Origin of the sequence: Streptomyces sp. HUAS TT11, assembly GCF_051553595.1 — a bacterium.
Classification (GTDB): domain Bacteria; phylum Actinomycetota; class Actinomycetes; order Streptomycetales; family Streptomycetaceae; genus Streptomyces.
Genome location: NZ_CP196185.1, coordinates 1 through 57,671 on the forward strand (window position 1 = coordinate 1; position 57,671 = coordinate 57,671).

50 protein-coding genes and 4 pseudogenes (1 of these 54 running past the window's edge) are annotated in these 57,671 nt (G+C 67.6%); 33 read left to right on the plus strand and 21 right to left on the minus strand.

Annotation, left to right across the window (positions count from 1 at the left end):
* Positions 1-185 precede the first annotated feature (185 nt).
* The 6 genes from ACSHXN_RS43770 (at position 186) to ACSHXN_RS43795 (ending at position 6,136) form a co-directional block, all read left to right on the plus strand.
* The gene (locus ACSHXN_RS43770) at positions 186-683 is read left to right on the plus strand and encodes a hypothetical protein (protein WP_438306558.1); all 498 of its coding nucleotides are present in this window, start codon (positions 186-188) and stop codon (positions 681-683) included.
* 823 nt (positions 684-1,506) lie between these two features.
* On the plus strand, positions 1,507-1,878 hold the full coding sequence (locus tag ACSHXN_RS43775) for a hypothetical protein (RefSeq protein WP_438306559.1): 372 nt from the start codon (positions 1,507-1,509) through the stop codon (positions 1,876-1,878).
* A gap of 66 nt (positions 1,879-1,944) precedes the next feature.
* Positions 1,945-2,502 (plus strand): hypothetical protein, encoded by a 558-nt coding sequence (locus ACSHXN_RS43780; protein WP_438306560.1) that lies wholly within the window; start codon positions 1,945-1,947, stop codon positions 2,500-2,502.
* A 116-nt stretch (positions 2,503-2,618) separates the two neighbouring features.
* The gene (locus ACSHXN_RS43785) at positions 2,619-3,794 is read left to right on the plus strand and encodes a DUF932 domain-containing protein (RefSeq protein WP_438306561.1); all 1,176 of its coding nucleotides are present in this window, start codon (positions 2,619-2,621) and stop codon (positions 3,792-3,794) included.
* A 257-nt stretch (positions 3,795-4,051) separates the two neighbouring features.
* Positions 4,052-4,537, plus strand: a complete 486-nt coding sequence (locus tag ACSHXN_RS43790) for a hypothetical protein (protein ID WP_438306562.1) — start codon at positions 4,052-4,054, stop codon at positions 4,535-4,537.
* A gap of 837 nt (positions 4,538-5,374) precedes the next feature.
* Positions 5,375-6,136, plus strand: coding sequence for a 4'-phosphopantetheinyl transferase family protein (locus ACSHXN_RS43795; RefSeq protein WP_438306563.1), 762 nt, complete (start codon positions 5,375-5,377; stop codon positions 6,134-6,136).
* On the opposite strand, the gene ACSHXN_RS43800 is transcribed toward ACSHXN_RS43795, so the two are convergent.
* The 12 genes from ACSHXN_RS43800 to ACSHXN_RS43855 form a co-directional block, all read right to left on the minus strand.
* A complete protein-coding gene (locus tag ACSHXN_RS43800; protein WP_438306564.1) occupies positions 6,108-6,896 on the minus strand; it encodes a thioesterase II family protein in 789 nt (262 codons plus the stop codon). The two genes, ACSHXN_RS43795 and ACSHXN_RS43800, sit on opposite strands and share 29 nt — an antisense overlap.
* Complete coding sequence (locus tag ACSHXN_RS43805) at positions 6,893-7,576, minus strand: NADPH-dependent FMN reductase (RefSeq protein WP_438306565.1); 684 nt, start codon at positions 7,574-7,576, stop codon at positions 6,893-6,895. The genes ACSHXN_RS43800 and ACSHXN_RS43805 overlap by 4 nt, the downstream gene beginning before the upstream one ends.
* Positions 7,573-9,015, minus strand: a complete 1,443-nt coding sequence (locus ACSHXN_RS43810; protein WP_438306566.1) for a class-II fumarase/aspartase family protein — start codon at positions 9,013-9,015, stop codon at positions 7,573-7,575. Before ACSHXN_RS43810 ends, ACSHXN_RS43805 begins: the two co-directional genes overlap by 4 nt.
* Entirely contained in the window at positions 9,012-10,988 is a 1,977-nt protein-coding gene (locus tag ACSHXN_RS43815; protein WP_438306877.1) for an FAD/NAD(P)-binding protein, read from the minus strand. Before ACSHXN_RS43815 ends, ACSHXN_RS43810 begins: the two co-directional genes overlap by 4 nt.
* A 20-nt stretch (positions 10,989-11,008) precedes the next feature.
* Positions 11,009-13,261: an anthranilate synthase component I gene (locus ACSHXN_RS43820; protein ID WP_438306567.1), complete on the minus strand. Its 2,253-nt coding sequence runs from the start codon at positions 13,259-13,261 to the stop codon at positions 11,009-11,011.
* Positions 13,262-13,266: 5 nt separating this feature from the next.
* On the minus strand, positions 13,267-14,484 hold the full coding sequence (locus tag ACSHXN_RS43825) for an acyl-CoA dehydrogenase family protein (RefSeq protein WP_438306878.1): 1,218 nt from the start codon (positions 14,482-14,484) through the stop codon (positions 13,267-13,269).
* Positions 14,485-14,567: 83 nt separating this feature from the next.
* Positions 14,568-15,365, minus strand: coding sequence for an FAD-dependent thymidylate synthase (thyX, locus tag ACSHXN_RS43830; RefSeq protein ID WP_438306568.1), 798 nt, complete (start codon positions 15,363-15,365; stop codon positions 14,568-14,570).
* Positions 15,366-15,382: 17 nt separating this feature from the next.
* Positions 15,383-16,123 (minus strand): 3-oxoacyl-ACP reductase FabG, encoded by a 741-nt coding sequence (fabG, locus tag ACSHXN_RS43835; protein WP_438306569.1) that lies wholly within the window; start codon positions 16,121-16,123, stop codon positions 15,383-15,385.
* Complete coding sequence (locus tag ACSHXN_RS43840) at positions 16,120-16,377, minus strand: acyl carrier protein (protein ID WP_438306570.1); 258 nt, start codon at positions 16,375-16,377, stop codon at positions 16,120-16,122. The genes fabG and ACSHXN_RS43840 overlap by 4 nt, the downstream gene beginning before the upstream one ends.
* Positions 16,378-16,441: 64 nt before the next feature.
* Complete coding sequence (locus ACSHXN_RS43845) at positions 16,442-17,410, minus strand: beta-ketoacyl synthase N-terminal-like domain-containing protein (RefSeq protein WP_438306571.1); 969 nt, start codon at positions 17,408-17,410, stop codon at positions 16,442-16,444.
* On the minus strand, positions 17,407-18,540 hold the full coding sequence (locus tag ACSHXN_RS43850) for a beta-ketoacyl synthase N-terminal-like domain-containing protein (RefSeq protein ID WP_438306572.1): 1,134 nt from the start codon (positions 18,538-18,540) through the stop codon (positions 17,407-17,409). The genes ACSHXN_RS43845 and ACSHXN_RS43850 overlap by 4 nt, the downstream gene beginning before the upstream one ends.
* Positions 18,537-20,372 carry an AMP-binding protein gene (locus tag ACSHXN_RS43855; RefSeq protein ID WP_438306879.1) on the minus strand — a complete coding sequence of 612 codons (1,836 nt, stop codon included), beginning with the start codon at positions 20,370-20,372 and terminating at the stop codon, positions 18,537-18,539. The genes ACSHXN_RS43850 and ACSHXN_RS43855 overlap by 4 nt, the downstream gene beginning before the upstream one ends.
* A gap of 312 nt (positions 20,373-20,684) precedes the next feature.
* Here ACSHXN_RS43855 and ACSHXN_RS43860 point away from each other — a divergent pair, with 312 nt between their 5' ends.
* Both ACSHXN_RS43860 and ACSHXN_RS43865 read left to right on the plus strand, forming a co-directional pair.
* A complete protein-coding gene (locus ACSHXN_RS43860) occupies positions 20,685-22,373 on the plus strand; it encodes a class I adenylate-forming enzyme family protein (protein WP_438306573.1) in 1,689 nt (562 codons plus the stop codon).
* 732 nt (positions 22,374-23,105) lie between these two features.
* Positions 23,106-24,431 carry an MFS transporter gene (locus ACSHXN_RS43865; RefSeq protein WP_438306574.1) on the plus strand — a complete coding sequence of 442 codons (1,326 nt, stop codon included), beginning with the start codon at positions 23,106-23,108 and terminating at the stop codon, positions 24,429-24,431.
* Between the two features lie 62 nt (positions 24,432-24,493).
* Here ACSHXN_RS43865 and ACSHXN_RS43870 read toward each other — a convergent pair whose 3' ends face one another.
* Entirely contained in the window at positions 24,494-24,955 is a 462-nt protein-coding gene (locus ACSHXN_RS43870) for a PaaI family thioesterase (protein ID WP_438306575.1), read from the minus strand.
* Positions 24,956-25,506: 551 nt separating this feature from the next.
* On the opposite strand from ACSHXN_RS43870, the gene ACSHXN_RS43875 reads away from it, so the two are divergent.
* The 11 genes and pseudogenes from ACSHXN_RS43875 to ACSHXN_RS43925 all read left to right on the plus strand — a co-directional run.
* On the plus strand, positions 25,507-25,890 hold the full coding sequence (locus ACSHXN_RS43875; protein ID WP_438306576.1) for a hypothetical protein: 384 nt from the start codon (positions 25,507-25,509) through the stop codon (positions 25,888-25,890).
* Between the two features lie 171 nt (positions 25,891-26,061).
* A complete protein-coding gene (locus tag ACSHXN_RS43880) occupies positions 26,062-26,406 on the plus strand; it encodes a hypothetical protein (RefSeq protein ID WP_438306577.1) in 345 nt (114 codons plus the stop codon).
* A 62-nt stretch (positions 26,407-26,468) separates the two neighbouring features.
* Positions 26,469-26,708 (plus strand): hypothetical protein, encoded by a 240-nt coding sequence (locus ACSHXN_RS43885; RefSeq protein ID WP_438306578.1) that lies wholly within the window; start codon positions 26,469-26,471, stop codon positions 26,706-26,708.
* Between the two features lie 74 nt (positions 26,709-26,782).
* Complete coding sequence (locus ACSHXN_RS43890) at positions 26,783-27,469, plus strand: hypothetical protein (protein ID WP_438306579.1); 687 nt, start codon at positions 26,783-26,785, stop codon at positions 27,467-27,469.
* Positions 27,470-27,650: 181 nt separating this feature from the next.
* Entirely contained in the window at positions 27,651-28,037 is a 387-nt protein-coding gene (locus ACSHXN_RS43895) for a hypothetical protein (protein WP_438306580.1), read from the plus strand.
* Positions 28,038-28,126: 89 nt separating this feature from the next.
* Positions 28,127-28,765 carry a hypothetical protein gene (locus ACSHXN_RS43900; RefSeq protein ID WP_438306581.1) on the plus strand — a complete coding sequence of 213 codons (639 nt, stop codon included), beginning with the start codon at positions 28,127-28,129 and terminating at the stop codon, positions 28,763-28,765.
* A 207-nt stretch (positions 28,766-28,972) separates the two neighbouring features.
* Positions 28,973-29,428 (plus strand): hypothetical protein, encoded by a 456-nt coding sequence (locus tag ACSHXN_RS43905; protein ID WP_438306582.1) that lies wholly within the window; start codon positions 28,973-28,975, stop codon positions 29,426-29,428.
* Between the two features lie 13 nt (positions 29,429-29,441).
* Positions 29,442-30,173, plus strand: coding sequence for a DNA methylase (locus ACSHXN_RS43910; protein WP_438306583.1), 732 nt, complete (start codon positions 29,442-29,444; stop codon positions 30,171-30,173).
* 27 nt (positions 30,174-30,200) lie between these two features.
* A complete protein-coding gene (locus ACSHXN_RS43915; protein WP_438306584.1) occupies positions 30,201-30,695 on the plus strand; it encodes a hypothetical protein in 495 nt (164 codons plus the stop codon).
* A 233-nt stretch (positions 30,696-30,928) separates the two neighbouring features.
* A pseudogene (locus tag ACSHXN_RS43920) lies at positions 30,929-31,189 on the plus strand (ParB N-terminal domain-containing protein); the annotation flags it as partial.
* Positions 31,190-31,834: 645 nt separating this feature from the next.
* Positions 31,835-32,308, plus strand: a pseudogene (locus ACSHXN_RS43925) (IS5 family transposase); the annotation flags it as partial.
* Positions 32,309-32,384: 76 nt separating this feature from the next.
* Here ACSHXN_RS43925 and ACSHXN_RS43930 read toward each other — a convergent pair.
* The 4 genes and pseudogenes from ACSHXN_RS43930 to ACSHXN_RS43945 all read right to left on the minus strand — a co-directional run bounded on the left by ACSHXN_RS43930 (position 32,385) and on the right by ACSHXN_RS43945 (position 37,384).
* The gene (locus ACSHXN_RS43930; RefSeq protein WP_438306585.1) at positions 32,385-33,494 is read right to left on the minus strand and encodes a PP2C family protein-serine/threonine phosphatase; all 1,110 of its coding nucleotides are present in this window, start codon (positions 33,492-33,494) and stop codon (positions 32,385-32,387) included.
* A 664-nt stretch (positions 33,495-34,158) separates the two neighbouring features.
* A pseudogene (locus tag ACSHXN_RS43935) lies at positions 34,159-35,602 on the minus strand (NF041680 family putative transposase).
* Positions 35,586-36,329: a hypothetical protein gene (locus ACSHXN_RS43940; RefSeq protein WP_438306586.1), complete on the minus strand. Its 744-nt coding sequence runs from the start codon at positions 36,327-36,329 to the stop codon at positions 35,586-35,588. The pseudogene ACSHXN_RS43935 and the gene ACSHXN_RS43940 overlap by 17 nt, the downstream one beginning before the upstream one ends.
* Before the next feature lie 911 nt (positions 36,330-37,240).
* The gene (locus ACSHXN_RS43945) at positions 37,241-37,384 is read right to left on the minus strand and encodes a hypothetical protein (RefSeq protein ID WP_438306587.1); all 144 of its coding nucleotides are present in this window, start codon (positions 37,382-37,384) and stop codon (positions 37,241-37,243) included.
* A 440-nt stretch (positions 37,385-37,824) separates the two neighbouring features.
* Between ACSHXN_RS43945 and ACSHXN_RS43950 the strand changes: the two genes are divergently transcribed.
* The 8 genes from ACSHXN_RS43950 (at position 37,825) to ACSHXN_RS43985 (ending at position 46,290) form a co-directional block, all read left to right on the plus strand.
* Complete coding sequence (locus ACSHXN_RS43950) at positions 37,825-39,258, plus strand: molybdopterin-dependent oxidoreductase (RefSeq protein WP_438306588.1); 1,434 nt, start codon at positions 37,825-37,827, stop codon at positions 39,256-39,258.
* 1 nt (position 39,259) lies between these two features.
* Positions 39,260-39,763, plus strand: a complete 504-nt coding sequence (locus tag ACSHXN_RS43955) for a hypothetical protein (RefSeq protein WP_438306589.1) — start codon at positions 39,260-39,262, stop codon at positions 39,761-39,763.
* On the plus strand, positions 39,760-40,437 hold the full coding sequence (locus tag ACSHXN_RS43960; protein ID WP_438306590.1) for a class I SAM-dependent methyltransferase: 678 nt from the start codon (positions 39,760-39,762) through the stop codon (positions 40,435-40,437). Before ACSHXN_RS43955 ends, ACSHXN_RS43960 begins: the two co-directional genes overlap by 4 nt.
* Positions 40,438-40,709: 272 nt before the next feature.
* Positions 40,710-42,542, plus strand: coding sequence for a glycoside hydrolase family 15 protein (locus ACSHXN_RS43965; protein ID WP_438306591.1), 1,833 nt, complete (start codon positions 40,710-40,712; stop codon positions 42,540-42,542).
* A 297-nt stretch (positions 42,543-42,839) separates the two neighbouring features.
* Positions 42,840-43,232 carry a YbhB/YbcL family Raf kinase inhibitor-like protein gene (locus ACSHXN_RS43970; RefSeq protein ID WP_438306592.1) on the plus strand — a complete coding sequence of 131 codons (393 nt, stop codon included), beginning with the start codon at positions 42,840-42,842 and terminating at the stop codon, positions 43,230-43,232.
* A gap of 637 nt (positions 43,233-43,869) precedes the next feature.
* Positions 43,870-44,211, plus strand: coding sequence for a hypothetical protein (locus ACSHXN_RS43975; protein ID WP_438306593.1), 342 nt, complete (start codon positions 43,870-43,872; stop codon positions 44,209-44,211).
* Between the two features lie 114 nt (positions 44,212-44,325).
* The gene (locus ACSHXN_RS43980; protein ID WP_438306594.1) at positions 44,326-45,018 is read left to right on the plus strand and encodes a hypothetical protein; all 693 of its coding nucleotides are present in this window, start codon (positions 44,326-44,328) and stop codon (positions 45,016-45,018) included.
* Positions 45,019-45,369: 351 nt separating this feature from the next.
* Complete coding sequence (locus ACSHXN_RS43985; RefSeq protein WP_438306595.1) at positions 45,370-46,290, plus strand: replication-relaxation family protein; 921 nt, start codon at positions 45,370-45,372, stop codon at positions 46,288-46,290.
* A gap of 155 nt (positions 46,291-46,445) precedes the next feature.
* Here ACSHXN_RS43985 and ACSHXN_RS43990 read toward each other — a convergent pair.
* From ACSHXN_RS43990 to ACSHXN_RS44005, 4 genes and pseudogenes are all read right to left on the minus strand, one after another.
* Positions 46,446-47,654 (minus strand): annotated as a pseudogene (locus ACSHXN_RS43990) (IS30 family transposase).
* A gap of 301 nt (positions 47,655-47,955) precedes the next feature.
* On the minus strand, positions 47,956-48,498 hold the full coding sequence (locus ACSHXN_RS43995; protein WP_438306596.1) for a hypothetical protein: 543 nt from the start codon (positions 48,496-48,498) through the stop codon (positions 47,956-47,958).
* Entirely contained in the window at positions 48,498-49,349 is an 852-nt protein-coding gene (locus tag ACSHXN_RS44000) for a hypothetical protein (protein WP_438306597.1), read from the minus strand. Before ACSHXN_RS44000 ends, ACSHXN_RS43995 begins: the two co-directional genes overlap by 1 nt.
* Positions 49,350-49,406: 57 nt before the next feature.
* Positions 49,407-50,765 carry a hypothetical protein gene (locus tag ACSHXN_RS44005; protein WP_438306598.1) on the minus strand — a complete coding sequence of 453 codons (1,359 nt, stop codon included), beginning with the start codon at positions 50,763-50,765 and terminating at the stop codon, positions 49,407-49,409.
* A gap of 729 nt (positions 50,766-51,494) precedes the next feature.
* Between ACSHXN_RS44005 and ACSHXN_RS44010 the strand changes: the two genes are divergently transcribed.
* The 6 genes in view from ACSHXN_RS44010 to ACSHXN_RS44035 are tightly spaced (at most 1 nt apart) and all read left to right on the plus strand, a layout consistent with a single transcriptional unit that may run on beyond the window.
* The gene (locus ACSHXN_RS44010) at positions 51,495-52,424 is read left to right on the plus strand and encodes a conjugal transfer protein (RefSeq protein ID WP_438306599.1); all 930 of its coding nucleotides are present in this window, start codon (positions 51,495-51,497) and stop codon (positions 52,422-52,424) included.
* Positions 52,421-52,762 carry a hypothetical protein gene (locus ACSHXN_RS44015; RefSeq protein ID WP_438306600.1) on the plus strand — a complete coding sequence of 114 codons (342 nt, stop codon included), beginning with the start codon at positions 52,421-52,423 and terminating at the stop codon, positions 52,760-52,762. Before ACSHXN_RS44010 ends, ACSHXN_RS44015 begins: the two co-directional genes overlap by 4 nt.
* Complete coding sequence (locus tag ACSHXN_RS44020) at positions 52,759-53,325, plus strand: hypothetical protein (RefSeq protein ID WP_438306601.1); 567 nt, start codon at positions 52,759-52,761, stop codon at positions 53,323-53,325. Before ACSHXN_RS44015 ends, ACSHXN_RS44020 begins: the two co-directional genes overlap by 4 nt.
* The gene (locus tag ACSHXN_RS44025; protein WP_438306602.1) at positions 53,322-56,006 is read left to right on the plus strand and encodes an ATP-binding protein; all 2,685 of its coding nucleotides are present in this window, start codon (positions 53,322-53,324) and stop codon (positions 56,004-56,006) included. The genes ACSHXN_RS44020 and ACSHXN_RS44025 overlap by 4 nt, the downstream gene beginning before the upstream one ends.
* Complete coding sequence (locus ACSHXN_RS44030; protein ID WP_438306603.1) at positions 56,006-56,350, plus strand: hypothetical protein; 345 nt, start codon at positions 56,006-56,008, stop codon at positions 56,348-56,350. The genes ACSHXN_RS44025 and ACSHXN_RS44030 overlap by 1 nt, the downstream gene beginning before the upstream one ends.
* Before the next feature lies 1 nt (position 56,351).
* A protein-coding gene (locus ACSHXN_RS44035) for a hypothetical protein (protein WP_438306604.1) crosses the window boundary here: on the plus strand, positions 56,352-57,671 show its 5' end (the start). Its footprint extends 1,389 nt past the window's final position; the window shows 1,320 of its 2,709 coding nt (coding positions 1-1,320); it begins with the start codon at positions 56,352-56,354; the stop codon falls past the right edge of the window.

Sequence of the window (57,671 nt, forward strand, 5' to 3'; positions counted from 1 at the left end):
TTTACAGTCAAATTGAGGTCGTTTCAAATAAACCCCAATCAGGAAAGCAATTCTGTCCTGTTTCAAATTCCCGTTGGCTTGAATCTGATGTCCAGTGAACTCCCCAATAATTAGACTTAGAGCGTCTGGTGAAGCGGCAACTTCACCGGGCGAGAAAATCTCCCAAACGAAGAAGGGTCAGTCTCATGGCGGAACTTGAGCCGGTTTCTTTGGACGTTTTTGCGGAAGCCCGTGAAGAGGCGTATGCGGTTTTGGCGCATCTGATGGGGCGCATTGCGCCGGGTGAGCATGTGGTGCGGCTGGGGGTGACCATGGACGGTGAGGACCAGCTGGTAACGGCCACTCTGCCTCTGACTGTTGAGGGCGCGGGCACCGCTGATGACTTGGTCGGTGCTGAGGAGAAGTACCTCCACAATGTGGCGTTTTTGCTGGCGTGCGGGTTGGCGCAGCCCTTGACCTACGGCGTGATGTACCTGCGTTCGATCCTGGGTGGGGAGGGCGGTCCGGCCGAGACGATCCGGGCGTGGCGCTTGCGTGACGCGGTGCTCACGGAGTGCACGGCGGCGGAGGCTGCGGAGCTGGTCGGTGAGCGTGAACGGGCCGAGTTCTTGGATGCGTTCAGCGTTCACGCCGGAGCGGGCGAGGAGACGGCCTACTCGCCAGGTGCGCGCGCGTCTCGCTAGAGCCACTGCGCGCGGGCCGGGATGGCAACCTGGCCCGTCCCCTGCTCGCTGCCGCAGGGGCGGTGCAGGGGCGCGGGGGGTGCCTGCTGGTCAGAGAGCCCAGGCACCCCCCGCTTAAGCGGCGCGGAGCGTCGCGGTTATACGAGAGGTGGGGACGGCCCGGTTAGGGTCGTCCCCACCTCTCGTGCATCGCGTAGCGATGCCAGCGCCCGCAGTTCAGGGCGCGAAGCGCCGTGGTTCTCCCGCCGCGTAGCGGCGGCGCGTCGAGTCTGCGGAGCAGACCGCGCGCTGAGTTTTGGGCTGACGGGGAACGGTGCGCCCGGCGGGTCGGCAAACCCGTGCCCGGACGTTCCCCGTCAGCTGACCTCTCCCAAACGAGGCGGTTTCATCGTAGCCCCATCCAACTGCCCACCGTCCCGCAGCCGATAAGGCCCGGGGCGCGCCAACCGGTCCAGCGCGGCGGCGCAGCCGACGCGCGAGCCACCCATGCGGCGCCTGATCCCCGAGGCAGGCTCTCAACCACGCCCGCCCCCATTCCTCACTCTCCTTCAGCCTGTGGGACAAGTGGCAGCAGAGGGGATGTCAGCAGGCCGACCAGGCGTCCGCAGGCTGCTGACGTGGGGTGTTGTAGAGGCCGGCCGCGAGGCCGCGCAACCTCTAGCGCAACACCTGCCACAACACCTGACGCAACATCACGGCGCAACATCTGCCGCAACTCGGGGCGCAACAAGGTCTTTCAACCACCTCCCACATACACTAGTATGTGTGTTGCAGGGGGGAGGCGACCCCTCAGCACGCGCAGTGACCACGAAGGGGAACCAAAATGGAAATCCAGATCTCCGACGGAATCGTCCGTAGGGTGCGCGGCGGAAAGAACGCCCCCATGAACGGCCTTGCAATTCAGGCCCGTACAGTCGCGAACTTCCTGCCCCTCATCTGCGAACGGGTAAGCGCGAGCATCGTGCACAACGCCGACGCGAATTACACCGGAATTCGTTTCGACACCAAGGTGGGTCCGGTGGTTCTGGAAATCCCTACGGGTGACCGTCCTTACCGGCTCGTGCACGAACTGATCGAGCCGGACGAGAAGGGGCGCACCGAGGTGGAGATGCGGCGTTTCCCGCAGATCTACAAGCCGCGTGGAATCGCGCACATCACGGCTGAGTTCCTTCGGTCGCGCGGATTCCTGAAGTAGTCCGCTCGGGGCGCCGTGGGTGGGGCCCCTTCTACACCGGCAGTGATCCCCAACAGAGGAGGAGTCATGGACGAGACGCGGATTGCGGAGCGAGCCGAGGAGATCGGCGCCCCGATCACGGACGCGGAGCGGGAGCAGGCCGCTTACGCGCTGGCGGAGTTGGCGCGCGGCGAGGGTGACCCGAACGCGCTCAGGGTCTCTCACGAGCAGTTGGCTTTGGTCCGGCCGTTCTTCGAGTTGGGCTGGGCCATGGGTGTGCGCAGCGGGCACACGGGACCGGCCATGGCGGGTGTACCCGTGGACGCCCGCACGGTAGCGGCCGCATTCATCCTGCTGGGAACGCAGCGGCTCACGGGTACGCTCGCGCCGGCCGTGGCGAGGTCTGTCGACCCGCAGGACGATGGGCCGGTGTTGTGGCAGAAGGTCGACTATCACGGCAGTCTGACACAGCGTCACGGCATCTACTGGGTCACCGCTATCCACGCGCACGCCGACACGTTCGGCGAGGCGCCGGAAGTGCGCTACGACATCAGCGAGATGACCGGCCGGAGGCCCGTCGTGATGGCCCGGAACGTGCGGCGTCGGAGCCTGACGCCGTTGCCGTACTATCGCATGTTCGCCTAGAAGCGCTGTTCAGGGGTGGGTTCACACCAACCCAACTCACACTAGTATTGGAATTGTTCGGGGGGCGGTGGCCCCGCCCCCCGAACCGCAGAGATCAACAACGAAGGGGAACCCGCATGACTCAGCAGTTCGCCGAGCGCGCCATGAACGTGGCCCCCACCGGTGCCCGCAACGCCGATCTCTCCGACCTGGTCCGCATCTTGGAGGACCAGAGCCGGCGCAAGCTGGACGTGATCGCCCCCGCCTGCGCGCTGCGGCTGTGTGAGGGCAACGTGCACGTCCAGGGCGTCGAGTCCCAGATCACCGAGGACGGTGTGACGGACGTCGACGGGATCTACCGGCCCACCGCCGTGGCGGACGAGGGGATCGCCGACAAGCTGCGTATCCCGCTCGCCTACCTGCGCCGCATGCGGGCCGACAACGTCCCGCTGCTGGACGAGAACGTCAACGCGTGGCTGCGGCAGGAGCCGGACCGTCGTTTCATGCTGCGCGCGTTCCGGGCTGAGAGCGGCCCCGGCGTGCCCGGCGAGGGTGTGGCCCGTGCGCTGTTGTCGGACAGCTACAAGCTGATGGACAACTTCGACATGCTGCTGGCCGCCCTGGACGGGGTGCGGCAGTCCGGCCACCCCACCCAGGTGACCGGTTGCGATCTGACCGACCGGCGCATGCACGTGCGTGTGGAGTCCGAGGCCGTGGCAGTCCAGGCCCGTGCGTTGCTGCGCGGGTACCGTTCCCCGTTCGATGGCCGCAGCGGTGACGAACTGCCGGTGATCTCGGCCGGTTTCGTCATCACCAACAGCGAGGTCGGTTCCGGGGCGTACACCATCACCCCGCGCGCAGTGATCCAGGTCTGCCGCAACGGCCTGACCATGACCCGGGACGTCATGCGGGCCGTTCACCTGGGAGGCAAGCAGGACGAGGGCGTGGTGTCCTGGTCCGGGCAGACGCAGCGCAAGACGCTGGAACTGATCACGTCCAAGACCGCCGACGCTGTGCGCACGTTCCTGTCGCGGGAGTACGTGGAGGCCAAGGTGCGCGAGATGGAGGCCGCCGCCGGTACAACGCTGGCCGAGCCGACGAAGACGATCGAGCACATCACCAAGTCGCTCAGCATCGGTACCGAGGCCAAGGACATGATCCTGGCTCACTTCGTCCGGGGCGGTCAGATGACGGCCGGAGGCGTGATGCAGGCCGTCACCTCGACCGCGCAGACCCTCACCGACGCCGACCAGGCCGCCGCCCTGGAGGCACTCGCACTGCCCGCGCTCACGGCAGCCGCACAGCACGGCTGACAGACCCCCGTGCGGGCCGGGACACCCCTCGCCCGGCCCGCACGGGCCCCCTCCGGAATCACCCGAGGGGGCCGCCCGGCCCGAGCGCGGAGCGCCCCCCCAGCCGCTCAGAGAGCGCGGAGCGCACCCGCCCGCCCATCTGCCGCGTAGCGGCAGCGCGACGTGTCTGCGGAGCAGACCGCGCGCCAAGGAAGACCCCTGCCGCGCCAGCCGGCCCCGCAGCTCACCGCCCCAGCGCCCACCGTCAAGGAGTCCGCATGCCCGCACGCCCGGAGCTCACCCGCCCCGAGGACGCCGCCATCGCGGCCGCCATGCGCCGCACCCCGACCGCGCTTGCCCTCCTGGTCCAGGCACTCGGCGACGGCGAACACACCATCAACCTCGTCGCCGAACGCACCGACGACACGTTCGTCAGTGCCGAGGCCGATCTGTCCATCGGCAGCAACCCGCTACGCCTGGCCGTCCTGGACGAAGACGACTTCGACACGCTGCGCACGCTGCTGGTGTTCGTACTGGAGGGCAGCACCGTGCACCGTGCCGTCCTGGTCGCAACCACGGCCGCCGAGCCCCACCCCCGTGCGTGCGGCTGGACCGCGCGGAACGGTTGGCTGCACCCCATGGACACGGCCGAGCTCCGGCAGGCCGTCATCCCCTGCCCGGGTGTCCCCGCAGTAGAGCGCGAGGTCTACGCCGCCCCGGTCCTGTCCCTGCCCGACACCGACGAGGAGAGCACCCGTGCCTGACACGCCCGCCGTGACGCCGAGCCCCACGGACCACGGCGACATCCCCGCCCGGCAGCCCCTCCCCGGTACCCGGCTCATCGCCTACCGCCTCCCCGAGTGCGGGATCTCAGGTTCGTACATCCACATGGACCACGCGGACATCCATGTGACGTACGCCCAGGTGATAGGCCGCGCAGGCCAGTTCCCGGCCCAAGGCGTGACGTGTCTGGGCCGTACGGTTGCGGGCAGGGACGTCAACGGCTGGCTGCGAGGCAGCCTCAATTTCTGGCTGTCCAGCGAAGGACGGATGGCTGATGACGGAGTGATCCGCTACCGGCAGACCCGCAACCACTCGGTCGTCACGCTCGTGCCGGACAAGGCATCCGGCATCCTGATCAACCGGCCGGACGGGCAAGTGACGGCCGCCGCCTACCGCGTGACCGGCCCCACCGGCGTCACGCAACTGTGGCGCGGCCAGGCCGTGCGCGATGCCATCGGCACCTGCCGCCGAAAGCCCCCCGTGGGGTGGCCGGAAGGGTGGGCGCACCTCCTGCCCGACGCAACTGACGCCAGTCGTCCGACTGCGGCCGCAGGCCACGGAGCGGCCCGAGACTGCCCGAACAGGCGGCTGAACGCAGAGGTCCGTACGCGGTGGTGCACAAGGAGCCGTACACAACGGCTGGGTATGTTCAGTGGTACGTCTCTCCTTGTCGGCGTCGCATCGGGCCGAGTCGAGCGCGGTGGTGACGCAGTCGAAGCCCCGGTAGAGGCTTATCCCGGTAGGTTGCGCTCGTCAGAGATTCGATCCCGTCGAGGCGGCTTATGGGGCCGCACCGTCGGTCACCAGGGGAGAATCACATGCCTGAGCACACTGGCATACAGGCGGACTCCGTCATTATCCACGGCGGGGAGGCGGGTCCGGAGACGGACGGAGCTGATCTGGCGGTGCTCTCCGTTGAGGAGAGAGACCGCCACGAGCGCTTCCGCGTTCCCCACCGGGCCGCAGCCTACGCAGCGGCGCACGCCGTGCTGCGCCACTGCGTAGGTGGGCTGTCCGGTGAGCAGGCCAAGCATGTGCAGTTCGGGCGGCAGCGCTGTGTGACTTGCGGCGACGGGGCGCATGGTCGCCCGATCGTAGAATGGCCCCCAGGGGGTTGGGAGTTCAGCTTGAGCCGGTCGGGCCCGTTCTGGATGGTTGCCGTGGCGCGCGGGGTCCGGGTGGGGATCGACATCGAGCAGATACGACCGGTAGCCGTGGACGCTTTGATGGACTCGGTGCTGCATGATGGCGAGCGGGATCATGTCGCAGCAGCAGAACCTGGAGAAAGGTTGCGTGAATTCATGCGCTGCTGGACACGCAAGGAGGCCGTTGTCAAGGCAAGCGGAATCGGCATCACGGCGGGTCTGCGCGAAATCGACGTGGCGCCGGGCAATCCGCGCCCGGTGGTGCAGCACCGGGCGGAGGGCTGCTCGGTCGTCAATTGGCAGCTTGGCGACCTTACCGTGCCGGACGGCTGTATTGCGGCCCTTGCCGTTCCAGTTACCTCGGGGGTTGCCCCCGCCGCGGCAATGCGGGCCGTTCCCGGGCGGACTACCGCCCCGGCGCTGGGACCGTGGTGACCTGGCCGAGCACTGTCTCGGTGATGCGCGCGCACAACTCCTCCCGGTGGTCCGCCAGGTAGAAGTGGGCACCGGAGTACAGCCACGTCCCGAGGAAGGCATTGCTCACTCGCTTCCAGCCTGCCAGCTGGTTCGGCGGCACCAACTGGTCGTCGCGCCCGCCGAAGACCGTGAGCGGTACGGGCAGGACGGACCTCGGCACGTCGGGATCCCATGTATCGGCGAGCCGGAGATCGTTGCGCAGGATGGGCGCGAAGGTCCGCCACAGGGCGTCGTTGGTAAGTAGTCGTTCCGGTGCACCTCCCGTCGTGCGAAGCCATTGGCGCAGGGCGTCGTCGGACAGGAGGCTCTGGCTGGGCACTGCGCTGCCAGCTCCCGGCACGGGCGGGCGGAAGGCCGACACCCCCAGCCACATAGGCAACGGGCACTCGGTGTTCAAGAGGTAGTGAGCGAGGGCGTAGGCGACCAGCGCCCCCATGCTGTGGCCGAAGAACGCAAAGGGCCGGTCCAGCAGCGGCGTGACGGCCTTGTCGAAGAGCGCCACCAGCTGCTGGCAGTCGTCCACCAGCGGAAGCGCCTGCGCGTTGCCACGCCCGGGAGAGTCCAACAGACATACGTCCCAATCCTTGGGAAAGTGCCGGGTCCAGCCGCGGTAGAGCAGGTGGGATCCGCCCGCGTGGTGGAAGAGGAACAGTCTGACGGTGGGGTCCTCTACCTCGCGTAACCGTGTGACGGGCCCGAGCGGCCGCCGTATGCTCACCGGCCACCTCCCGTGGCGGGGACGGGGACCAGACGGGCCGCTGGTGAGGGGACCGCTATGGGAGCGTTCCGCCCGCCATAGGCCAGCGCGAAGTGCAGCACCTGATGCGTCATCGTTCTGATCTGCTCCTCGACGTGCTGGTCGCCGCACCGCCCGTCGCCGCCCACGGTAACGGTGCTGCTGTTCAATGCGACCCCGAGGGGGGTGGGCCAGCCGCGCAGTGCGTGTACCACGTCGCGCAGTGCGGACAGCGTGGCGACCGCCCCTTGCCAGCCTCCACCCACGGCCACGCACCCCACCGCACGGCCGCTGAAGTAGGGACGGGCGTCGCTGCGCAGCTCCTCAACGTGGTCGAGGGCGTTCTTCAACAGCCCGGGGATGCCGCCGTGGTAGACGGGGCTGGCCAGCAGGATGCCATCGGCCTCGGAGATCCGGCGCAGCAGCCGCGCCGCCGAGGGTGCGTTCTCCTCGGCTCCGGGGTCGTACGGCGCCAGCACCAGGTCGGGCCCGGCCAACAGGCTGACTTGGGCCCCGGCCTTCTCCGCCTCGGCTAGGGCGAAGCTGAGGACACGCTCGGCTGTCGACGCTGGCCGCGCGGAGCCCCCGATCCCGAGGATCTTCACACCTGGTGCGATGCCTGCGTCCCCGCCCGTCATCCGGCCTGTCGCGTGGTCCATCATGCGCTTGCTTCCGGCGGGCAGGTCCGTCGAAGTGCGCGGTCGACCAGCCACGACGCGGCCCCGGTGTAGTGGCCTGGGTCGCACAGGGCCGTGAGGTCCTCGCGGCTGAAGACTCTGGCGACGTCCGGGATGGCGGCCAGGGCTTTGTCCAGCGGGATTCCCTGCCTGCTGGCTGTCTCGGATGCCTCGGTGAGGACCTTCTTCGCGGTGACCTTGCCCAGGGCCGGGGCCAGATGCGCGGCCACTCGCTCCGAAACGATCTGGCCTTGAGTCAGGCTGACGTTGGCGCGCATCCGTTCCGAGTGCACTTCCAGCCCTTCCGCGAGTTCGGCGGCTGTGTGGGCCGCGCCGCCGACGAGCCGCAGTATCTCCCGCAGGGGTTGCCACTCGGCTTGCCACAGGCCGGCGGAGCGCTCATCCTCCGCGGCCATGCACAGGCCCAGGACGCTCGCGAGGGCGGGGACTTGCACGGCGGCGCTGCGGATCAGCGTTGCCAGGGCCGGGTTGCGCTTGTGCGGCATGGCCGAGGAGGCGCCGCGTCCCGCCGCTGCCGGCTCGGCGAGTTCCCCGACCTCGCTACGGGTCAGGACGAGGACATCCGCGGCGATCTTGCCGAGTGTGCCAGCTGTGAAGGACAGCGCGTGGGCCAGGTCCGCGACGGGGGTGCGTAGCGCGTGCCACGGCAGGGCAGGTGTGGCCAACCCCGTTTCCCGGGCGAACGCGTCGACGAGCAGATCAAGGTAGTTGAAGCGCTCCTTCTGTTCGACGGGCGCGTCCTTGCCGCTGCCGCCGTCGATACTGGCGTATTCGAGGTAGGCCGCGAGGGTGCCAGCGGCGCCGCCCAGGGAGACCGGTAGCCCGCCGTCCAGCAGATCGGCCAGCCGCTGGTCCGCCTCGGCGGCCAACTGTCGCCAGCCCGCAGCCTTCAGCCCGAATGTGGTGGGCACGGCGTGCAGACCCAGGGTACGGCCCGCCATGATGGTGTCCCTGTGGCACGTGGCGGTCTTCTCCATTGCGCGGATGACACGGCTCAAGTCCCGCCGCACGATTCGCAGGGCCTGTGCAGAGACCAGCATGGCTGCTGTGTCGAAGATGTCCTGGCTGGTAGAGCCCCGGTGGACGTACTCGGCGGCCTCTGGGTCGGCGTTGGCGACAACCTGGGTGAAGGACTGCACCAGCTTTACCACGGGGTTGGCACTATCCCGGGAGGCGACTGCAATCTCCCGGGTGCTCACGCTCTCGGCTCGGGCACAGGTCGTAATGGTGTCGGCCGCCTCCTTCGGCACCGTTCCCAGCCGGGCCTGAGCCCGGGCGAGGGCGGCTTCGGCATCGAGCATGGCCTGGATCCACGCCTGATCGCTCACGGCGCGTTCCACGGCCGTGCCCGCCCGGACGGGGGAGAGCAGACCGGTGTCGCGGTCGGCAGCAGGGCTGTTCATGCAGGAGCTCCTTTGGCGCTGCTGGGTGAGACGGGCGAGATGCCGAGCACCGTACGGGCGATGGCGTCCGCGTCGGACAGGGTGACCGAGTCCACGCCGGGGCGGACCCCTGCGGCGGTTACCCAGTGCACCGACTCGGTGGGGACGCCGTAGATAAGTCGCCGAGGATGGGACCGACCGCAGTTGTCGAGCAGCCGGTACGTGCCTTCCTCTACGGCGACGCCGCCCGTCTCATAGGGCTCCGCCCCCTCGATCGGTATCCGGTGGGGCGCAAGCTCCCCCCGCGCGCTGAGACCACGTAGCAGGGGATCGGAGGTCCTGCGGATATCCAAGACGGGCAGCCGGGCTTCGATCAGCACGGTTGCACGGACCTCGGAGCCAGGCACCTGTGTGGAGCGGGCGGTGAACGCGCAGCCGCCGGGATCCAGGCGGACCGTAGTACCGGGACCGAGTACGTGCAGCAGGTCCGCCTCCATCAGTGCAAGCATCTCCTCGATGCGGGAGGCTGGTGGGCCGATGGAGAGGAATGCATTCAACGGTGTGTACCAGGCATCGAGTTCGTCCTTGTGGGACCGCCCGTCAAGCCCGCAGTGGTCGACGGCCAGCCGGACCTCGTTACGCAGGTCGCGCAGCACGTCCAGGGCCGCCTTCAGCGGGCCTCGCACATTTCCGCGCCGGGCCTCGCGGACGTCCTGCCGCAGACGATCCGTCAGCCAGATAGTGAAGTCGTTCGGACCGTGGAAGGAGCGCCCGGCACAGGGGTCGGCCACCGCCTGCCAGTCCCAGCGCTCCGTTGCGTCGATGCCGTAGGCATCCAGCAGTGCATCACGGTCGCTGACGTCATCTGCTTCCAGGTAGCACCGCCGCAGTTCCTCGTTGTCCCTCTCACCACCCCGGGAGGCGAGAAGAACGGCGTAGTAGACGCTCTCCACCTCGCGGGATATCAGGGGCCACAGCTCCTTCCGGAAGCGGATGCGCTGCCCGTCACGTGAGCGGAGGCGTGTGATGCGTTCTGGCGTCAGCAGGAAGGGCAGATAACGCTCGGACGGCCCCTTCTGGTTCTCGCCACGCGCATGGTATGGGACACCCCTTCGGGAGAACGCGTACATGAGCGGCTCGCGGCCGGAGGGCCAGTAAACGAGGCGGCCGTCGTCGGACCGACTGAAGAATCCGCCACGGGCCCGGGTGAACAGAGTCATATAGTCGAAAAAGTTCAGGCCCATGCCGCGCAGGATGACCGTTTCTCCAGGGGTGATCTCCTCCAGGAGCGTGTCTGCTGGGTTCGACGGGGTGACGTAGGTCAGGCCCAGCTCGCGGGCCGCGTTGGCGAACGTCTGCTCCTCGGGGGAGAGTTCCGTCGGCACGTGTCCCTGCGCCAAGACGACCGCGTGCAGCCCGGTTAGCCGGGTGCCGTCCTCCAGCCGGACGATCTGCAACCCGTAGGTAGTGCCAGGCGAGTCCTCCAAAGCGACGGCCTGTAAGCGGTGCACGCGTACGGTCACATGGGCCGGGGCGCCAGCGACTACACAGTCGAACATCTCGCGCAGGTAGTGGCCGTAAAAGGCGCGACTGGGATACCCATCCGGCTTCAGGGACTTCGCCTCGGCCAGCAGATCGGCCTCCATGCCGCTGTCCTCGGGAAGCGACTTGGCCCACTCGTAGAGACTGGGGCCGGGCATGACAGGGCCGCTGATGCGGCAGCTGGCATCAGTGAACATGGTCACCTGAGAGGCGACCGTGTTCATCAGCAGCAAAGGGTTCTGGTCGGTGCGCCAAACCGCTCCTGCGCCAGGCGCGTGCGGATCGACCAGGTGGACGGTCAGCGCGCTGTGGCGCGGCCACGCACGCTCGTTGGCCAGGAGACGTTCCAGAACGCACAGTCCACGCGGGCCGGCGCCGACGACGCAGACAGTCCTGGAGGTGTCTCCGGCGACGTTTGCAGAAGTCTCTTCGGATAGGAAATCGGTGGGCAGAGGCGTTGTGTCCGGTGACGTTATGTGCACTGGCTCGCCTTCCTTCTGCTGTCGCGTCTGAGGTCACGCAGGCCCGGGATGTCGGGGTTCCCGTCCGCCTGGCGGCAAGCAGCAGCACGGGGGGCGCAGACGCGCAGCAGGTTGCCGATGATGCGGTGACCGACGTTTTCGTGGGCCGTCAGGATTGACTCCGGGTGGAACTGCACGGCGTAGCGGGCGTGGGCCGGGTCCTCGACGGCCATGGCGATGCCTTCGAGCTCCGCGGTCACCGCAAAGCCCCGGACACCGTTGGAGGGGGCATAGAGGGAGTGGTAACGGGCGGCTGTGAAGACCTCCGGCAGCCCGTCCAGCAGGTCACCGCCGAGCGCCGTGATGCGGCCAGCCTTGCCGTGGGCTGGTTCGGGCAGCTGTTTCAGGACGCCCCCAGCGTGCTCCACCATCGCCTGCAGCCCCAGGCAGACCCCGAAGACGGGCAGCTGCCGCTCGTAGAGCGCGTCCAGCAGGGCGTGGCAGCCGAAGTCCTCGGGCCTACCGGGCCCGGGAGAGAGAACGACGAGGTCCGGCTGCATCTCGTCGAGGCGCGGGAGGGGGAACCCGTGCCGGAGCGTGGCCACGTCAGCTCCGGCGGAGCGGAAGTAGTCCGCGAGGGTGTTGACGAAGGAGTCCTCGTGATCGACGAGGAGTACTTGCAACCCTGTCCCGCCACTGACCGGCGTCCTACACTCCGCAGCCACTTCGTCGGTGCTCCCGCCGTGGTTGATCGCAGCAGTCATGGCTCGGGCCTTCAGATAGGTCTCCTGCTCCTCGGCCTCGGGGTCGGAGTCGTAGAGCACGGTGGCGCCCGCCCGCACAGCCGCGATGCCGTCGCGGATTTGGGCGGTGCGGATCGTCAGGCCCGTGTCCAGCGATCCGTCGACGCCGATGAAGCCAACGGCTCCGCCGTACCAGCCGCGGGGGTTCTGCTCGTGGTCCTCGATGAACTGCATTGCCCAGGACTTCGGCGCGCCCGTGACCGTCACCGCCCACATGTGGCTGATGAAGGCATCTAGTGCGTCCAGGCCGGGGCGCAGGCGCCCTTGGACATGGTCGACGGTGTGAATGAGGCGGGAGTACATCTCGATTTGCCGCCGGCCGATGACCTCGACGGTGCCCGGCACACAGACGCGGGCCTTGTCGTTGCGGTCCACGTCGGTGCACATGGTCAACTCAGTCTCGTCCTTGGACGAGTTGAGCAGGGTCCGGATCTTCAGGGCGTCTTCCAGTGCATCCGCGCCACGAGCGATGGTCCCCGAGATCGGGCACGTTTCGACACGGTCGCCGGACACCCGTACATACATCTCCGGTGAGGCGCCTACGAGGTATTCGGACTCGCCGAGATTGAAGAAGAACTCGTAGGGCGAGGGGTTGGCGCGGCGGATGCGGTCGAAGACCTCTGCGGGATGTTCGCACCGGTGGTACATCTCGTGGCTGGGCACCACCTCAAAGAGATCGCCTCGCTGGAAGCGCTGCTTCGCCTCGCGGACGACGGTGGCGTAACTGCCGGGCACGATCTCGTTCGGGAGGGCGCGCGGTCTCCGAAGCCGGGGCGTGGGCTCGGTGTCGCGCGACAGGCCAACCGTAGTGCCGGTCTCCGTGGTGAAGTCGTAGGAGACCCGGCGCGTGTTGCCCCGCTCATGGTCGATCACGAGTAGCTCGTCGGGGAGGTGCAGGACAATGTCCCGCAGGTGCGGCGGGCGGGGGCGGCGTGTGCGTACGGGGTGGAACTGGAGGGCAAGGTCGTAGCCGAACGCGCCGTACAGGCCGAGGTAGGGGTCCTCCGGCACTGACAGCCCGTCCCGAATCGCCCGCAGGGCGGTAAAGACCGTGGGGAGCCGGGTGCGGTCCTCCTCCGTTACCGGCCGGTCGCGCTCGTCTTGCTCCGCGACGGTCACCTCAGCCTGGTCGCCAGTGTGGGCAACCGGACCGGTCGTCGTCAGCCACCGCGCGATGGCCGGCAGCAGGACGCGGCCGCGGTCATTCAGTGCGCGGGCTGCGACCCTGCGCCCTTGGGCGGTGACCTCCAGACAGGGGTCGGTGTACGCTCGCGTCCAGCGGGTATAACGCCCTGGGAACTGCACGCCTGATCCGAGGATCCCGCCCCGCTGCCGCTCGATAGCTTGAGCCGTACGGGTGATCAAAGCCTCCTCTTCACCGGTGGTGAGATGCGTAACGGTGCGGCTGATCCGGATTCTGCCGGGCTGTAGCCTGTCGATGAGGAAGTCGGTGGTCTCCATCGCGGTTACTCCGGCAGGCCCACAGCGAAGGCGTTCTGTGGAGTTCCGCCCAGCAGGACGGCACCCGACGACTGAATGATCTGGCCCTGCACGGTGGCGTGTTGGCACATGGTGTTGAGATCCCGCAGGTAGCGGTCGAGCGGGGAGGGCCGGTACACGGCCGTCGTCGTGGCGACATCGAACAGCCGACCCACCAGGTCCCGGACGGTACGGAAGGCATGGACCCGGGCAAGCGCCGCTGACACCAGGTCGTCCGGGCCGAGCTCCTCGCCCTGTGCAAGGATCTCCCACTGGCGCCGCAACGTCCCGTACACCGCGTGCCGCGCGGCCAGCAGCTCCATCTCGGCCTGGGCGACCACGATCTGGACGCGATACTCCTCCCGCCACGGCTTGCGGGAATGCCGGTCGACGCGGCCAGCGGCCATCTCACGGATGTAGTCGAGAGCGGCCCTGCCCACGCCGAGGGCAACACCGGGCATGGTGCGCAGAATCGAATCAGGCGTGGTCTCCGGTCCAGGCCGGACGGGGTTAGCGAAGCTGAAGGTGTGACTCTCGGGTACGAAGAGGTCCTTGACCGCGTAGTCCAGGCTCCCGCTGCCGGCGAGGCCCGTGGTGTGCCAGGTGTCGGTGATCTCGAACTGCTCGGGCCGTCCTACGATCATGCGCCAGTGGGCGCGTCCGCCGCGGGGGCCCGGGTTGGTCTCCGGCTTCCCATCCTGGTAGACGAGGCATCCTGCGACCACCCTGTCGCAATGGGTGATGCCGCTGCCGAACTGCCAGGTGCCAGTGACCCGGTAGCCGCCGGGCACGCGCTCGGCTCGTCCCTTCGGCGGGATCGCGCCAGCAGTGATCGTGTCGAGGGACGGGAACATCTCGCGTGCCGCGTCCTCCGCCATGTAGTGCGCAAAGAGTCCGCTGTCCATGCCAACCATGGCGCACCAAGCGGCCGAGGCGTCGCCGACAGCGAGTGCCTCAATTACGCGGGTCCGCTCTGCGGGCGTCATGACCGGCCCGCCCCAGGAGGGCGGGAAGGCCATCCGAAAGACGCCTGTGCTCCGTAGGAGGGTGACGACGTCCTCCGGGAGCCTCCGGGCCTGCTCTATCTCCTCCGCCCGCGCTGCCAGTTGTGGTGCTGCCTTTCGGGCGCGCTGGAGAATCTCTTTACTGGTCGACGGACCGTAGTCCGTATCGTGTGTGACACTCACGATTTCTGCAGCTGGCATTCCGTCTTCGCTTCCTGAGCAGGACAACAGGGGCAAGCGGGGATTCGTGCAGTACTGCTGGGTTCAGGCCGACAGAGCGGTGCTCATACCTTGCGCCACTCGGGAATCCAGGCGCCGTCCGTGATCCGGTAGTCGGAGAAGAGTGCTGGTGCCTCCTCGCGCATCAGCCGGCCGATCTTGTCGAAAACCAGCCGAATCTCTTCCTCCGCGCCAGGAGCGGTGCGGGATTCAATGAGGTGACGCAGGGTCCGGACATTCGCTGTCCACACCAGACCGGTCGCCAGCCCCTCCGGCGCGAAGCGCCGCATGAAGGAGGTCTTGTGTTTCTTCTCGCCGAAGCCACGTCCCGGTTCGTCCAGCCTGAAGTGGTCTGACATCCACGTCTGAAACTCTTCGAGCTGCCGTAGAACGGCGGTGGCGCGGGTCATCAGCTCCTCGTCCTCCCGGGCCCAGTCGGGGAACCAGAAGGGCAGTTCCTGCAGCCTGACGAACCGCAGGGACTCCTGGGAAACCGCCACTCCTACGCGGTGCCGGGCCAGTTCGTGGGTGAGTACCCGGCTGACGTTGTGCAGGACAAATGTGAAGCTGACGTGTTCGAGAACGGAGCCGTGTCGGCTCGCGAGGATATTAGTGAGGTACGCCTCTTGGTCCGTACGGATCCGACTGACATTTGGGTTCAGACCCGGCTCCCAGGACCTGTAGCACATTCTTCCCGCGAACTCGATGAGATTCTGAGGGTCGTTCAGCTCGGAGTCCATCTCGCCACGGTCCATACGGGCTATCCAGCTCGTTCCGCCCACCTCTTCCAGATAGGCAGCGACGGCATCGTAGTCGAGGCTGGAGTGAGCAGCGAGAATGACTTCCGGCTCAACTGATTTCATCAGTGAATGCTTTTCTTTCACAGTACGAGTCCGCCGTCGACGCCCAGCACTTGGCCCGTGATATAGGTTGCCCGGTCTGAAACGAGGAACGAGACCAGGTCTGCGACCTCCTCTGGGGCGCCGAACCGTGACAGCGAAATCTGTCCGAGGTATTTCTTACGGGCCCGTTCGGTGACACCGGAGGTCATGTCCGTCTCGATGAATCCAGGTGCCACCGTATTGGCCCGTATGCCGAATCTGCCGTACTCCTTCGCGACGGCCCGGGTGAATCCGATGATTCCGGCTTTGGAGGCGGAGTAGTTGGTCTGCCCCGCGCTGCCGTGGACTCCAGCCACGGAGGAAACCGTGACCATGGTGCCCGACCTGCGCTTGACCATCCGTTCGACGACAGGGCGGCAGACGTGGTATGTGCCGTCCAGATTGGTGCGCAGCACTGCAGCCCACTGCGCGTCGTCCATCATCGCCAGCGGCTTGTCCCGGGTAATGCCTGCGGCGGTCACCGCGACGTCCACGGGACCGAGCCGGTCCTCGGCCGCCTCGACGAAGTCGCGGCACTGGCCGGCGTCCGTGACGTCGACCCGCCTGCTGACGACGCGGGCGCCCAGCCCGGCCGCCGCCCGTTCGGTCTCTCCGGCAGCCTCAGCACGCGAGTGGTAGCAGAAGGCGATGTCGAATCCGTCCTCGGCCAGCCGGGTTACGACAGCCCGGCCGATGCCTCGCGAGCCGCCCGAGACGAGCGCCACGCGTCGAGCGGTCACGCGGCGGACCCATCGGCCTGCAGCGAGCCGACCAGGCCATGGAGCTCAGTGAGAGTCTGCACGGAGGCCAAGGAGGAGTCTTCGATGGAGACGCCGCACTCCTTCTCCACGCGGGAGGAGATCTCCAGCAGCATCAGCGAGTCCATCTCCAGGTCCTCGGCGAAGTGGTCGCTGTCGCCCACCTCTTCGGGCGACAGCTCCAGCGCCTGAGCGACGATGGCACGCAGTTCCTCCAGGCCGATATCGGGAAGCATGGCAGTTATCCTTTTCCGGTGGGGTGTGGGTGGGTGTCGTGGCTATCCAGTGCTGTACAAGTCGTCAAGCGGCGGTCAGAAGCAGGGCTGCGGTCGCTTCGTCGGCGTCGCCGCCGCCCGTGACCGCAAGCGCGGCAGCCGTCGAGTGCTCGTCCATGTGAGCTGCTGCTGCGGCGCACTGCAGCACTCCCAGGGCCCCGGAACAGTCGCCCAGCAGTGCGGTGACGTCCAGCGTCCGTCCGACGGCCGCTGCCGGCAGGTGCCGTTGGCCGGTGGTCAGCCAGAGTTCGACGGGCCCCGGGGCCGCTGCCTCGACGGCCGCGACAGCAGCCGCCAGGTTGGCCCTGCGGGCGTAGGCCGCGACAGCCGCACGGGCTGGCCACGAGCGGGCCGCAGCCAGATCTGCCGTCTCCACTACCACGGCGCCGGTGACGTCGTGGGCGGGCCGCCCGAGGAGCTTGCCAGCGTGCTCGGAGGCTGGTTCGACGCCGACGACAACGGCCCGTTCGCAGCGCCCGGCTCTGATCAGAGTGTGTGCCCAGTGCATGGCGTCCAGTCCGCTGGTGGCACCGTTGCAGACCGTGAGGTTCGGGCCGCGCAGGCCGTGGCGGATCGCGATCCAGCCCGCGACGACATTGCTGGACGTCTGGGGCAGGCCCAGCGGGCTAAGCCCGGTGACCGTCTCGCGGGCGATGGTGTCGGTTAAGTCGCACACCGTCTGCAATGTGCCGAGGTTGGAACTCACGACCACCGCCGTACGGGCACCGGGTACACGCAGTGACCCGGCCTCGTCGAGCAGACCGGCGTCGCCCAGCGCCTGCTGGGTCGCGTACAGGGCCAGCCGGGAAGCACGGTCCTTGTTGCGCATCTCGCGGCCCTTGAGGGCGGATTCGGGGTCGAAGGGGCGCTCCGGCGTTTTGCCGGTGAACAGATCTCCGGCTTTTCCCAGGCCAGGAACGGCCGTGCCGGTGCCCGTCACGACGACGGAGACGCCGAGATCCTGTGCCAGCTGTCTGCTGGGTGTGCTGGTCACCGTGCCGCCTCCACAATCGCGACCGCGTTGATTCCGCCGAAACCGAAGGCGTTCACCTGGGCCGTGCCGACGGTCGCCTCTACCGCCCGGTTCTGTACCAGGGAGAGGGCGGTGGCCTCCTCGATGGGTTCGCTCAGCCCAAGGACCGGTGGCACAGCCCCGTGGCGCATCGCGAGGAGCGCCATGACAAGACTCAGTAGGCCCGAACCGCCAAGCGTGTGGCCGGTCATGGACTTGATGGCCGTCATCCAGGGGCGGTGTCCGGTTGCGGCGAAGATGTCCGCTAGGACGGCCGCCTCGGTCTCGTCGTTGCGTGGAGTGCCGCTGCCGTGCAGCATCACCAGGTCGATGTCTGCGGGCGTCACTCCGGCCCGTTCATGGGCCTCGGAGACGGCCGCGCGGATGCCGTTGTGGTCGGGGGCCGTGGGATGGAAGGCGTCGCAGTTCATGCTCACGGACTTCAGTCGGGCGTGCGTGGGTGTCCCATGGGTGCCAGTCCGTCGCAGGACCACGGCCACGGCGCCTTCGCCCATCAGCATGCCCTTGTGTGACACGTCGAAGGGCCGCAAAGCGTCAGGGGTGTCGTTTTGCACCTTGTCAAGGGTCCCGAAAGCGCTCTCGGTCATCGAGTCGGTCCCTGCTACGACAACCGCGTCGGCCAGGCCGAGATCGATCATGTCGGCTCCCATGCCAAGCGCATAAAGCGAGGCGGAGCAGGCATTGGCGAAAGTGTAGGTGGAAATAGCGCCGAATGCCTGCTGCAAGGCCCCGCCGAAGTAGAGGTCGCCGGGGCTGATGCCTGCCGCCTTGGTCCACCACAACTCGGCACTGCGCTGCTCCCGCATCGTGGTGCCGATGAGCACGGGGATGCCTGAGAGGTCCTCGGGCAGACTCGCGTCGGCGAGGGCCTGCCGCACGGCCGCGGTCAGCCATTTGGTGGCACGCAGAGGCTCGTCCTCGCCGCCCGCACGGTCGTCGATCTCGTAGGCGTACCGGGCCCGGTACTGTGCGGTATCGAAAGCATTGAGTGGCGTGCGGGTCTCCTTGCCAGCGCACAGCGCGCCGTAGATTTCCTCAGGGGTTACGCCAAGGTTGGCAACGGCACCAAGCCCGGTGATGTCCCACGTCACGACCGAATCGCCTGCTTTCTCAACTGGTAGGCGGCGAGCTTTCCGGTTGAGGTGACGGGTAGCCGGTCGAGAAACTCCGTCCGTGCCGGACGCTTGTAGGGAGCCAATTGGGAGCGGATGGCGGTGTTGATCGACCGGCGGAGTGCGTCGATGTCGGTGGCGGAGGCTGTATCGGCGACGACATACAGCACGGCCTCTTCCAGGCCGTGGCTGTCACGCGTGCCGACCACGGCGCACTCGCGAACGCCGTTCACGGCACGGACCACGGCCTCGATCTCTCCAGGCACCACCTTGTATCCACCGAGGTTCAGCAGGTCGTCGGCGCGGCAGAGGTGGATAATCGCGCCATCAGTGTCGCGCAGGGCGATGTCGCCGGTGTATGCGCCGCCGTCGGCGAAGGTCTTCGCCACCGCGTCCTCCCGGCCGATGTAGCCAAGTGCGACGGTGGGACCATTGATGTGGAGACGCCCCTCGGTGCCATCGGGCGCGAGGCGACCCTCCGTGTCACGGATGGTGGCTGTCACGCCCGGTACAGCGACCCCCACACTGCCTGGCATCGGGCGGACCGGTGGGGTGGCCACAACGATGAACAGGACTTCCGTCGCGCCGAGTCCGTTGATCAGGTTGGCGCCGAACGCCTCCTGGATACGTTCACTCAAAGCGGCCGGAAGGTTCTCCCCGGCGGCGACACACAACCGTACGGAGTCCGTACGCGGCCCGTCAGCTCCGGCATCGACCAGCGCCGCGTACAGGCGGGGCACGGACCACATCACCGTTGGCGCGTAGCGGTTGATCTTCGCGGTGACGGCGTGCACGTCAACGCTTCCGCGGATCAGGACGGTACGAGCTCCGGCAGCGAGCGGGAACAGGACGCTGCTGCCGAAACCGTAACCGAAGGACATACGGGCGGTGGACAGGACCACGTCGTCCGCGCGCAACCCGAGGACCGAGCCGAATCCAGCCACCGTTGCCGCGAGCGCACCAGCGCTGTGCCGGACACCCTTGGGCATCCCGGTGCTGCCCGAAGTGTACTGGACCAGTGCCTCGCGCCCCTTGGGCCACCGCAAGGCGCCAGTCTCGTAGATGGTCTCGCCGCTGCGCTCAAAGTCACCGCCAGAGCCGCCTCCCGTTCCATCACTAAAGAGTTGGGGGCGGACGGTCTCGCCAGCGATCAGCCTGTAGTCGGCGAACAGTTCGGTCAGCGCGCTCTGCCGTTTGCCGGCGGCGTCGAGGTGCACGAAGCCGGGCTCGCAGTCGCCAGCGATGTACAGAAGTTCGTCGTCGGTGAGCATGGGGCTGACGATCACGGGAACGCAGCCGTGCCACCACATGCCAAGGACAGCCGCCACCGTGACGACGGAGTCGTCTGCGATTGCCAGGCCACGCGAGCCGGAGGGGATGCCAGCGTCACGCAGCACGGACGCGTACCGCCGGGCGGCCTCATAGAGCCCTACGTAGGTGACATCGCCCTCGACAGGGTCGGTATATGCGGCGTGCGTCCCGCGCCCCCCTTCGAGGTGTGTGCCGACCAGCCAGGCGACGAGATCCAGTTCCTGCGATCTATTACCGCTGCTTTCCAGGACCACCGCGGCATCCTCGATGCTGCGCATGGCGGCGGCGTCATCGGGGCTCAACTTAACCTGAAATTCTTTCTCGACGCGGGCGATGATCTCCGCCTTTTCCAGGGAGTCGATAGCAAGATCCTCAAAGAAGAGCGCGTCCCCTTCCAGATTCTCGTCGGGCACCTCAAGAACTTCCGCGACAATCGCCCTCAATCTCTGGATGAGTGTGCTGGCACGTCTTATGTCAGCCACAAAATCTACCCTTCGCATGTGTCCGGAAAATGAGATGTCACGCGTCGCGGACATATGCCCCCGCCGCAAAGCCGAACGCGCCGGAACTGTAAGCACGCCCCGACGGCTGTGACAATACCCAACGGGATCATGGAAATATTTCGGCCAAGATTCGCATAGAATAAGCCATTTGGTTTACGGAGGAATCAGCCTAGGTATGGTCGGCCGGGGCGCATTTCCTGCGGAGTGGGCCGACTGTGTCGCGGTCTACAAGGAGGAATCCCCGGGAAGAGCGGGATCCATCTCACGGCAATGACCCATACAGCGGCGATCCACCCTCGACTAAGCCTGGTGATATCATTGAGTTTCTCGCTGCAGACCCTTCGGAGTGCAGACGCCCGCAACGCACTGGCGGAGGAATCCTTCGGCGGCGGCAATGCCTGGCGCACGGCGCTGCGCACGAGCAAGACGCCCGCTATTCCCGTGCTCCTCACTGACAAGCCAGTTATCGACGCGCAGGGAAAGGAACAGACGTTTTTCAGCCTCTCGCAGTTGAACGATCTGGCCGAGGCATGGTCGGCCTGGTACGTGGCTCACGGAGTGGGCCCGCGCGACCGTGTCGCGGTCTATATAGAGGACTCCCTGGAAGATCAGATCCACCTCACGGCACTGGCTCAGATAGGGGCGATACCTGTCCTTCTGAACGGGCTGCTGCCACCCGAGTACGCACTCGCGCTGATCGAGCGCTCGGCGCCCGTCGGCGTGTACACCGACGCGGCTCATCTCTCCCTGATCCAAAGCGGTCTGGCCCGGATAAGCAGCCTGCGCTGGACGCATACCCGAGAGTCGGCCGGCCTGGAGCCAGGGCATCTGCCGGAGACGCCGTGGTTCCGTCACGCCGACGACGATCCGGTGGTCCTCTGCCATACCTCCGGGACTACCGGCGTGCCGAAGCTGGTTGTATGGACACACAGGCAGAGTGTTGTCGGCGCCCGATTCCGACTTCGGAGCCACCCGGAGCCTGACGATTCCTTGATGCTTTCAGCTATTTCCCAGTCGCATTCCGGTGCCATCGCGTTCACATTCTATGCAGTTCTCGCTGGGCTGCCGTTCATCTCGCTTTCCGACCGCAGTGCAGAGGGGGTGACGCGAGCGGTACGCATGTACCGGCCGACGATCGTTCAGGCTTTCCACCCCGTGCATGCCGCTCTCGCTACCTCTGGACCAAAAGCAGAAGACTTCACGTCGGTCAGGGAGTGGATGAACACTGGCGATTCGGCTCACGACGCCCATATTCGCACGCTCATCAACCTCGGTTCCCGCATGGTTGACGCCGAGAATATACCTGGTTCATCGTTCCGTGACGGTCTCGGCGCATCCGAACTCGGCTGGGCGGCGCTCGGGCACACTATTACCTCGGAAACGCCCGAACGGCCGCGTTATCTCGGAAGAGCCATCCCGTTCGCGGACGTCGCCGTTCTCCGCGAGGATGGCTCACCCGCCGCAGACGGCGAAGTCGGCCTCCTGGCCATCCGCAGCGAATCTCTTTCGCCTGGCTACTGGAACGACTCCGACACCTACTACCGCAGCAAGCTGAACGGCTACCGGCTTTCCGGTGACCTCGCCTACCGCACGACCGGTGGCGACTTTTACCACGTAGATCGGCTCGTCGACCGCATCCGCACCACAGAAGGTGACGGGTTCTCAGTCCTTATGGAGGAAATCCTCCTCCTGAGCCTTCCCGAGGCAGCAGATTGCGCGGTTGTCGCTGGCCAAGACGGCGGCAGGACGGTCCCGGTGGCTGTCGTGCGGCTCTACGAGAGCACCCAGGCAGATCCGGCCACGCTATTGGAACGCGCCAACAGTGCCTTGGCCGACAAGGGCCAGCCGCCAATCGCCCTGCTGGAGCTTGCCGCCGAGGACGCCGATATCCCCGTCGGCCCCACAGGCAAGACGCTCAAGCGCCAGTTGCGTGAGCGCTACGCCGACCTCCCCGCATACGTCCGCAAGCGGGATGCCATGTCCTTTGCCATGCGCTGACGGTCGGCACAGACAGCCAGCCCCGGCCCTGCGCCGGGGCTGGCCGAATTTCCGCCTGGCGGGCAAACAGGGGCGTCCCAATAGGCCACGATGGGACGTCACGCCAGTCCATGGAGCACGCAAAGGAACACGAGTGGCTCTTCTCAAACCGCCGCCAGCACATGCGGGAGGGCGCGAGGGAGACGACGCCTGTGCTTGCGCGTCCTGTGTCAGCCAGGGGCGCGGTCGAAGCCCATTGTCGTCGAGCAGCACTTTCGGGCAGCAGCGCAGGGGCTGCGGTCGCCGTGTCGGTGTTGATACCGCCGACCAAGGCCAGAACCTGAGGGACGCTGTTCCTGTCGCAGGCCAGGTGTTGCTCACTGCCCGCCTCTTGGTGGCCGACCGGCAACAAACCGGCGGCAGAGCTCCCCGTGCTGACGCTGACCCCAGCTCCCGAGCTCCCGCGGTCAGCAATTGCCAGGAGATATCGCTGTCGGATACAGGCCCCGGACTGGACACTCTTCCCTGGCCAGCCCAGCAGCGGATGGATCAGCACCCCTACAGTTCGTCATCCACGATGCGAGGTTGATTCCCACACTCCGCAAACAGTGGGAGCACCCAATTACTCCCACTGCAGATCTCGCATGCTGTCGTGCTGGCGATCATCGCCGACCAGGCGCGCTGCTGTCGGCGACATCACGCGGCGAAATTCAGTAAACAGCCACCTTCGAGGAGTCGCGTCACCCGTTCTCAGTGGCCACCGACGTCACCGAGACACGGCCAGCACGGCCCCGCACTGCCTCCACCTGGAAGGACACGTTGAAAACGCCATCGCTCACCGCAGTGTTCCCAAGGCCGCCGGCCCGGCGGCCGGTTCTCCTGATGACCCTCGGCTCCTTCACCATGGGCACCGACGCCTTCCTTATCAGCGGTGTGCTGCCCTCGGTTGGCGAGCACCTTGGCGTGTCAGTCGGTACCGCCGGACTGCTCATCACCGTGTTCGCCGCTGTTTACGCCGTCGCCGGGCCTTTCCTCGCTGTAGCTACCGGCACCATCGACCGCCGACGAGTTCTCACAGGAGCGCTCTTCGGGTTCGTCGTCGCCAATGTGCTGGCGGCGGCGGCACCCAACTATGCGATCATGATGATCGCGCGCGTCCTGGCGGCCTTAGCTGCCGCTGTCTTCATGCCCGCTGCCTCGGCCAGCGCAGCGACCATCGTGGCGCCCGAGGAGCGCGGCCGTGCCCTGACCGCCATCCTCGGCGGCCTCACCATCGCCAGCGCTCTCGGTGTCCCCCTCGGCACGCTGATCGCCGGATTCTCCAACTGGCGCGCTGCTTTTGTATTCGTCGCCGCACTGAGCCTCGCGGCGCTCTTGGGTCTGGTTCGAGCCCTGCCAGCAGTGCCGTCGTCCGGCGTCGCCTCACTCTCCCAGCGGGCCAAGGCCGCGGTGCTGCCGCGTGTCCCGACCATACTGCTCGGCAGCCTGCTGACCTTCGCCGGCATGTTCGCGCTTTATGCATATCTGGCATGGCTCGCCAACGAGATTGGCGGCATCAGCGGCAGCGCCGTTACCTGGGTCTACCTCGCGTACGGCCTCTGCGGCGTCATCTCCAACTTCGCCGCCGGATGGCTCATCGACCACTATCCGCCACAGCGCATCGCTCTGATCTCCTCCACGATCCTGATCGCCGTCATGGGGCTGTTCGTCGTGCTGGCTGCTTACGGATCCGGCGGCGCCTCCACAATTGTCTGGCTGCTCGCTCTGCTCGTCGTCTGGTCGCTCGTCGGTTGGACGGTCAACCCCTCACAGCAGAAGCGGCTCGTCGATGCGGGTGGGCCGCATGCGCAGACGGTGCTGTCCCTGTCCGGCTCGGCCGTCTACGCAGGCCAAGCCATCGGCAGCCTCGTAGGCGGCCTCGTGCTCTCGCACGGCGCAGTGCCTCTAACCCTCACAGCGCTGGGCCTGCAGGTTCTCACCGTCCTCGTCATGTTCGTCTCCGCGATCAACAGGAAGCCGCCCGCGAAGACTCCGCAGGCGCCCATCGTGGCGGAGAAGACCGGCCCCACGGCTAACTGAACTCTCATCAGCCAGGCGGGGTGGCCACGACAGCGATGCCGTCGTGGCCACCCCGCTGTTCACTACCGCTGACGGATCGCGCAGGTGACGCGGACACTGGACATCCTGCGCTGCTTGGCATCCCGCACGGTCACGTCATAGGTAACGGACGTCAGCCCCCTGTGCAGGGCCACCGCCTCGCCGTGCACCAGCCCCGAACGCGTGGACTTGTGGTGCGTCGCGCTCACCTCGGCCCCCAGGGCGAGCCGGGAGGGACCAGCGTGGATGATCGCGCCGATCGACGCCAGCGTCTCGGCGAACGCCAACGAGGCGCCGCCGTGCAGCATGCTGTATGGCTGGGTGTTGCCCTCCACCGGCATGGTACCGGTGACGCGCTCCGCACCCGCCTCGGTGATCTTGATCCCGAGTTTGGTGTACAAGGCATCGGCCACACACCCATGGGCTTCCAGGACCTCCCGGAGCGCCTGTGGCAGGTGGTCAGGAAGGTTCGATGACGGGGCAGTGGCATCCCTGATCATGTCCATTGCGCCACTCTATTCCCGGACTTGAATATGGGAACAGATGCGCCCAGCGTCAAGTGCTCGCGGCAGTCAGCTTGACAATGCCTGGCCGCCAGCCATTCGCAGACGTGGCCGACGCAATGCGACGCAGCTCCGCTGTTCCGCCAGGACGTGGTAAATGTTGCCCACATCGGCCGGTGTGGCTCTACCCGCGATCATCTCGGGCCCGTAAGCACGGCGCGCAATGGATCACAGACGGGCCAGCACGTAATCGACCACGGCTCTGCCCTTGTACGGCGAACGATCTTCGACCGACTGCAACAGCGCATGTCAGCCACACTCGCAAACGCCCCGGGCCTGGGCCCGCTGGAGCTGCCGTCAGGAAAGCAAGGCCCTCGCCTTTCCAAGTGGTCCGGAGGGCTGACCGCCGGTCGCCTGCAACAAGGCAATCCGCCTGAACACAAATACTTGACAGGGAAGTGACCCGCTGCCCCGAGTGCAAGGCACCCCGCGACAAACAGCCGCCGTACCTCCTGCCCGACTCGGCTGCGATCGCGACCGCAGCCCACGCAGCCGTGAGCGCCAGCCAGGCAGCAAACGAATCCCTGGGCCGTGTGATGGCCGTCGTCACCGCGGCCGCCGTCCGTGACACCCTCACAGGCCACGGCGACAGGGCCCACTTCGACGCAGTCCGCCTCGAACTCGAGGAAGGCGCGGACGGTTCCCTGCTCGCCACCGGCCGGTACTGGACGGTCTCGGGCGAAGAGCGCACCCTGGCCCGCGACCTCGGTGACACCGATCCCGGAATCGCCCTCCACGACATGAACGAGTGGGTCGCTTACCTCAACGAGGGCAACCACCACATCTGGCGTCCCCTCTGCACCAAGCTGCTCGACCGCGACCGGAACCCGGTCTACGCCCTCGACCTGGTCAAGGCAGCTGGGCTCCTCTCCGTCTGACCATCTCTCTCGCCCACGCGCCGCGACAACGGGGGGATGCGCAGGTTAGGGGTGGGTTCACACCATTACGACATCACACTAGTATATGTAATGAGGTTCGGGGCGCCACTTCAGCGACAGTCTGCCCGCCGAGCCGTCCCCATTTCCCCGCTTCGCGCTTCAGGAGTTGCCATGCTGCGATCGCTGCGCCACCTCCTTCGACTGGCTCGCCTGCGCATTCCCGCCCGCCGTTTCACCGCCGGAATCGCGGCACTGTCGCCCACCGCCAGCGAAGCGTTCGGGGCCGACGCCAGCGCGGCGGAAGCCGTCGCCTACAACCGCAGCCGCGTGGCTACCGCGACAGCCGTCGCCCTCTACCGCAGCGGGCACACGCTGCCGATGCCGGACGACCACCTGGACGACGCCGTGCACGCCCTGGACTTCCCGTACTCGAAGCCGAGCCCGGAGACGCGCGCTGCCATCCGCGCCGCCCTCGCCGTCCTGGAAGCCGATTTCACCGTCACCGTGGCCCACTGATCACCCGTCATCCCCGACCCGCGGGCGCCCCGGCCACGGCGCCCGCGGGGGAAGGAGATCCCGTGTTCCTCGTCGCACCGGACCCGGCTCATGGTCTCGTTGTCGCACCGAGGTCCTCTGATGACCTCACGCCCTGGACCGAGGCGTACCTGACCGCCCAGGGGTTCACCTGGAGCCCCGAGATCGAGGCTTATACCCGCCGGTTGGACAGCAGTCCCGCAGCGGTGGAGCGCACCGCCGGCGTGCTGCGGGAACACGGCCACTACGTGTTCACCTCCAACAAGCCGCTGCCCACGGGCTGAACACCCCGGGCCGGCGCCTGCCAACCGTCCCTCCCCCTGCCGTCGTCGCCCCTTTGCACGGATGGAGTTCTGCCATGCCCCGGCGCCACCTCCAGCGACCCGTCCGGTACGCCGTCGCCGAACACGAAGGAACGCACCAGGTCGTTGACCAGCTCCACGGCTACGCGCTCAGCAGCCACACCACCCACGCGGCCGCCGAGGACACCGCGCAAGAGCTCGCCTCCAATCCGACCGCCGCTATCGCAGCCGTAGAAGCACTCGACGCAGCCCAGACCGGCCCGGCAGCGACCGAGCGGCGGATCCTGCGCCGGTACGGGTACGCCTGGAGCCTGCGTCAGGACGAGATGCTTTCGCTGCTGGGAGAGTTCAGCTACCACCGCCTCGAAGCCCTGGTCTCCACCGGTCACCTGACCGTGGTGTTCAGTCCGGTCGGCCAGCCGTTCTACACCACGCCCGAGCGCTTCGATCAGTTGTCGCCGCGCTGGATCGGCGACGGACAGGAGTCCTTCCCGGCCGTCGACCGCGCCCGCCTCGAGCGCCCCCGCCCCGCTCTTAAAGCCCTGTCCGAGCGCAGGCGCCGCGAGTTGTGCGAGCTGCACGGGATCGCGCTGTGGCGGTGCATGCTGTGCGGACCGCGCGAGCAGTTCGAGTGCCAGTGGGGAGCGTGCACCGCCAACGCCGTGACCACGTACTGCGAGCAGTGTGCACGGTTCGGCCCCCGGCGCACCGTCTCGCTCCCGCCTTCCCCCGACCACTGGTAAAGCCGCTGGTCACAGGGGGGTTCACACCACCCAAGAAAACACTAGTATTGATGTTGTTGGTCCTGCGGGAGCGGCTGACGGCGGCGGACAGCCCGCCGTCAGCCGCCACAGATGGAAGGACACCGCGTCGATGACACCCCTCGACCTCGCCCCACTCTTGGCCACACCGACTGTTCCCCCGGTGCGCGACGCACTCCGGCTGCTGCACCCCAAGGTCCTGGACGCCCTGATCATCGAGGCCCTGGAAGCCACCGAGGAGGCATGGCGGCAAGTCGCGGTCGACCGAGTCCGGGCCTTCGTCGCCGAACAGCCCAAGGACGGCCCGCCCATGCTTGCCGCGTACTTCACCACGGTCGAGCACAGGGCCGCAGACGGCCTGCACCTCCGATGGAATCCGATTGTGGCGGCGCTCGCGAGCACCGAGGACACTCCCGACCTCGGCCACACCCACACGGCAGCCCGTGCAATTGGGCTGGGCGAGCGGCTGGCGGCGCTGGACCGGCCCACGCACGAGGACGTCCTGCGTGTCCATCTGCCCACCGGGCGCATCACCCGCATGAGGCCCTGACGTCGGTCTGCACCGCCCTGCCGCGTACACATCCGCGCTGCACCACGGATTGCCGAGGTCCACCCCGATCCCCGGAAGGGGCACCCATCATGACCAACCCCGCTGCTGTTGCCACGCCCGAAGACCGCGCCGCGGGACTGTTCGCCGCAGCCTTCTGGACTGTGTTCGAAGACCAATCCTGGGTGTCGCTCACGGTCCACAAGGGCAACGGCTCCAGCATCTCCATCACCGGCAGTCTCACGGCCGAGTACCTCATGGGGTTCGACCCCGCGGAGGTGGCCACCTTCCTGACGTGGCTCACCGCGGCGCTGAGTAACCCCAAGGCCATCTGCGCCGTATCGGCCGCGTACGCGGGCTGCGACCCGATGGGGTGGGCGTGGAGCCTGCGGGACGGCGTCGCTCTGGACGCCGAGGCGGCCGCCACCGTGTTCGGCGAGAACGTGGAACTGCGGGGCGCCGAAGCCCGCCACATCACGCTCACCAAGGTGACGGGCCGGACCGACATGTCGGGGATCTCCCTCACCGAGGACGTGAAGGCGGTCATCAACAACCACGGCGGGGCCCCGCTGGATGCCTCCAACGGCCACACGATCGCGCTGCGCGCCCCGGGCACGATCACGGTTCACGTCAACGCCGCGGACGAGGACGCGGCCCGCGAGGTTCGAGGACTTCGACGTGGAGTTCCGCACCGGCGGAGGCCACCTGATCGGCCACGTGACCATCGATGACGCCGACGGCGCCGAACTGGTCAGCGTGGACGGCACGCCAGCAGATGAGCTCACCGGCTGACATGCCCGCCTGGACCTTCCGCCGCGCCCGCCGGCGGGAGGTCCGACTCGTCCTGTCGCTGTACACGCCCACGCTGCCCGCCCGTCGGCCCCTCCCTGGCAGAGCCCGACATCCACACCCCGCCCGTACCGATGAAGGGTCCCACCGTGTCCGCGATCCTCCCCCGACCTGGGGGCGCCCCCGCCGACTGGCCGGAGTTCTCCACGCCCGAACTCGCAGGCACCGATGCCCCGCAGGCAGCCGACGACTGGCCTGCGCCTCAGTTGACGTGGCGGCACTGCACCCCCCACGTCCTCAGCCCCGCCCGTGGCGACGTCGTCGACGCGTGGCTCATCCAGCCCGGCGCGCCCGGCCCCGTCGCCGTCGCCTATCGCCATCGGTGCGGCCGATCCCACCCCTACGGCTGGCGGTGCGGTGTTCTCGTCCTGGTCGCCGGACCCGACGGCCGCACCCGTATGGCGTACGACTGCACCGGATTCGGCATCGCAAAATCCGCCGCAAGCGCCCAGGACCAGGCCCTCCAGCACGTCGCCGAGCGGCACCAGGACGTGGCCGTGCCGTACGCCGCGCGCCTGCTGAGAGCCCGCCGCTTCTACGCGTGAAGGGAACCGCAGCGTGAAGCGCCCCCGCGTTCTCGACCTGTTCTGCTGCGCAGGCGGAGCGGCCATGGGCTACCACTTGGCCGGCTTCGAGGTCGTCGGCGTCGACATCCAGCCTCGGCCGAACTATCCCTTCCGGTTCATCCAGGGTGACGCTCTCGACGCCATGCGGGAGATGTGCCAGGAGTTCCACCTCGTCCACGCTTCCCCGCCCTGCCAGCGCCATACCGCCCTGACCAAGGGCACCAACCGCGGACGTGAATATGCCGACTTCCTGGACGAGATGAGGGAGTTGTGCCTGTGGTACGGCGTCGACTGGGTGATCGAGAACGTCCCAGGCGCGCCCATGCGCGCCGATCTCAACCTGTGCGGCGAGATGTTCGATCTCGGCGTCATCCGCCACCGCCAGTTCGAGATCGGCTGGATCGGCTCGCCTCCGGCCCGGCAGCCCGTACACAGGCGGCACCGGGGTCCGGTCCGGGGCTGGCGCCACGGCGTGTATCGCGACGGCCCGTACATCGCTGCCTACGGCAAAGGCGGCGGCAAGGGCAACGTCGCCGAGATGCAGCAGGCCATGGGCATCACGTGGACCAGCGTCCACGAGGAGCTCACCGAGGCCATCCCGCCCGCCTACACCGCCTATATCGGCCGCGAGTTCCTCACCACCGGGGAGTGGGGCGGCAATTGGATCCCGGACCCGGAGACCCGGGCCGCCACGCTCGCCCGTCCCGCCCTAGCAAGCGCGTAGCGCGCCCGCACGAAGGAGGCGTACGACATGCCCGTCCCGATCGTTTGCCACAACTGCCACAGCGGCCGCTATGGGGCCCTGGGCCCCGACTCCTACGCCTGCCAGTCCTGCGGCAGTCGAGCCGCCGAATCCGCGTTCCCCGTGCACAGCAACGAACGGCTCATGGTGATCGAGAGCGTGCTCCAGGTCCTCAGCGTTCCTGACGGCCACCAGGTGATCACCCCCACTCGGCGTTGCTACGCCCCGCACCTGAGCGCGAGTCTGACGCTTGCGTTGCGGCTGAACCGGACGCACCCGGTGTTCCGGCACGCTGAGGAGACCACAGCTGCCGAGGACCTGCTGACCGTCCTGGACACCGACGAGCGGGGGCCCTGGGTGCTGTCTCCGGTGGAACAGCGCGTGCTGCTGCGGGCCATGGACGTCCGGTGTGCGCTGGTGCCGTCTGCTTCCCGACAGCACCCCGAATTCGACGCCGAGATCCGCACCGCTTGCGCCCTGCGCCGGCGCCCATCTGGCACGTGAGCACCCTGCACGTTCTGCGTTCCGTCTTGGTCGTCAGTCGTGGCACCGCCCACTGGCCGCCGCGCCGAACGGACGGTGGGCGCCGAGCAGTTGGAACGCGGAAGGGCTTGAGCTGTACGCATTTCCGCAGGTCAGAGGGTATCTAGCCTTCACCCAGGTATACACTAGTATTTGAACTATGCAGGGGGTTGGTCCCCGGCAATTCGCCGACGAGGCATGAGAAGGAGAGCCACATGGCCACCGCCGTCTCGACACCGTCCGACAAGTCCGACACCCATGAGGAGGCCGTGCCGCAGATCGTCCTGCTCGACCCGGCGCTGCTGGTGCGTGACGAGTGCAACGCCCGCGAGCACGACACCGAGCCGGACGAGAAGCTCATCGCTTCCGTCACGGAACTCGGCGTCGAGGAGCCCATCAGCGTCAGGCCCCGCCCCGACGGCACCTACGGCGTCTTCAAGGGCTGGCGGCGCTCTCAGGCCGCGCAGCTCGCCAACACTGCCGCCGAGCAGGACGGCCGCCCGGTACGCCCCATCAAGGCGTACGTGCGTGAAGATCTGGTCGGCCGCGACGGCTGGACACGGTTCCTGTCACTGGTGGAGAACGACCACCGCGAGGGCATGAGCGAGCGGGACACCCTGAAGGCCCAGGAACTCGCCCTGATCGACATGACCGACCTGGACCGGCGCACGGCAGCCAAGGCCCTCGGGGTCGGCCGCAACGCGGCCAAGCAGGCCAAGGCGGCGCAGACACTCGACGACGCCACCTTGCGGCGCACGGCGGCGGCAGGCATGGACCTGGAACAGACCGCCCAGCTCGCCGAGGTCGAGGACGTGCGGGGCGCGGAGAACCGGCTCATGCGGGCGCTCCAGCGCGACGCGGACGAGGGCAGCGGCGGGCGCGGACACTGGGATCAGGAGATGGCCCTGCTGCATGCCGAGCAGGCCGACGCCGCAGCACGCACGAAGGTCCAGGAAGAGCTGAAGGCGGCGAACATCCCCGTGCTGGGCCGCGTGTCGTCGTGGCAGAAGGACCCCTCCCACCCCCTGGCGGAACTCACCACCGGTCTGGGCAACCCGCTCACCGAGGACAACCACAGGAGCTGCCCCGGCGGCATCACCGTCGAGCCGGATGACCATGGCCTCGGGCGCTCGCGTGGCGGCCTGACCACCAAGCTGCACCTGGCCGTCGAACAGGGCCAGAAGCCCATGGCGATTGTGATCACCGCCGGGCAGCGGGGCGACTCCCCGCAGTTCGAGCCCGTCCTGAAGAAGGTCCGCGTCGCCCGCCAGGGGGCTGGCCGTCCGCGCACCCGGCCCCGTCGGGTCCGCGCCGACAAGGCGTACGCGTCCCGCAAGAACCGTGCCTACCTGCGGCGACGCGGTATCCGCTGCACCATCCCGGACAAGGCCGACCAAGCCCGCAACCGCAAGAAGCTCGGCTCTCGCGGCGGTCGGCCGCCCAAGTTCGACGCCGAGGACTACAAGGCCCGGCACGCGGTCGAATGCGGCATCAACCGCCTCAAAAGGCACCGTGCCGTGGCCACGAGGTATGACAAGCTCGCGGTCCGTTACGAGGCGACTGTCCTCGTAGCGGCCATCAACGAGTGGCTGTGACCAGCACATTCGATACACGCCCTAGGACCGCACCACCTGGTACCGAGCGGGGGCACAGGCTGGAGGCGCAGATCCATTAGGAGACACGCTGGATGGCGAGGAGAGCGGCATCATCACCAAGGCGTCCGTGGGCGTGGGCCAACAGGTCTTCGTGGACGTAGCGGACGAGGTGTTCAGGGCCACCTGTGCCGTCCCAGGCGGCGATCCGCATGGCGAGCGGGTAGAAGGAGCCGTGTGGGCTGGCGGTCTCTGTAACGCCGTCGGTGTAAAGGAGCAGGACATCGCCGGCTTCGAAGCTGAAGGTGTCCACCGCGTACTGGTCCTCCGAGGGGGTGGCGATTCCTAGAGGGAACCCCGGACTGCGCGCATCCAGGGCGCTGACATCGTGCTTGTGGAGCAGCAGCGGTGGCGGATGGCCGCAGCTGATCGTCTCCACTCGCTCGATATTGTCGGGGAAGTCCAGGAGCAGGACGGTCACGAAGCACTCGCCGGCTTCGGGGTCGTGATCGGCGGCTTTGGCCCAACTCCAGCACATGGCGTTTCCCAGGTGCATGGCCATGCGTGGCAGTGAAAGGTTGCGGTACGCGGAGCCGTGGAAGGCGCCGAGCAGGAGGGCTGCTTCCTTGATGGCGGGCAGCCCCTTGCCCCGGACGTCACCGATGATCACCCGGGTCGCTCCGCCTGTGTGAACGGCTGCGTACAGGTCGCCGCCGATCTGTGCCCCCAGTTCGGCGGCGATGTAGTCGGTAGCGATGCACAGTGCTCCGCAGCGTTTGGGAAGTGGGCGTATCAAGACCTCTTGCGCGGCTGCTGCGATGGAGCGTGTATGTGCAAGTTGCCGCTCGCGCAGGTCGCGCACGGCACGGAGAGCGACCAGGAACCCGGAGACTATCGTGAGGCCGATGATCTGAATCTGGACTCCAGCAGTGATGCCGGTGCCCTCGAATAGGGGTGCGAGGATCTGACCCGTCACTGCAAGAAGGCCCATGAGACCCGTGAGGCGCGGGCCGGCGAACGACGCGGTGATGGCGGGAGAGACAACCAGCAATGGGCCTAGCTGGGACCCCTTGTCCGTCAGGACATCGGCGATCAGGATCAGCACGATCAGACAGAGCGGGATCACCAGAAGTGCATGGCTCGTCCGCAAAGGCGAGCGGTGCGCTGATGCATCGTGTTTCACGCTCACATATCCAATGCTTGCACCAGGGCGTCTGCGGTGAACAACTCTCGGGGCGCCCTTGCCGCGGGATCACTCACGACATGCCGGCGCGCTGGTTCGCCTGTGGATCGTTCCACCATCAGCGAGGTGCGGCTGCTGCTCGCTGGGTGAGGATGCACCATCAGTCCGGGAGTGTGGCTGGCCGAGGTTGCGGAGCACTCGCAGCGACCAGGATCGTTGACGGCACCTCTCCGATCTCTCCCGCCGCCAGTGATTTAACGCTCGCCCAGTCCAAACCATTCGATCACGTTCGGAATGCGGTTGGCTTCTCGGGTACACACCTACGGGGTTGTCTCACCTGACGTTGCCGGTGAGTGAGCTGGTCGTTTCCACCTTCACCGGAAGTGGCGTGGTCATTCCAGCCTGGGGCGGGAAAACTGGAATGTCAATTCCAATGTGTGCGGCTCTGAGTCTGTTGTCGCACGGGAGGGCACTGCCTACAGGTGAGGGGCTCGCGGCTGGTGGCGTCGCCCGGGCCAGCAGTGCGGACGAAGACGTCTGCCGAGGCGGCCTGGGGCGTGACCAGGAGAAGACGCAGCCCTCGATTGGCCTGCCGCGCTCAGCTGGCTGGCGTAGTTGCCCAACAATCGATAGGTGATCCGATGAAACACGCCTTGAGCTTGTTCTTTATCTACCAGGATCTTCCGGGCTTGCCGATGGCCTTGAGGGTCTCGGGGCGTTTGACGGTCTTTCCGACGTCGTAGCGGGGTGCCCGGTGTTTGTTCTTGGCGCCGGGTGGCCGTCCGGGGCCGGTGCCTCGGGGTTTGGGAACACGGGCCGGGCAGGCCAGGTGAGCGCGGATGTTCCTGAACCCTCGGCGGACCCGAGCGGGGGTAAGCCGGCCGGAGGCAGCGGGCTTCTCCCAGGGTCGGCGGAGGTCCCCGGCGAGGGGCCGGGCGAGCCGGAGCTGGGTATGAGCGACGATCAGGATCCAGGTCCAGCGGTCCGCCGCCTCGGGAGTACGCAGTTTCGGAGTGGTCCAGCCGAGCGTCTGCTTCGCGAAGCGGAAGGTGTGCTCCAGATCGAAGCGGCGGAGAAATGCCTGCCAGAAGCGGTCCACGTCGTCCGGGGTGGCGCCCGTCTTGGAGGACCATAACCACACCGGCGGGGCATTCCGGTCCTTCGACAGGTACTCGACCTTCAATCGGATCAACGTCCCTTCTACCAAGGGAAGTTCACCTTCATGGTCGAGCCAGGAGGAGCGGTGAGTGAGCCTCGGGTGGACCCGGTCCCATGCCTGGGTCTCGGCCTTGCCGTAGTTGGCGGTGTCCGTGACCGTGGTGATCGCCGGCTCGGGCCAGGTCTCCGGCTTGGCGAAGCGGAATTCCGGGCCGTGCTTGGGCGGCCGGCCGTTGACGCCATGCATCCTCGGTGGTTTCGGCAGACGCATCACACGGTCGGAGCGGACCCGGCCGACCAGCTCGACCGGCAGGTCGCGCAGGACCCAGGCCAGGCGGGTGACGTCGTAGCCGGCGTCGCAGACGATCACGATATGCGGGTCCCCTGTCTGCCACTGGCCGGCGGCGATGAGTCGCTCGACGACACCCCTCAACTGGGCTGCGGTGATCGCGGTCGCGTCGTCCGCAGGGCCAAGCCGCACCGCGTCCAGGATCGCGGTCCAGGACGTGGCACCCGGCTCCAGCACGGCCACGAAGGAGTAGGGCCAGCCCGGGATGAACTGCGATGCCGTCTTCGCGCGACCGTAGACGTGACAGAACAGCCGCTCCGCCGAGCACGGCGCGTCCGAGCGAAGCCACGGCGACACGTCGACCGCCAGGACCAGGCGCCCGCCGTCGAAACGCGGCAGCGACAGCCCGGCCAGCATCGACCGCAGCCGGGCCGGTGTCGATCCGGCCGTGATTCAAGCCTCCGTACATTGCGCCGTGCCCACGACGGTGCTCGGGCAGCAGCGTCAAGTCCACCGGGGATTTCACCGCACCGTCCGCACACAGCACCGCGTCTGCCAGCTCGAACAACTCGTCCCGCCGAGCGGTCAGACACTCGTAGAACTCTCCCCGGAAGCGTGACGCTTCCGCGAACGCTCCCCTCCGGACAGCATCAGGCAGCAGACTCACCCTCACGGCCTTCGTCTTGGTCACGTGCACCTTGGTCGGAGCACATGATCAGACGAAGGCCGCCCCCACGTCCGGCGAACCCCCAGGTGAGCGACCCAATTCGAGACACCGTTCGAGGCCGGTAGATAAAGAACAAGCTCAGGGACTGGCCGACGACATTGCCCACCGTGCCCGGAAGTGCCACAGCCTGCGCCACATCCGTCAGGGCCGACTGCATCTGACCCGACAGATTTCGTGCTCCAGGAAGCCCACTCAACCGCGTACGGCGAAGCACGTAGTCGTCGAGCGTCTCACCGGGGTGGTTGTGCTCCCAGTAACGTTGCAGGGCCAGGTCAAAGGTCGGCATCGGCCCACCGATCTCCGCTGCGGCCAGCCGAATCGCAAGCACCAGGGACTCGAAGTCCGCCCCCGAGTCGCGCGCCAGGTCAATCCGTACCGGTACAACGGGACCGATCCCCGCATCGAGTTGCGGCCAGTGCCCTTCCTGGCTGAGCCCCTGCCCTAGGTGCTCAGCAACGCGCCGCGAGAGGGTCGATTTTCCGATGCCTCCAACGCCGTAGAACGTGAGGACGTTCCGCCGCGGCGATTCAAGATCCTGAACATCGAAGCCACGCGCTCGCGTCGCTGAGGCGAGGTTGGAGAGGCTTCGGGCTACAGACTCCCATTCACCGAGGCGGTCGGCGAAGTAGTCGACTGCCTTGACCTCGTGATGGTTGGAACGGAACAACGCCCTCAGATCGGACCGCTCACCTGTGCCCCCTGTCTCGATAGCAAGGCCAGAAGAGCAGCGCGTCTGACCCCCAGTCAAGCCCATACGGAACGGGGCTGCGGGTTTTCAGCCCCTGGGCGGTTCTGCATGGCGCTTCTGCGGCGTCGACAACCTTGAGATAAGAGGACGCGTGATGCTGCCAAACAGGGGCACGGAGGACACCGAGGCCCAGGCGGGTATACGGCAGGACGAGGCCTCCGGCTCCGCTTCGATCCTCTCGGACGTGAGAAGGCCACCCTATTCAGGGTGCAGATCGAGGCGCGCGCACGCTGACTCTGGGGCCCACTCCCCGCCTTCGAGCCCCGCTCGGCCTCCATGTCTCTGACCAGCACAGTCTCCGCCCCCACGGTGTCTGCGGCCAGCTCAACATCTGGGAGCGAGTGAAGCGACGGGATCTGATCCTCGCGCGTTGCCCCGCCTCGGCTGGGAGTGAATCTGCCTGCCGTTGGGGTTCGTGGGCGGGCGACCGTCGAGGGTCAACAGGAGTGTCATGTCGGTGCGGCCGCGCCGAACCGCGTTGATAGCCAGTTCATCGACGATGAGCACGGCAGCGTCTCGCTCCTCGCGGCCGATCTGCCACAGTCGTAGCAGATCATCGGCGAAGCGGCGCACTGTCCTCACAAGAGCTGCCTCGGTATGAAGCGTCATCGCCGCGGACTTCGGCGCCTTCCCGCAGCTTCCTTCCGCCTCCGCACCATGCGTCAGCAGAGCCACAACTGTCGGCGGTCTTCGGCATGTGGTGGCCTTCTCGCAGCAGGTCCCAGAGACCGTCCCGGTTCTCAGGCAACGGCATATCCAGAGTTGGTGGCCGGGAAATGTGCGGGTCACCGGCGGCAGGACAACATTGGCAACCCGCACGGTCGGGGTCGTCAGGCGTGCTGGTGCGGCGCGACGAGAGGGAATTCGTTGTCGGTGTCGGCGACGATGTTGAAGTAGTTCGTCAGGATGTTGAGGGCGAGGTTACCGACGACCTCGGCGTCAGTGACGCCGGCGGCGCGAGCGGTGTCAAACACGGTCTGATCGACAGTCCCGCGGCCGCGGGCGATGGCGTCAGAGAGGGCGAGCAGGGCGAGGCGAAATTGGCCAGGATGGGCGACGACCAGTGGCGCAGAACCCAGTACAGGGAGGCCTGGGCACCTGTGGAGGCAACACCAATCACGACGAACCAGAACACTTCCCTGGTCAGCGCGGTGCGGCCCGGCCGGGTGGAGGCGCTGTGCTGTGCGGTGAGACGTCGCACCCCGCCATCATGAGGCCACCGTGCGACCCGTCGAGCCAGGCGGAGCGCCGGTTCCACCGTTCGGCTGGCAGTGAACACCCACATGCACGCCAGGCACGGAAAGCCGACCCGATCTGTGCCAACTTGTAGCTGCCGACTTAACGGGCACCGATGGCTCGGTGGGATTCAATCCCCCGCTTTGAGAGTCGGCCTGGGACAGAGGAGACGGCCGATATGGGCAGTGGCGGACGGCCGCCGGCCGCCAGCTCCGGCGAGCCGCGGCGCCCGAGATCGGACGAGGGCCATGCGCGGGGGCGCCTGCAACGCGTTCGCGCTGCCGTGGCGGCGCAGGCCACCAAGGGGACCGCTCGTACGCGGGCCCTCGTGCGGCGGGTCGAACGGACTCCTGCGCCTCCGGGGCCGTTTCGTCCCGGCTTCTGGCGCAGTCCCCTCCGCGGGCCCTGGCTGACGTCCGTGTTCGGCCTGGTGCTGCTGATCGGCATCCCACTGATCTTCGTCACCGGGATGCTCTCCTACGTCTCCTACAACCCGGGACTCGACCGCATCAACGATCAAACCCCGGACAAGGGCCTGCTGGGCTTCTACCTCTTCGCCTGGCCCACTCATCCGTACTGGCTGTACCGGCTGACCCAGGGCGTGCACGTGACGCTCGGCGTGGTCCTCGTGCCCGTACTGCTGGCCAAGTTGTGGTCAGTGATCCCGAAGCTGTTCGAGTGGCTGCCCGTCCGCTCCGTCGCCCACGGACTGGAGCGGTTGTCCCTGCTGATGCTGGTCGGCGGGGTGATCTTCGAATTCGCCACCGGCATCATCAACATCCAGCTTTTCTACGTCTTTCCCGGCTCCTTCTACACCCTGCACTTCTACGGCGCCTGGGTGTTCATCGCCGCCTTCGTCGTCCACGTCAGCCTCAGACTCGGCCGGATGATCCGTGCCCTGCGCTCCCGCAGCCTGGCCGTGGAACTGCGCACCGACCTCGCCCACACGCGGCCGGAACCCCCGGACCCCGACGGCCTGGTTCCGACCACCCCCGCGCCGCCGACGATGACCCGGCGCGGTGCTCTCGCCATGGTGGGGGGCGGATCGCTGCTCCTCCTCGTGGTTACCGCAGGACAGAGCATCGGTGGCTGGCTGCGCAGCACCGCCCTTCTCGCGCCGCACAACCGTGCTCCGGGCAGCGGCCCGAACGGCTTCCAGATCAACAAGACGGCAGCTTCCGTCGGCGTCGCTCCCGTGCACGTCGGCCCCGGCTGGCGGCTGGAGATCCACGGCCCCCGCAGGGCGCTTGTCTTCACTCGTGCACAGCTCCTGGCGATGCCCCAGCATGCCGCCGCACTGCCGATCGCCTGCGTGGAAGGGTGGTCCACTCCCAACCAGCAGTGGAGGGGCCTTCGGCTGGCCGACCTCGCCGCCCTGGCGGGCCTTCCCGACGCCGGAAGCGTCCTGGTGCAATCCGTCCAACCCCCCGGCCCCTACAGCTCGGTGGTCCTGCGGGGCAATCAGATCCACGACCTTCGATCGCTTCTCGCCCTGCGCGTCAACGGCGCGGACCTCTCACTCGACCACGGCTACCCGGCCCGCGTCATCGTCCCGGCCAACCCCGGCGTGAACAACACCAAGTGGGTGCACCGGCTCACCTTCAGGACGTGACATGGTGCGCTTCATTCGCTGGTACGGCTCGGGCCCCCTCCACCTTCTCGTCCTGATCGCCTCGTTCGCGATCGCCGGCTACGCCATGGTGCGGCTGTTCGCTGTCCGTCCGCTCGAGGTCGCGATCTGGTTCGTCGGCGCGGCGATCCTCCACGACCTGATCCTGCTGCCCCTGTACTCGCTCGCCGACCTGTCGGCGCACGCTGTCCTGCGGCATCGCGCCACCCACATGCCACAACCGCCGTGGATCAACTACCTGCGCGTACCCACCTTTCTCTCCGGTGTGCTGCTGCTCGTCTGGTTCCCCCTCATCTTCGCCTTGTCGGCCCCCTACCCAGGCGCCACCCGGTTGTCCATAGACGTCTACCTCGGCCGATGGCTGGCCGTCACCGCGGTGCTCTTCGCCGCCTCCGCCATGGCCCTCGCTCTCAAACTCCGCCGCATCCGGCGGGTCGCCCGCGCCGACGAGGAACGACCTGCACCAGGTCACGACGCCACATCGTGACGACCGACGAGGACGGTCCGCCCTGCGTCAAAGAAGGCCCCTTTGCGCTCGCCCTGCAGGCCGGCGACGAGCCGGTGTACCTGCGGCTGGCGGACGGGGGTCGGATCCGGATGCCGGTGCATCGCTGGTATGCGCATCCCACCGTGGCCGACGAATCAGTACTCAACCGCTGCGTCGGCCCCGTTCTCGACGTCGGCTGTGGACCGGGCCGGCTGTGCCGGGCACTCCTGAGTCGCGGAGTCTTCGCACTCGGCGTCGACGTAACCCCCCGAGCGGCGGCCCATACCATCGCTTTCGGCGGAATCGCACTGTGCCGATCCGTGTTCGACCGGCTGCCGGCCGAAGGAAGCTGGCAGACCGTTCTGCTGATCGACGGCAACATCGGAATCGGCGGCGACCCGCGCGCCCTGCTGGGCCGCTGTATCCAGCTCACCGCTCCGGCGGGCCTTCTCCTCGTCGAAGTCGACCCCGACGATGTCGAGAAACACTGCACCGCCCGGTTCGAAGACATCCATGGCCAAGAGGGCCCATCGTTTCCCTGGGCACGTCTGGGAGCACCCGCACTCCACAGGATCGCCGAGGACCTTACCCTCAGCGTCACCGAACAGTGGAAATACGACCACCGGCGCTTCCTTGTCCTCGGCCGCCAGGACTCGGCCTCGAAACCATGCTGATGAAGCGGGGCCGCCTCGCCCCACGACAGCGGGGAGACAGACGTACGTCGAGCGGGGGCGAGCACCAGGCCGTGCCACTCGCTCGGCGCAACTGCCGACAACCGGCACGTGCGATACGCCCATCGTACTGATTGGCTGGAGGTGAATCCGCTGGTCAGGAAGGCTGGGATCCATGACACCCATCAGGCACTGGGAGAGACCAACGGCGCAGGAAACTGCTCACATCGTTCCGGCCGGACCCTGTCCGGCCCACAGTGGACGGGCTGCAACGCATGAGTACGCGGCCGATCGGTGACCACGCCCTGCTGTCCGACTGCCGCTCGGCCGCGCTGGTGACCTCCGACGGCTCGGTGGACTGGCTGTGCCTGCCCCGGTTCGACAGCCCAGCGATCTTCGCCCGACTCCTCGACGATGACGCCGGCCACTGGTCCATCCTCCCCACCACCGACCCGGTCGACATCAACCGCCGTTACATCAAGGACACCCTCGTTCTGGAGACGGTCTTCCGCACAACCAGGGGCACCGCAGTCCTCCGGGATGCCCTTGCCCTGGGGCGACGCGAACGCGGACATTCGCTCGGCACCGCTTCCCCCGGAACGCTGCTGCGGCAGATCACCTGCACCGAAGGGCAAGTGGACATCGAGATCACCTACTCGCCGCGCCCGGAGTTCGGACTCGTCCACCCGGTCCTCTCAACCGTGCGAGGCGGGCTCGCGGCGTACGGGGGCGCCCATGTCCTGCTGCTGTCGAGCCCCGTCGACCTGCGGGTGAGCGGCTCCACAGCGCACGGCCGAATCCCACTCTCGGCGGGGCAGCGCCTCGGGTTCGCTCTGCACGTCGTGCCGGCGTGGGAAAATGAGGCGGTGGGCTGGCGGGCAGGGCGGATCCGGCACCGCATGTCCGACACCGTCAAAGGTTGGCGCTCCTGGTCCAAGCTCCACCGCGGCTACGTCGGCCCCTGGCAGGACGAGGTGGGCCACAGCGGACGCGTGCTGCGAGCCCTGACCTTCGCTCCCACTGGAGCCATCGTCGCCGCAGCCACCACCTCCCTACCCGAGACAACGGGCGGGATGCGCAACTGGGACTACCGCTACACCTGGGTCCGCGACGCAAGTTTCACCCTGCAAGCGCTCGCCACGGCCGCCTGCGAGAAGGAGAAGAACCGGTTCTTCGACTTCCTCGCCCGAGCCGCGGCCACCCAACTTGACCGCGGCGTCGACCTGCAGATCATGTACGGCATCGGCGGAGAACACGACCTGAGCGAGCGGCTCCTCCCCCACCTGACCGGCTGGCGCAACAGCCGTCCCGTTCGGATCGGCAACGACGCCTGGCGCCAGCGCCAACTCGACGTCTACGGCGAACTCCTCGACGCCGCCCACGAGTGCCTCCCACCCGGGGACCGCCTGGCCCCGCCCACCCGCGCCTTCCTGGTCCAGGCGGCCGACGCAGCCGCCCGTCGCTGGACCGAGCCCGACCAAGGCATCTGGGAGAGGCGCGGGCCCAGCAAACACTTCCTGCACTCGAAACTCATGTGCTGGGTCGCCCTGGACCGTGCCATCTCCATGGCCCCCGCCCTTCAGGCCCACGAACGCTTACCCTACTGGCGCCACGAACGAGACAACGTCCGCCAAGCCATCGAAGAGCACGGCTGGAACCCTCGTTCAGGTGCCTTCACCCAGGCGTTCGGCAGTGACGAACTGGACGCCTCGGCGCTGATGCTGCCCATCGTCGGCTTCCTGCCTCCGCAGGACTCTCGCGTCCAGTCCACCGTGCTCGCGATCGCCACCCGGCTCACCGACCACAACGGCCTAGTCCGCCGCTACCTGGGCGACGAGATCGAGGAAGCGGAAGGAGCCTTCCTTCTCTGCACCTTCTGGCTCGCCCACGCTCTCGCCCTGACCGGTCATATCGTCCGTGCACGGCAGGTGTTCCAGGCCGCTCTCGTACACGCCAACGACCTCGGCCTGCTTGCCGAAGAAACGGACCCCAACACGGGAGAAGCCCTGGGCAACTACCCCCAAGCCTTCAGTCACATCGGACTCATCAACGCCGCCCGTGCCGTCCGCGACGCCGAACAGCATCCTCCGTCGCAAGGAGTCAAGTAAAATCCTCCCCTATACGGATCGAGTTCAGTGCGCAGCTGGGGAGCAGGCCAGCGTGGATGACTCACCCTGCGCACGCGCCTCTCTACAGTGAGCGGCATGCGAGGACTCCCGACCCTGACAGCCGTAGCTGCCACGGCGGCACTGCTGGTGTGCACTTCTTGCTCAGACATGTCAGAACACCCCCCCAACACACGCACGCCCTCCACGACCACCACACGCACCGCCACTGTGCCGGCCGGGCCCCTCACCCTCACGCGGGGACAGGGATTCGACCGCACCGGAGCATTCACCTCGCTCATGACCTGCGACGACCCAAGGGACTACTCGCCAGGCCTGAACTTCGCGAACGTGCCGACCGGAACACGGGAACTCGCCCTGACCATGGTCGACCTTGATAACCACAAGATTCACTGGCTCCAACTCGGGATCCCCCCGAGTACCCGCGGAATCAGTGCCCACCGCCTTCTCCCAGGCGCCCGGGAGGCACTCAACGACTTCGGGGAAGCTACCTACGACGGGCCATGCCCGCCCCACGGCAAAACCCATAGGTACCAGTTGACGCTGTACGCGCTACACGAACCGGTCCCAGCCTCCTTCGATGGCGGCACACCACCGGCCCGGACTCTGCAGGAGATCAAGCGGCGAGCCTTCGCCTCGGCGGAACTCGTGATCCCCTACACACGTCACTGACACCACCGAGGGCCACCACGTCTCCGACGTCACAGCCCTCTCGGCTGGCAGCCAGATCATGTGACATGACACTGCACTCTCTGCGTAGTTCCTGTTCGACCCCCAACGTGATCGCCATTGGCCTGCGCCATGCCGCTGGTGTTCTCCAACCCGGCAGCAACCATGTGCCGAAAGGGATCACTCATGCGCCGTGACTGGAGCCAGGGCGCCGTGGCATGCCCGTCGAACCCGCTCGAAGCCCCCCGGCGCCCTCCGGCGAACGCTTCCTTCGAACGGCCGCCGGAGTTCCGCCTTTCGCCCCATCCCGGTGTCTGGGCCCCTGTCATTTTGTACCTGTAGCGAGGTCTGCCCCCATTCGTCGCTCTTCCCCCGCACCCGCACCCGCAGAGGGTGTTCCGCGGCGCCATGCGCCTGACCCTGCTCGATGAGTGCCCCGGCAACTCGGAGTCGGCGTCGTCTGTCCGGACGACGGCCCGGAGTTCAGCGCCCTCGCGGAGCAGGTGCGGGCGGCCCTGAAGAGGAAGCCCCGCAAGGAGTCGGACCTGGCACGCCGTGACCGGCGCGTGCTGTGCATGGCTGTGCCGCTCCGCACTAATCCGGGAGCCCCTGATCTCTCCTGAAAGGCATACTTCCCATGATGACGACAAACACCCAGAGGATTCTCGACCTCGCCGCGGCCGCACCGGCCAGCGACGGCGAGGACCTGTTGCTACTCCTTCGCGAAGCGAACGAGCTGTACCAGGAGGGCTTCGAGGCCTTGCGTCGCACCGCGGCAAGCCGCTTCTCCGGGCTGTCTGCCGGGGAGCTCGTGGCGGCCGCGAACACGGCCGGCATGCCCTGCGACGCATCCCAGGACCGTAGCGAGCTGCTCCTGCTGCTCGCTCTGACCGAGTGGGAGATGACCCCGGCGGCCATGGCCTACTCAGAGATGGCAGTGGACGCCGCCCGTCGAGGAGTCAGCCTCCTCCCGGAGGAATGACGCCAGAAAACGGGCCGGGATGGTTCAGGCGGCTGGACACTCAGCCAAACATACGCCATTATATGTGTTACGAGTCGGGCAGGCCGGCTCCGTGACGATGGGAGGGTACAGGTCATGGCTGCCCGATCCACGCCACAGATCGTCGAGGCTGCGGAGATCGCCGCGGAGCGCGGGCTGACGCCGGCGCGCATCAGTGCTCTGTACCTCGAGCGGGAGACCAGCGGTTTCCCTGAGGTCGTCGGTCACCGCGGCCGCGCCCGCCTGTGGGACAAGAGTGACGTCGATGCGTGGTTCGACCAGCGCAAGCCGCCCCGTCTGCAGGAGCACAGGCCGCCGAAGCTCGATCCCGACGAGCTGCTCACCGGGGCCCAGGCCTCCCGGTTCCTCGGCTACAAGAACCCTCAGCAGGTCAACACCTATGTGCGGGACCACCCCGGCTACTTTCCCGAGCCCGACGTCGTCGAGGAACTGGGCACCCCGGAGCGGCCCTACCGCCGGCCGAAGTGGTACGTGCGGACACTCCTGCAGTGGAAAGACTCCCGCCCGGGCAGCGGAAAACGCAGCATCGAACGCGCAGCGCCCGCCCTGCCGGACGTACCCGTCGACGGTGACCCGGACGAACTGCTGGGCGCATCGCAGGCGGCGGCCCTGCTCGGATTCAAGAGCGTGAACTCCTTCAGCAGCAGTCTGGGCCAGGGCAACCTGCCCCTACTGAAGACCGTGGACGCCACGTCCGAGAAAGGCGGGCGCCGCCGGTGGACCCGCCGGCGCATCCTCGAGCAAGCCGCGCAACGCACAGCCAGGTAACACAACCGGCGGGTAGCCGTCTCGGCCCACCGCCCCTATAGACGCGGCATCCGGTTATGGGTTGTTGGTCCCTTGCGGACCGGATGTCGCACGATGGCCGGCATGGCGTGGCTCGCCACCACGCCCCGCAGCAGCTTCGGCTGCTGCGGACCGGCCATCGCTGAACTCCCCCTGCACCGGCCGCCACCTTGCCGAGTCTGGTCGGCAGGCCCACAACGCCTCAGTCCTGCGTGTGGTCGGGGTCATGGTCGGGGGGCATGAAGTCCGACCACGAGAGTGTTTCGCGTTCGTGACCATGGTCGGGGGTAGATGGGCGGGGGTTGGGTTGGGGGTCACAGGTTTCGTCAAAGAATGACCAAGACCAGTCCCACGCCAAGAATCCTGACCACCAGCGTGAATCCCGTTCCAGCCGAATCGCTGCGTCACCAGGTCCTGGCCGCGATCGCCCAGCACCGCATCGCCACCACCAACCAGTTGCGCCGCATGCTGCGACCGGACGGCACACGGCAGCTGCTGTCCCGGGTTCTGCAGAAGCTGCGCTCTACCGGCTTGGTCGACTTCACGGTGCTACCGGATGATGGCCGGTCACGTACCTACGCCTGGTACCTCACGCAAGAAGGGTCGCGTCTGACCGGGGACCTGCCTGTCCTGCGGGGCCGGCCGCCGTACCCCATCACGTCGACCACGGCAGCATCGTTGAAGACACCGCACACGCTCGCCGCCGTCCGCGCCCACTTGGCCTTCGCCGAAGACGCCCGACGGCTCGGACACGAGCACGGCCCCTGGGACTGGACCCCCGAGGTGTCCCACTCGATCGGCGAGGGCGAACGGGTCGTCGCTGATGCCCTCATGTACTACACCGTCGCCGAGCACCAACAGCGGCGAAAGTTGCGCGCGTTCGTAGAAATCGACCGCAGCACCATGAGCGCGGAGCGGCTGGCCGTGAAACTGATCGAGTACGCGCGCCTGTTCCAGTACGAGGCCCAGCCCGTCGGCCGTCGCAAGCCGACCGCCACCGGTCCTGCCTGGCTGCGCTGGTATCCGGTCTTTCCCCGTGTGCTCTTCGTGCTGACCGGCGCCTCCCGCACCAGACTGGAGAACCGAATGAGCGACCTGCAGGCCATGGTGGCCCACCACCCGCTCGTAGCGGCCTTCGCCGGCGAAGTACGCCTCGGAGCCGCCGTACTCGAAGACCTCGAGCAACACGGACCCGCCCAGCCGGTATGGGTTCCCCTGACCGGCGGGAACCCTCGCCCGTGGACAGAATTGTGAGTCTTCTGTACGAGCGCTAGCTGAGGAACCGACCTGCCTGCGAACGTCAGCTCGAGCGCATCCGGGACGACGCGCTCGAGCACCTTCCACTCGGCAGTACGCAGCGAGGCCCTGACGGGAGCCGCTTGAGTTCTGGCGATCATCGCAACACTGGCTCAAGCAGCGAGTAGATCACGTAGACGCTCGGCTGGTGTATCCCAGTCGAGCGTCTTACGTGGGCGGCCGTTGAGTTCCTGTGCGACGTGTTCGAGATTCTCGGGGCTGTGCACGCTCAAGTCGGTTCCCTTGGGAAAGTACTGGCGCAACAGGCCGTTGGTGTTTTCGTTCGAGCCGCGCTGCCAGGGCGAGGCCGGATTGCAGAAGAAGACCGGCATCCCGGTGGCCATGGTGAACTACCCGTGCCGCGCCATCTCGGCCCCCTGGTCCCAGGTGAGAGAGCCACGCAGATGACGCGGGAGGGTCTGGATGGTGCGGACCAGGCCGTCACGGACGGCCAGGGCATCATGAGATCTGCCGGGCAGGTGGACCAGCATGGTGTAGCGGGTGGTCCGCTCGACCAGGGTGGCGATGGCGGAGCGGCCGTTCGCTCCGACGATCAGGTCTCCTTCCCAGTGGCCGGGCACTGCTCGGTCCTCAACTTCGGCTGGACGACTACTGATCATGACCATGGGTTCGTTGAACCGTGGGGAGCGGCGGGCCGGGTCACGTCGCGGCTTGCGGCGGGTGCGACCGGTGCGGATGGCTGCCTGCACTTCCCGCCTCAGACCGCCCCGGGCTTGGAAATACAGTGCCTGGTAGATCGTTTCCACGCTCACCCGCATGTCCTGGTCGTCGGGATGGCTCTTGGTCAGAGCGTGGCAGATCTGTTCCGGGGACCACCGTCTGCGCAGGCCGTCCTGGACGAAGTTCCGCAGCGGGCTCTCGCCTAGCAGCTTGCGTTCCTTGGGCCGGGACCGGCGCGCGGCGGAGGCTCTCTGCGCCGCGTAGGGGAAGTAGCCGGTGAGTCCCGCGTTGGCCTTCAGCTCGCGCGAGATCGTGCTTGCCGGGCGCCCCAGGGCCCGCCCGATGGCCCGCAGCGACTGCCCGGCTGCGTGCAAGTCGCGTATCCGCTCGCGCTCCGAGAGCGTCAGAAACCGCGGGTGCAGCCTCTTCTCAAGTGCCTTGAGGCTCACCGGCTTCACCGGTGTCGTGGTGATCACATCGGACATGGTGACGGTTCTCGCCGCGTAGTCCACACGCCGGCCATCGGGATAGACCCGCGCGTCACGGCTCTTCCTGACCCCGTAATCCCAGTCCTTGGCGGTGCGCTCATTAACCCCGACCTGCTCGGCGGCCTCGCGGCGGGAAAATCCTCGGGCCCGCAACTCGTCGTACTCCTCGCGCCCTGGATGCCTTCTATGTCCGACTTTGATACCGGCTCGGTAGGCTATGGCGAACGCGGTATTCCGGTTCATCCCCAGCTCACACGCCACGACGGACACGCTTCCCACAACATCCAGTCGCTCAAGGAACAGCTTCCTCAGCGCAGGATCAATCCTCTTGCCCACACGGTCCTCGCAACTCTCATCGTGGTGAGTGTTGCGAGGACCGTTAGAACCCAAGCCGGACCCGCCAGGGCCTCGCTGTGTACTGCATCGAGCAGCGTGCGATGCAACCCCGATCCGTTCAGGCGGGTCGGGTGAGCGGGGCGACCAGGCCGCCGCCAGGCCACAGATCCTGTTCGAGGTTGGCGAGGAACGTATTGATCTCGTCCAGCACCGCGGTGCGCTCGGTGGGCCCGTACGGGATGAAGTCGGCGTTGGCGGGGCCGTAGGCGCGGACGTAGCTGTTCGGGCCGGCGCAGACGAGAGCGCGTGCGATCTCGGGCAGGCCGAGGCTGAGCGCATCGCATTTCCCGGAGCGGACGAGTTGCAGCAGGTCAGCGGTGACGGCTTCCCAGTCGCCGACGGCCGGCCAGTCGGCACCCCCATTCAACTCGTGGGTGAGGGTGGCCAGCGGAACGATCTCGCCTTGCTTGCGTGCCTGGGTGAGGCGGTCGTGGATGCGGATGCCGTCAGGCTGGTGCACCCGCGGCTGGAGCAGGGAGTTGGCGGCGACGACCGTGGTGTTGATCTCTCGGGCACCGGGGCCGGGGTAGTACGGCTCGTGTGCGAAGAGTAGGTAGACCTTCGCGGTACGGGCGGCCGGGTTGGGTTCGAGCTCGGGCATCAGGAGGGTTCCCTTCGGGAGTGGTGGGTTGAGGGTGGGGTCGGACGCCAGGCACGGGCCTGGCCCGCCTCGGTTGCGCCGTCCTCGGAGGCTGTGCAGCCGATGGTCTGAGTGACCTGGTTGACGAGGTGGAGCATCAGCCGTTCCCGGGCGATGAGCGCGTCCGACGCCGCGAGGGTGTCCTGTGTCTGAAGCAGGCCGGCAGCGTCCCACAGCAGGTGCTGGCCGATCTCGGCCGCGCGGCGCAGTTCGTAGCGGTCGCTGCTGACGGCGGCCGCGACAAGGTCAGAGTGCAGGGCTGCGAGGCGCTGCAAGTAGCCGCAGGGGACGTCGCCTTCGACGATGCGGACATGCTCCCGAGCCCGTGAGTCCAGCCGCTCAAGCAGGTGCTCGGTGAGCAGCGGGGCAAGGAGTATCGCTGGCAGGACGACGTCGACGGGGATCCCTTGGGCGGCGGCGTACAGTCCGGTGAGCAGGCTGACGACGGCGACGGCAGCGACGGAGAGCCGGACTGATGCGGGGATGCCGCCCAGGGCGATGCGCTGTGCGGGGCGCCGGGTCAGCCAGCGCACGGCCAGGCGCTGCAGGTAGGTCGCGGCCGCGGTGAGCACCCCGATTTGGTGGGGGATCTCGGGCAGGCTCCCGTCTCCGGGGACGGTCCAGCCAAGCCAACCCCACCAGGTGCGTTCGTGGACGAGCACCAGCTCGCAGGCGTCCGAGCAGGAGTCGTTGCGGACGTGGCCGGTTCGCTCGGCGCGGGCGCGTTCCTTCTCCCACCGGCCCGGGTGGCCAGTGAAGGGACGCTCGTGGTGCGCGGTCGTCGGCGGTGTGCGGGGCGGCGTGTCCGTCACGAGGTGCTTCCTTCCTGGTAATCGGTGGAGGCAGAGGCGCAGGTGGTGCAGCGGCCGTCACCGTGGGGATGGGCGCGGCGGGGGGTGGGGCCGGTGCAGGTGCGGCAGAGCGGCCAGCCGAGGCAGGCCGGGCAAAGGTCCTCGCCGAAGGCTGTTCCGGGAAGGCCGCAGCCGGCGCATTCGACGAGGGCCCGGTAGGCCAGCGCTTCGCTCACCGGTCGGGTAGCGGCGGAGCCCGTTATCGGCTGCGGCCGCGCATCGTCCCGCGCGGGCTGGTCGTGGTGGTCGGCCGCGAGGGCGGGCGGCGGGTAGGCGGGCGGCGATGATCGCGCCGACCGTGGTCCGTATCGGATTCGGCAGCGGGCGGGAAGCGATGACGTGCCGCAGTTGCTCAGGGCTCCAGCCGGCCTCGAGCATCGCGGTCACGACGCGGCCCTGGTCGGTCAGCGCCTGTCCGGTCAGCAGCAGCTCGGGGCGGGCCGCCCCCAGGTCGAGCAGCAGCCGGATTCCGGAATGCATGTCATCCGTTGTGCGTCCGGCTGACGGGGATGTAGGCGCGGCCGACTGGGCCGTCCGTCCGTGCTCTCGTGTCGCGTCGCTGCGGCACGGACGGAGGGGTCTGGTGTTCTGCTTGTTGGTCTTCTTTCTGTTGGTGTTCTTAGTGCCGGGATCAGCCAACGTAGGCTCAGCCAATCTTGGAAAACCCGACTCTGGTTGCGACCTGGGGTTTTGCAGGGCCGGCAGGTCGGTGATGAAGTACAGCGCCTGGCCGAGGGTGCCGTCGGGATTGCGCTCGCGGGTGCGGTAGAGGAACCCGTGCCGCTCCAGCTGCTTGAGCCCCGTGGTGACGGCATCGACGCCCTCCGTGCCACGGCGCACCAGTTCGGCAACGGTGACCTGCCAGCCGTCCCGGTGCGTGCTGACGTACCCGAAGATCCCCTTCGCCTTGAACGACAACCGACTGTCCCGGAACAGGCCGTTCGCGATCTGCGTGAACTGATCAGCCGCCATCACCCCCCGCCGGATCCCCGCCCCGAACCCGACGTCGTGCTCGTCTTCCATCACGAGGGTCGAGGTGGCTTCCAGCAGGGCGACGTCCAGGGTGGCGGGACGGTCGGTGATCGAGTAGACGACCTCGCCGAGCGTCCCGTCCGACCGACGCAGGCGCTCACGGACGAGGTAGCCGTACCGCTCCAATTCCTTCAAGCCGGCGCGGACCGCCTCGCGCCCGTCGGGCCCTACGGCTACGAGGTGGGCAAGAGTGACCTGCCAGCCGTCCCGGTGCGTGCTGACGTACCCAAAGATCCCCTTCGCCTTGAAAGACAACCGGCTGTCCCGGAACAGGCCGTTGGCGATCTGCGTGAACTGGTCCGCCGCCATCACGCCGCGGCGGACACCTGCCCCGAAGCGGCTCACCGCCGTACCCCCGAACCGGGCAGCGCACGGTGGCCAGAGCAGCACACCGGGCCCGCTGAGGTGGGGCGGCCGTCGATGCTCGGTGCGCTGGCGTGCGTGTGTTCCATGCGTTCAGCTCACCCGCCGCCCCCGACCAGGCTGACGGCCATGAACCCCGACCATCGGTCACGATCCGGCAACACAACCGTCTAACTGCCATGGTCGGCCTCATGGTCGGGCCAACCGTGCCCCTTCAGCCCGAGCGCTTGGCGGTTACGACCGTTCGATTGCGCAGCCTCGAAGGGCATTGCGCAATCGGGCTGCGCAATGCCAGTCGGGCCGTACCCAGTTGTCTTTGCGCAATGGGCTGCGCAACCGGTGCACGACCCTGTGCAGTCGAGTTGCGCAGTGGGGGCAGCTGCGCAGCCCGTAGCTTCTGGTCCTCTTCTGCGCAGATCTCTGTCTGGCGCACTGCGCAGGAGTCTGCCGCGGTCCGGTCGGCCTTCGTCTGCGCACGGCACCTGATCGCACAAGCGCCGCCGCTCCGGGGCTCTGCATGTCGGATGCCAAGGTCTGTCGGGAACTCGCAGCTGGCCATGGTTGGGCCTGTGGTTGGGCCGACCATGACCCCAACCATGGACTTCGTGTCTCCATCGTGACCTTGGTCGGGGGTTCGTGGTTGGTGGTCGGGTTGGGGGCGGCGGGTTTTCTCGAGGTCAGCAACGTCCGTTCTGATCTGGGAGTTTGACCATGTCTCCTGGCAAGCAGGCCTCACCGGGTGAGGCCGCTGCTCCGATGGCGGCCGGTGCCCGCCTGGAGGCGATGCGCCGTCGCGCACGCGTCTCCCGTGTGGCGGTCTGGACCGTCATCGCGGCCGGACCCATCGCCCTCGCGGTCGCCGTCGCCTCTACCCCGACCACGGTCGCAGCGGCCCCCGCTACGACGCCGACCGCCGCGCGCACCGCACCCGCAGCCGACCCGAGCGGCTATGCGCAACTGTTCATCGGTGCGTGGTTGCGCAGCAGCGCGGACGACCCGACGACTGCGCAGGCGCGGCTTGCGCAATCGATGGCGCCGGACGTCGAACTGCCCAACCCGGCTGCCGATGCGCAATCGGCGCCTCAGTCGGTGGCGGCTGTGCGCAGTGCGCAGCGCATCGGCGGGGCGTGGTCGGTGACGGTGGCTGCGCAGTACGCAGACGGATCGGTGCGCTACTACACGGTGCCTGTGACAGCCGACCCCTCGGGCTCCTCGTTCGCGGTGACCGGTGCGCCCGCCGTGGTGGCCGGCCCGGCCCGGGCCGGCGTGCCGAAGTTGGCCTATGGCGTGACCGTCCCGGACGGGGGCCTGTCGTCCGCTGTCGGGGAGTTCCTCACCGCCTACCTCACGGGCGCCGGCGAGGTCGACCGCTACCTCGCACCCGGAGTGAACCTCACCGCCGTCTCCCCCGCTCCATTCACGGCGGTCACGGTCCAGCAGATCACCGGCATCGAGGAGACCGCGGCCGCCGACCAGGTGCTGGCAGACGGCACGAAGGTGCGCGTCCTCGCCTCGGTGGAAGCCCGGGATACCACCGGCCGGTGGCCGCTTGCGTATGAGCTCACTCTCAAGGCCCGCTCGGGCCGGTGGGACGTCGCCGCTCTGGAGGCCGGGATCACCCAGGACAGGAGTGCCCGATGAACACCATGCACAGCGTGATGCTCGCCGGGCAGCTGGACGACCTCGGCAACTCATGGATCACGATGTTCCAAGGTTGGGCGACCAAGGGCCTCCAGGCCGGCCTCATCGTCCTCGTCGTCGTCATCATGGTCCAGAGGTTCAGCCTCAAAGCAGGGATCGGCGCCCTGCTGCTGATGGTGATCGCGCTCGGTCTGTACAACTCGCGCAACGACCTGGCGAACATGTTCACCGACGAGGTCAAGAACCCGGCCAAGGGCGCACCCGCCGTCCCGGGGGTCGTCCAGTCCGAGCTCCCGGCTTCCCGTGTCCACTCGCCGGGTGCCGGAGGCCGGCTGTGACCGCGGCCGCGGCCCGGGTGGGCCGCTTCTACACAAACGCCCGTCGGCATCCGTGGGTGCTGGGCAAGGTCGCCGACTGGAAGATCCCCCTCGGTCCCTACACGCCCGCGCAGATTGCGGTCGCGGTCGGCGGCGGCTTCGTCTTGGTGAAGACGATCGGCTGGTGGTCGTGGATGGGGCCTATCCCCATCGTCGCCTGGCTGCTGGCGATCTGGACGGTGCGCCGACCGAAGATCCGGGGCCGGGCCCCGCTGCAAGCCGCGCTGGGATGGATGATGCTCGGCTGGCAACCCCGCGGCGGGCGGATCGGCGGACGCGCCGCCCGCGACCACACGCCCCGTCCCCTGGTCGGCAGCTTCACCATCGAGGGCGAGCCCGTGGCCAGCCCCAGCTGGCAGCCCGGGCCATCCAACCCGGCAGGCCAGGCGACACACCCGAGCCCGGTCGCAGACCGCCGCTCCGCACCCAACAGCACACAGGCGGTTCGTCCCCAGCGGTCTGTGGGCCCGGTGTCGGGTGTTCAGCAGTTGCTCGCCTTCGCCCAGCAGGGGGGTGCGCGGTGAGGGTTCCGATCCGTCATATCGCCGGGCATCTGGTGTGGTCGACACAGGGCAGCGTGTGGGCCCTCTACCGCCTCCACCCCGGCCCGGACACGCAGGGGCAGCGCGATGAGACCGTCCAGGGCACACACGTGCCCGCCGCAGTCCGCGACGAACAACTCGCCAAGATCACACATCTGGTGCGGTCGCTGTCCGGAGCCCCGCGGCTGTTCGGCCTGTGCGCGCAGGTCGACCCGGGTGAGATCGCCCTGCGCATGATCGAGGGCATCGAGCCAGCCGAGCAGGTACCGGGTACGGGCCGGCACCCGTGGGTGGAGAACGTCGACGCCACCCTGGACCTGCTGGACGACCAGGAGATGCACCGCCGCACCCTGTGGCTGGCCGTACCCCTGCAGACCGAGACAGGCGGCCTGCAGGTATCCGCGTCCCTCGGCGCGGCGTGGGCCGAGATTGCGCCAACGCTCGGCATACGCCCCACCCCGGTGGCGCGGCGCGAGGTGAGCGCGTATCGAGAGCAGGCTTCCCGGGTGGAGGCCGCGCTCGCCGGGGGGATCGCGTTCCGCCCGGCCCGTCCGGCCGAGATCGTGTGGTTGATCCAGCACGCCCTTCACCGCGGCATCCCCGAGCCCCTTCTGACCGAAGCTGAGGCCAGCGATCTGTACGGCGGGCAGATCCAGGGCGGTGTGCTGCGCTCCCCCAGCTACGCAGACCTCGGCCAGGTCCGTCTGCAAGAAGGCGGCATCGACCCCGATCTTGATGACGTCGACGACCTCAAGAGGGCGGGAGGGATCACGCGGTCGGGCCGCGCGGCCTGGTGGCGGCTGAACACCGGCTCACCGCTGGGCCGGCGCTGGCTGCAGGTCGAATCCGACGCCGGGGTCGGCTACCAGGCGCAGTTGGCGCTGGCCGAGTGCCCGCCCGCGGTCAGCCAGAATGCAGCGGATCTGTTCGCCCAACTGGAGATGCTCGACTTCCCCGTCGACTACACCGTCGACCTCACCCTGGTGCCCGCAGAGAAGGCGCGCGAGCAGGTGCGGCGCAAGAAGAACGAGCTGATCGACCAGGCCGACCAGTACGACGCCCGCCCCACCGGCATGCCCGCCTCGCTCAGCGAAGCCGCCCGCGACCTGGGCGAGCTGGATGCCCGCCTGTCCCGCACGTCGGTCGAGGTCGAGGTGCAATCAGTGACCGTGCTGACGGTGTGGGGGCCGACCGCCGCCGTCTGCGACGCCCGAGCCCGCGCCCTTGCCGCACTGCTCGGCGGCGCCGACTACCGCGCCGTACGCCCGGCCGGACTACAGGAGGCACTGTTCACCCTCGGCCTGCCAGGCACCGTGCGACCCGGCACGGTGCGGGAGTTCACCCAGCACCAGGTATCCGAAGACTGGGCGCTTTCCGGGGCCTTCACCACTGCGGAGGTCGGCGACCCGAACGGGATGTTCCTCGGTATCGACCTGGACAGTGGCACCACCCGCCCCGTCATGATCAACATTGCGGACGCGCCCAAGGTCGACGCGTCCGCGTCGATGGGCATCGTCGGAGACCTCGGGGCCGGCAAGTCCGTCCTGCAGAAGCTGATAGCGGAAGCAGTGTGGGCACGTGGTGGCTGCGCAATCTGCATCGACCGTACCCCGGTCCGCGAGTGGGCCACCTTCGCGCGCACCGCCGCCAAAGGCCGCGTCCAGATCATCGACGCAGCCCAAGCCGAGGTGTCCATCGACCCCCTGCGGATGTTCGACGGGCCGGAAGGCCGCCACTACGCCCTGTCCTACCTCACCCTCCAGCTCGGCATCGGCCCGATGAGCACCAGCGGCGAAGTCCTCCACCACGCCGTCGAACAGGCCGCCGCCAACCCGGAGCCGTCCATGCACCGTGTGCTTGAGGTCCTCGAGGAGATGGCCACGAGCGAGGCGGGCAAGCGGCAGGACGCGGCCGCGACCCTCGCCGGCCTCGTCCGGGTTGTTGCCACCAACTCGCTGGCACGCATGGTGTTCGACCCGACACTTCCGCCCGTGCGGCTGGACGCCTCCAGCGCCTCCGACATGATCGTGATCACCACGACAGGTCTCAAGCTGCCGCCGAAGGCCGCGTTCGCCAACCCCGAGATCCTGCACCAGCAGCCGCTGGAGGCCCTGATCGGACGTGCGGTGCTCTACCTGATCGCCGCGATCGCCCGGCAGACCGCGTTCGAGGACCCCGAACGGTTCACCGCGGTGGTCCTGGACGAGCTGTACTGGCTTACCAGCTCAGCCGAAGGTACGGCCCTGGTCCACGAGATCCTCCACGACGGCCGCAAACACGGCGCCGGCCTGCTGGCAGGCTCGCACACCGCCGAGGAACTCGGCCCCGACCGCGGCCTCATGGCCTACCGCGCGCTCGCCCGCACCGCCGACCGCGACAGCGCCCGCCGCGGCCTGGAATTCGTCGGCCTCGACCCGAACGACCCCGAGCTTGTGCGGCTGGTCACGACCGGCCTGTCCCCCGTCGGCCAGAAAGGCCGGGGAGGCGAGTTCCTGCTGACCTGCCCGCGACAGAACACCGGCCGCATCAAGGTCTCCATCCCCCGTATCCCCCGCATCAGCACGTCCATCACCACCACGCCAGGGCAGCGCGCGAGCGCTGCACGGCCCTCCGCATCAGTTGCCGGTGAGGCCATGGGTTCCGGTCGGAAGGAGTACGCGTGATGATCACGTCTTCCTGGGACCGCTCCCGGCGCGTCTCCGCGGCCACGTGTGTCCTCACCGTGATCGCGGTTGTGGCTGCCACCGTCGTTCTCGTGCTCGGTGTGGGCGTGCCGGGAGCGTGGTGGCCGCACACCGGACGTGCCTTCGCTGCCGATGCCCGCCCCGCAGCCGGTGATCCGTGTGGCCTGATCGTCGGCCCGGCCAAGGCGTACTGCGAGGGCAACACTGCCACTGGCCACCATGACGTGGCGAGTGCGGCATGGAAGCTGGTGTCTGCCGGGGCAGGTGTAGGCGCTCTCGTGGTGTGGCGGCTGCGGTCCACTGCCAGGCAAGGGCGGCACTGAGATGTTCCGTCCAGACCGCGCGACCTTGCGCTCAGCCGGCTTCGTCGTGCTTCTCGCCTGCGTGTTTCTTCTGGTGAACACGCAGGTCGTGTATGCGGCTGACAGCAGCGGCGAGACCGGAGACCTGCTCGCCCCGCTGAACATCGACTCGTCCGAGGGCGTTGCGATCGACGGGTACGACCTGAACGCTTCAGGTGGCTCCATCGTCGCCTTCAAGTCGCAGGCACTGTCCTTCGCGATGTCTGGGCTGTTCACCCTGATCCGGCTGCTGGTCGGGCTGGCCGGGTGGGCAATCGAGGTCGCCTTCCGGTTCCCGCTGCTGAAGATCCTCGCCCACCCGGCGCAGAAGGTCGCCGACGCCTACAACCACCTGGTCGTCGACACGCTCGGGATCAAGGGCCTGGTGCTGGCCTGGGCATTCGTCTTCGCCGGATTCATGATCGTGCGCGGGCGGGTCGGCCGCGGCCTGGGCGAAATTTTCCTCACCCTGCTCATTGGGGCGATCGCCGCGTCTGCTCTCATCCGCCCCGACACTCTGCTCGGTCCGGACGGACCTTTGGGCCAGTCTCAGCAGGTGGCCGCCGAGGTCGCCCTGCAGAGCGTCAACTCCTATGACTGGGGCGGCAAACTCGCCAGCTCCGACCCGTGCGCGGGCATGGCCGGCAACGCCGAGATCAAGTGTGAGCAGCTGCAGGGCGAAGGGCCAGTCTCCGCTGCAGAGGTGGCCCGCCCCATCCAGGACTCGATCACCAACGCCCTCATCGTCAAGCCCTTCATGCTCCTTCAGTACGGGCGGATCCTCGACCCTGCGAAGGCCTCCGACCGCAAGGCCTACGCCATCCATTTGAAGTGGGTCACCGGCGGATACCTGCCCAGCTCAACCACGTCAGACAAAGCGAAGGACGCCTGCAACCTGGTGCACGGGCCGGGCAAGCAGTACTGCGAACGCAACGTCGACGACAAACCGAGCGGCAGCACCAAGCTCCCGGAATTCACCCCCGGAGGCGACCTCCTCGACGCCTCCACCGCGATTGTCACCGACGAGGACCAGGCGTTCGCCGCCTTCCTCGCCGACCTGAAGAAGGCCGGCCCCGTCGGCCAGTCATGCGCCGCCTACGCCGAGAAGCCCACATGGTGGCGCCTGGGCGGCGCGTTCCTGCTGCTGATCGCCGCGCTGTTCATCTGCGGCATGCTGCTGTCCAGCGCCATCATCCTGCTCGGCACCCAGGGCATCTGCGCTGGAGCCGCGGCCATCGGCGGCGTCACCTTCGTCGCGGGCATGCTGCCCGGCCCCGCACGCCAGAGCGTGTGGAAGTGGCTG

What these genes read in the sequence shown, in the direction of transcription:
- ACSHXN_RS43790 (WP_438306562.1), top strand. Translation starts at nt 4,052, where the DNA reads ATGCCCGCACGCCCGGAGCTCACCCGCCCCGAGGACGCCGCCATCGCG.
- ACSHXN_RS43965 (WP_438306591.1), top strand. Translation starts at nt 40,710, where the DNA reads ATGAGTACGCGGCCGATCGGTGACCACGCCCTGCTGTCCGACTGCCGC.
- ACSHXN_RS43805 (WP_438306565.1), bottom strand. Translation starts at nt 7,576, where the DNA reads ATGATGGACCACGCGACAGGCCGGATGACGGGCGGGGACGCAGGCATC.
- ACSHXN_RS43890 (WP_438306579.1), top strand. Translation starts at nt 26,783, where the DNA reads ATGCCCCGGCGCCACCTCCAGCGACCCGTCCGGTACGCCGTCGCCGAA.
- ACSHXN_RS43820 (WP_438306567.1), bottom strand. Translation starts at nt 13,261, where the DNA reads ATGGAGACCACCGACTTCCTCATCGACAGGCTACAGCCCGGCAGAATC.
- ACSHXN_RS44030 (WP_438306603.1), top strand. Translation starts at nt 56,006, where the DNA reads ATGATCACGTCTTCCTGGGACCGCTCCCGGCGCGTCTCCGCGGCCACG.
- ACSHXN_RS44015 (WP_438306600.1), top strand. Translation starts at nt 52,421, where the DNA reads ATGAACACCATGCACAGCGTGATGCTCGCCGGGCAGCTGGACGACCTC.
- thyX (WP_438306568.1), bottom strand. Translation starts at nt 15,365, where the DNA reads ATGAAATCAGTTGAGCCGGAAGTCATTCTCGCTGCTCACTCCAGCCTC.
- ACSHXN_RS43955 (WP_438306589.1), top strand. Translation starts at nt 39,260, where the DNA reads ATGGTGCGCTTCATTCGCTGGTACGGCTCGGGCCCCCTCCACCTTCTC.
- ACSHXN_RS43900 (WP_438306581.1), top strand. Translation starts at nt 28,127, where the DNA reads ATGACCAACCCCGCTGCTGTTGCCACGCCCGAAGACCGCGCCGCGGGA.
- ACSHXN_RS43870 (WP_438306575.1), bottom strand. Translation starts at nt 24,955, where the DNA reads ATGGACATGATCAGGGATGCCACTGCCCCGTCATCGAACCTTCCTGAC.
- ACSHXN_RS43810 (WP_438306566.1), bottom strand. Translation starts at nt 9,015, where the DNA reads ATGAACAGCCCTGCTGCCGACCGCGACACCGGTCTGCTCTCCCCCGTC.
- ACSHXN_RS43995 (WP_438306596.1), bottom strand. Translation starts at nt 48,498, where the DNA reads ATGCCCGAGCTCGAACCCAACCCGGCCGCCCGTACCGCGAAGGTCTAC.
- ACSHXN_RS43770 (WP_438306558.1), top strand. Translation starts at nt 186, where the DNA reads ATGGCGGAACTTGAGCCGGTTTCTTTGGACGTTTTTGCGGAAGCCCGT.
- ACSHXN_RS43825 (WP_438306878.1), bottom strand. Translation starts at nt 14,484, where the DNA reads ATGCCAGCTGCAGAAATCGTGAGTGTCACACACGATACGGACTACGGT.
- ACSHXN_RS43970 (WP_438306592.1), top strand. Translation starts at nt 42,840, where the DNA reads ATGACCTGCGACGACCCAAGGGACTACTCGCCAGGCCTGAACTTCGCG.
- ACSHXN_RS43980 (WP_438306594.1), top strand. Translation starts at nt 44,326, where the DNA reads ATGGCTGCCCGATCCACGCCACAGATCGTCGAGGCTGCGGAGATCGCC.
- ACSHXN_RS43855 (WP_438306879.1), bottom strand. Translation starts at nt 20,372, where the DNA reads ATGCGAAGGGTAGATTTTGTGGCTGACATAAGACGTGCCAGCACACTC.
- ACSHXN_RS43840 (WP_438306570.1), bottom strand. Translation starts at nt 16,377, where the DNA reads ATGCTTCCCGATATCGGCCTGGAGGAACTGCGTGCCATCGTCGCTCAG.
- ACSHXN_RS43985 (WP_438306595.1), top strand. Translation starts at nt 45,370, where the DNA reads ATGACCAAGACCAGTCCCACGCCAAGAATCCTGACCACCAGCGTGAAT.
- ACSHXN_RS43795 (WP_438306563.1), top strand. Translation starts at nt 5,375, where the DNA reads ATGCCTGAGCACACTGGCATACAGGCGGACTCCGTCATTATCCACGGC.
- ACSHXN_RS43915 (WP_438306584.1), top strand. Translation starts at nt 30,201, where the DNA reads ATGCCCGTCCCGATCGTTTGCCACAACTGCCACAGCGGCCGCTATGGG.
- ACSHXN_RS43780 (WP_438306560.1), top strand. Translation starts at nt 1,945, where the DNA reads ATGGACGAGACGCGGATTGCGGAGCGAGCCGAGGAGATCGGCGCCCCG.
- ACSHXN_RS43975 (WP_438306593.1), top strand. Translation starts at nt 43,870, where the DNA reads ATGACGACAAACACCCAGAGGATTCTCGACCTCGCCGCGGCCGCACCG.
- ACSHXN_RS43785 (WP_438306561.1), top strand. Translation starts at nt 2,619, where the DNA reads ATGACTCAGCAGTTCGCCGAGCGCGCCATGAACGTGGCCCCCACCGGT.
- ACSHXN_RS44010 (WP_438306599.1), top strand. Translation starts at nt 51,495, where the DNA reads ATGTCTCCTGGCAAGCAGGCCTCACCGGGTGAGGCCGCTGCTCCGATG.
- ACSHXN_RS43950 (WP_438306588.1), top strand. Translation starts at nt 37,825, where the DNA reads ATGGGCAGTGGCGGACGGCCGCCGGCCGCCAGCTCCGGCGAGCCGCGG.
- ACSHXN_RS43775 (WP_438306559.1), top strand. Translation starts at nt 1,507, where the DNA reads ATGGAAATCCAGATCTCCGACGGAATCGTCCGTAGGGTGCGCGGCGGA.
- ACSHXN_RS43880 (WP_438306577.1), top strand. Translation starts at nt 26,062, where the DNA reads ATGCTGCGATCGCTGCGCCACCTCCTTCGACTGGCTCGCCTGCGCATT.